Source organism: Acidimicrobiales bacterium (genome assembly GCA_035546775.1).
Taxonomy (GTDB): domain Bacteria; phylum Actinomycetota; class Acidimicrobiia; order Acidimicrobiales; family JACCXE01; genus JACCXE01.
In genome coordinates, this window is sequence record DASZWD010000027.1 from 1 (window position 1) to 52,560 (window position 52,560).

Below are 52,560 nucleotides of genomic sequence, written 5' to 3' on the forward strand. Positions count from 1 at the left end.
CCCCCCCCCCCCACAACGGTGCCGTCGCCGGGCGCATCACGCCGCAGGACGCGCAGCGCCTTTATTCCTCGGTTGGTGGCGTGGGTGCCGCATAACGCGATCGGAGCGGTAGTGGCCAAGGAGTTGCGTTACACATGGCGCGACCCGCGTCGGCGCGCCGCACTCTTCGGCGTGGTGTTTGCCGGTGTGTTGCCGCTCGTCGTCTTCCGCAGCATTGCGGCGACGAACGTCCGCACCTGCTTCATCGCCGTGTGGCCCGCACTCAACATCGGGCTCAACACGAATGCGTTCGGGTTCGACGGCGACCGGTTGTGGGTCGACGTCGCCGCCGGCGCGTCGGTAGCGGAAGAGTTGCGGGCGCGGACACTCGCGCGTTTCATTTCGGCCGTGCCCGTGGTGCTCGTACTGATGGCGGTCCTGGCGGTACTGGCGGGCAGTGCGGCCGCCGTCGTCCCGGCGCTCGGTGCTGTCGCCGCCGCCCTCGGGATCGGCGCGGGCTTCGCCGCGTTCTTGAGCGTGCGGGCCCCCTTCCCGATGCCCGACGCCGGTCGGGGCAACGCCTTTGGTGGCGCGGGCGCGGGCCAGAACGCGTCCGCCGGCTTCGCCGCCCTCGGAGCGATCCTCGTCTCGGGCCTGCTCGTGACACCACTGGTCCTGGTGTCGATCGCGCTGCCGTTGGCGAGCCCATGGCAGAGCGCGCTTGCCGCTATCGGCGTTGCCATCGGGTGGCTCAGTTGGCGCGTCGGCATCGCCGTCGCCACCAACTGGCGCCTCCCGGATGCTCCGGCACTACTGGCGACGCTGACCCGGGTCTAGAACGAATAACGCGACCGACTAGAAACACCGCCGTGGAACGGTTGTCTGCGGCGCTGTCCGGCGCCGTCATCGTCGTGACGGGCCCACCGGGCGCCGGCAAGTCGACGGTGAGCGCCGAGTTGGTGACCCGGGCCGATCGAGGCGTGCTGATCGACGGCGACTCGTTCTTCGAGTCGGTGAAGGCGGGGTGGATCGCGCCCTGGTTGCCGGAATCGAACCGGCAAAACGAGACGGTGATCGACGCGCTGGGCGCGGCCGCGTCCCGGTTCGCGCGGGGCGATTATGCGGTCGTGGTCGACGGCATCATCGGGCCGTGGTTTCTCGACCGTTTCCGCGTCGAGGTTGCGTCACCGCTGCAGTATGTCGTCGTCCGGCCAACGCGCACCGCCGCGTTCGCGCGCGCCGCGCACCGGCCGCCGCGATCGGGCGACAACCCTGAGGCGGTGGCGAAGATGTACGACGAGTTCGAGTCACTCGGCGTCTTCGAACGCTGCGTCGTCGACAACTCGATGCACACGGTCGACGAGACCGTCGACGCCATCGTGAAGGGATTGCAGGAAGGCGTGTTCCGGGTTTGAGCTACGCCGCGTTGTGCGACGTGCTCTCATGTGCTTCGAGTCCGACTGCGTCCTGCAACTCCTCGACGTCCTTCTTCAACTGATCGTTGCCGTCGCGGCTCGCCGAGGCGCGCATGAGATCGGCCAGCGCGTCGGCAATGGCGTTGAGTTTGTGCTGCACCGCCTGATCCGCGCGGGTCTGGCTGTTCTGCAGCAGCGCCACCATGAGGAAGGTGATGATCGTCGTGGCGGTGTTGATAATCAGCTGCCACGTGTCGACGCTGCGGATGAGCAGGATCGACGGGAACCAGATGAGGACCAAAAGCACGCAGAAGATGAAGAAGAGCGCCCGACTGGCCAACAGCGCGGCAGCGCCGGCGAAGCGGTCGAAGATGCCGACGTCGTCGGACACCTCGGAGGGCATCTTCACGTGCTTCGATTTCGGTGCCACAACGCACGTGTACCCGCATGAACGCCGGGTAAATCGCTGGTCATGGGCACCGTCGTATCCGTGGCGCTGCGGGACAGCGTGCATCTGGTGTGGCACGCGCGCGACAAGCGCGCTCGCGGTCGTATGCAACATGCGTACCGCGGGTAGCAGAAGAGCATGCGTGTAGGAACGATCGATACCAACAAACTTCGTGGGATCACCGACAAGGGTTTCGGCCTCGGCAAGGAATTCGTCGGCGTCATCACGAATAACGAGAACCTCCAGAAGGAAGGCCAGGCGCAGCAAGAACGCGCCGCCGCCGAGCTCGACGCGCTGCGTGAGGAACTGAAGGCGCAGAAGTACGAAGCCAAGGCCGGGACGCACGAGGCGAAGGAACGCGCCGCCCAGGAGTCCAAGGACAACAGCAATTCGCTGAAGGCCAAGGACGAGAACGGCGTCGCCGCCGCGGTCAAGGGCAAGGTGAAGGAAGCCGTGGGCGACCTCACCGACAACGCCGAGCTCAAGCGCGAAGGCCAGGCGCAGAAGGACAAGGGCAAGGCCGAAACCGACGCCGACGCCGCCCGTGGCCGCGCCAAGGCGTACGAGGCGAAGGCCAAGGAAAAAGAGCTCGAGCAGCAAGCCGCTCAGTCGTAGCTTCGTGCGGTGGGAGCACCACCGCCACCTCACGTGCGCGCCGCCTTCGGAGTGCGCGCTGATGCAGAACTCACGCCGCTCGCCGGCGCGCTCGAGCAAACCGCTTGGCGCGCCGGCGACGTCGTTTTGAAGCCGGTGCAAGAAGCGAACCCCGGAGAAGCCGACTGGGTCGCCGGTGTACTCGACGCGATCGAAGAAAACGGCTTTCGCGTCATCAAGCCCGTGCGGTCCGTCGAAGGAACGTGGCTCGAGCACGGATGGACGGCCTGGTGTTGGTTCGACGGGCACCACGAGCGGGCGCGTTGGCACGACGTCGTCGCAGCCACCGATGCATTCCACGCCGCGGTGCCGAAGGCCATCGCGCAGGCCGGTGTCGCCCCGCGTCCTGATTGGCTCGATCGGCGCGGCCACCGGTGGGCGCGCGCGGAGGCGACGGTCTGGCACGGGGAACGGCTGCCCCCGACGGTGAATCACGGCGCCGTGGAGTGGCGGCTGTACGAACGGGCGACCGCGGTCGGACCGCCGCTCACCGATGACGCACGCGCCACGTCGATCGTCGTACACGGTGACATCGCCTCCAACGTCCTGCGCCTCGCTGACGCCTCGACCCATGCGTTCATAGACATGTCACCGGGGTGGCGCCCGGCGGCCTCGACGCGTGCGCAGATCGCCGTCGAGGCGGTGACGTGGTTCGGCGCCCCGGTCGACTTGCTCGAAGAGTTCCCGCGCGAGGACATCGCCCGCGCCAGCGCGTTCCGCCTGCTGTGCGGCTTGCAGGCGAGTCCCGATTGGGCGGCCGACTTCCCCGGCGAAATCGAGGCGTGGACGCGGGCCATCGAGGCCATTGGCGCCTGAACGGCATCAAACATACGTTCGACTACCCTGGGCGCCGGATGAACCTGGCCTGGCAGCTTTCGTTGCTCGGCGCCGCCGCGCCGTCGATCGACGCGACGTTCCGCGCCGCCTACCGCGTCGAGCTCGACGCGGAGTCGTGGATCGACGTCGTACCGGGCTGGCTAGCCGGGGCCGACGAGGTGTTCGCCGCGCTGGCCGAAAAGGCTCCGTGGTCGCAACGCCAACGGATCATGTGGGGCAACAAGGTGCCCGAGCCGCGGCTCACCTCGGGCTGGGCCGAAGCCAAGGTGGGCGTGATCGCGCCGGTCCTCGTCGACGCCCGCGCCGCACTCACGCGTCGCTATGGCATCACCTTCAACTCCGGCTGGCTCAACCTGTATCGCGACGGCCATGACAGCGTCGCGTGGCATCGAGATCGCATTCCGAAGAGCAACCCGTTCCCGCTGGTCGGCATCCTGTCGCTCGGTTCGCGACGCAGGTTTCTCGTGCGTCCCTACGGTGGAGGCCCGTCGGTGCGGTTCGACCCCGCGCCGGGCGACCTCTTGGTGACGGGCGGACTCATGCAACGCCAGTGGGAACACACCGTGCCGAAGGTCCCCGACGCAGGCCCGCGCATCAGCGTCACCTTTCGCCACATCCACGACGACGATCAGACGAAGATGGGTGAGTGGCTGAAAAAGTGAAGGTGGGGCTCGTCGGCGCCGGGCCGTGGGCGCACATGGTGCACGCGCCGGTGCTGGCCAACAGTCCCGATACCGAACTCGTCGGGATCTGGGCGCGCCGACCCGAAGCCGCCGAGAAGCTGGCGGGTAAGCACGGCGCCGTCGCGTACACCGACTACGGGGCGCTGCTCGACGCCTGCGACGCCGTTGCGTTCTGCGTCCCGCCCGACGTGCAGGCCGACATGGCGGTCGCCGCGGCGAAGGCCGGCAAGACGCTGCTGCTCGAAAAACCGATCGCGCTCGACCTCGCCGCCGCCGAACGCCTCGTCGCGGCGGTCGACGCCGCGGGCGTCTCCACCGTCGTGCTGTTGTCGTTGCGCTACGCCGACTCGGTACAGGCGTTTCTGGAGGAGGCGCGGGCGATCGGCCGGCCCCTCGGCGGGCGCATGGCCTTCGTCTCCGGAGCGCTGCTCGACGGCAGTCCGTTCGCGACGCCGTGGCGACTCGAACGCGGGCCGCTACCCGACCTCGGTCCGCACGCCATCGATCTCGTCGACGCCGCCCTCGGTGCGATCGTGAACGTCACCGCCGCCGGCGACCCGCTCGGCTGGGTGTCGCTGCTGTGCGAACACGACAACGGCTCGACGAGCACGGTCAACCTGTGCGCCACCGCGCCGCAGGGCGGCATGAGTCGCATCGAGGTGTTCGGTGACGCGGGCGTCGCCATGCTCGATGCGTCGTCGGCGGCCGACGCCACGTCGATGATGCGGGTGGCCACCGCTCTCGCCGCCGCTGCCCGCGGGGAGGCGGCTGACGCGCCCGATGTGCATCGCGGCCTGCACATCCAGCGCATCATCGAGTCCGCCGTGTCGCAGCTCGGTTAGTCAATCGCCGGAGCGGCGGCCGCCTCTTCGGGCTCGACGCCCTCCGCAAGGGGGTCGGTGCGGCGCTGACCGTGGTCCTCCCGCCACACCTCGAACACGGCGACGGAACCGACGAGCCACGCCGCGCCGAGGACGTAGCCGCCGAGGACGTCGGAGATGTAGTGCACGCCGAGCGCAAGGCGGGAGAAGCCGATCGCTGCCACCCACACCGCGACCCCGGCGACGGCGACCGGCCGCCACCGCCGCGCCACGAGCGGCAGGAGCACGAGCAGCGCGGCTCCGTAACAGACGAGCGACGACATGGCGTGGCCCGACGGGAAGCTTTTGCCGTACGCCGTCATGATGGGATCGCTGAAGGACGGCCGCGGTCGCGACACGGCGAGCTTCACGACCGTGTCGATCAGGCTGCCGCCGAGCGACACGACGACGAGGAACAGCGCCAGCTTGCGCGCTTGGCGGACCAGCAACCACACCACCGGGATCCCGACCAGGGCAACGAGGAACACCGGCTTGCCGGTGAAGGACAGGAACTTGAGCAGGGAGATCACGGCGCGGTGGTGCACCACGCGGCCGTGAAGCGACCGGGCGGCGCTCCTGTCCCACTGCGTGAGCGGTCCGTGGGAGGTGACCTCGTGCAGCAGGTAGCCGAAGGGCAAACCCACGAGCGCAACCGCGCCGGCAAGCAGCGCCTCACGGACGCCGAAGCGTGACGCGGGAGGGAGAAGGTCGACCGTCGTCGCAGGGTAGCGATGATCCGCCAACCGAGCGCGTCAGTCGCGAAGAGGGGGCACGGCCACGCGCAACGCGCGCGGCTTCTTCGCGACGGTGAACTTCGCCGGGCCGTCGTCGAGGGTCATGGCGGTCCACTCGCAGTAGACGTGGCAGCGGGCGAGCCGGCCCGACACCATCACCGCGGCGGCGAAGCGGGTACGCGAGCACCGATCCGAGAGCAATTGAGCAAGATCGTCCGCTTTGTCGAGTTCGTGGACATCCGCCGCCGGCAGCGCCTCGCGCAAGGCGTCGGTCGGAGCGGGCATGAACGCCGGCCCGGCCGACGGGTTCACGACGAGGCGCAACCCGTTGCCGGCGGTCGTGGGGCGCGGATCGCCCTCCGGAATGCGCCGGGGCCAGCCGTGCCGGCTGTTCTTGGGCCGTCGAGGCACCACGACCGTCCGGAACCAAACGCCCGCGGCGGCCACCAGCAGCATCAAGGCTGCACACCGCGCGCGCGGAAATGCCTCACCACCCCGCTTTTGCCCATTCGACGTGGTGTTTCAGACCGGCTATCCTCTCCCGGTTCGCAAATCGACGTCCGCGGGCGCCCGCATGGTCCACCTCCGCGTGGGCCATGGCACTCCGGGAACCCCGTGGCACAACCGAATTCGCGCTCCGTCTGCGCTTGCCTCTTGGGGCAACGCCGCAGGCGGAGCGTCCGCGTGAGAAGAGACAGGCTCGAAATGGCAACCAAAGCGATCGTCGGCGAGAAAGTCGGCATGACCCAGGTGTGGGACGAACAGCACCGGCTGGTCCCGGTGACCGTGCTGCGCGTCGTCCCTGCTCGCGTTGTGCAGGTGAAGACGTCCGACCGTGACGGCTACAGCGCGGTGCAGGTCACCTATGGGCAAGTGAAAGCGTCGCGGGTCAACAAGCCCGAAACCGGCCACTTCGCCAAGGCCGGCGTCGAGCCGGGGAAGAAGCTCGTGGAACTGCGCCTCGACGACACCAGCGCGTACAACGTGGGCGACTCGATCGGCGTCGACGTGCTCGCCGCCGGCGACAAGATCGACGTCACGGCCGTCAGCAAGGGCAAGGGCTTCGCCGGCGGCATGAAGCGCCACAACTTCAAGGGCCAGGGCGCCGGGCACGGTAACCACAAGAAGCACCGCGCTCCGGGCTCGATCGGCGCCTGCGCCACGCCGTCGCGCGTGTTCAAGGGCACCCGCATGGCGGGCCGCATGGGCGGCGAGCAGGTCACCACGCTGAACCTCGAAGTCGTCGAAGCCGACGCCGAGCGCGAGCTGCTGCTCGTCAAGGGCAACGTGCCCGGTCCCCGGGGCGGCCTCGTCTTCATCCGTGACGCCGTGAGGGGGCGCAAGTAGATGGCTGAATTGCAGGTTCGTACGCAGACGGGCGGCACCGCCGGCACCGTCGTGTTGTCGAGCGGCATCTTCGGCGTCCAGCCGAACGTGCCGGTCATGCACCAGGTCGTCACCGCGCAGCTCGCCAGCGCCCGTGCGGGTACGCAGTCGACGCTCACCCGCGCCGAGGTGCGCGGCGGCGGCAAGAAGCCGTGGCGCCAGAAGGGCACCGGCCGCGCTCGTCAGGGTTCGACCCGTGCGCCGCACTGGGCCGGTGGTGGCGTCGCCCTCGGTCCCAAGCCCCGCAAGTACGACCAGAAGACGCCCAAGAAGATGATCGCGCTGGCCCTCAAGAGCGCGCTGTCCGATCGCGCCAACGAGGACAAGATCATCGTCGTCGACCAGTGGAACTTCGAGAAGCCCTCCACCAAGACGGCCAAGGCGGCGCTCGCCGCGCTCGGCCTCACCGACGAGCGCGTGCTGCTCGTCATCGATCGCGACGACGAGGACGCCTTCAAGTCGTTCCGCAACCTGCCCGAGGTGCAGGTGATGCTCGTGGGCGAGCTCAACACCTACGACGTGCTCGTCAATGACTGGATCGTCTTCACCGAGGCGACCCTTCCGAAGGAGGCGGCCGCCCATGCGTGACCCGCGTGACGTTCTGATCAAGCCGGTCGTTTCCGAGAAGTCCTACGGGCTCCAGGAGGAGGGAGTCTACACGTTCATCGTGGCGCCCAACGCGACTAAGCCGGAGATCCGCGACGCCGTCGAGAAGATCTTCAGCGTGAAGGTGGCCAAGGTCAACACGCTGAACCGTCCGGGCAAGCGCAAGCGCAACCGGCGCAGCTTCACGTTCGGCAAGCGCGCCGACACCAAGCGCGCCATCGTCACCCTCGCCGGTGACGACCGCATCGAGATGTTCGAGGGTTAAGACAGATGGCACTTCGCAAGCGCAAGCCCACCAGCCCGGCCCGACGGTTCCAGTCGGTCTCCGATTTCAAGGAGATCACCTCCACGACGCCGGAGAAGTCGCTGCTCGAGCCGTCGCCCAAGAGCGGCGGTCGCAATAGCTACGGCCGCAAGACGTCGCGTCACCGCGGCGGCGGTCACAAGCAGCAGTACCGCGTCATCGACTTCAAGCGCACCAAGGACGGCATCCCGGCCAAGGTCGCGACGATCGAATACGACCCCAACCGCAACTGCCGCATCGCCCTGCTGCACTACCGCGACGGCGAGAAGCGCTACATCCTCGCGGCCAAGAACGTGAACGTCGGCGACATGCTCCAGAGCGGCCAGGGCGCCGAGATCCGTCCGGGTAACGCCCTGCCGATGCGCTTCATCCCGGTCGGTACCGTCATCCACAACGTCGAGCTGTATCCCGGCGCCGGCGGCAAGATGGCTCGCTCGGCGGGTTCGTCGGTCCAGCTCGTCGCCAAGGAAGGCAACTTCGCCACGCTGCGCCTGCCGTCCTCGGAAATGCGCCGCGTGCCGATCGACTGCCGGGCGACGGTGGGCGAAGTCGGCAACAGCGAGTTCGAGCTCATCAAGGTTGGTAAGGCCGGCCGCAGCCGCTGGCTCGGCAAGCGCCCGCAGACCCGCGGCGTCGCCATGAACCCCGTCGACCACCCGCACGGTGGTGGCGAAGGCAAGACCTCCGGTGGTCGTCACCCGACCTCACCGTGGGGCAAGCCGGAGGGCCGCACGCGCGCCCGCCGCAAGGATTCCGATTCCATGATCATCCGGCGCCGTCGCGGGCGCGGGGCGCGGAGGTAACCGGTAATGCCACGCAGTCTCAAGAAGGGCCCGTTCGTCGACGGCCATCTGTTGAAGAAGGTCGACGCGTTGAACGCCGCCAACGACAAGAAGGTCATCAAGACCTGGAGCCGTCGCTCCACGATCATCCCCGACATGGTCGGCCACACCATCGCTGTGCACGACGGGCGCAAGCACGTGCCCGTCTACCTGACGGAATCGATGGTCGGTCACAAGCTCGGTGAGTTCGCACCCACCCGCACGTTCCGCTACCACGCGGGCCAAGAGCGTCAGGGCCGCCGATGACGTTCGGAGTCAAGACCAACGAACGCGAAGGCGTGCGCGCCGTGCTGCGCAACGCGCCCGGTTCGGCGTCGAAGGTGCGCGTCGTGCTCGACCTCATCCGCGGCCTCGACGTGCAGTCGGCGCGTGACGTGCTCGAGTTCTGCGAGCGCGACGCGGCCACGACGGTGGGCAAGTTGCTCGACAGCGCCATCGCCAACGCGCAGAACAACCACGACCAGAACCCCGAAGAGCTGTTCGTGTCGGCGTGCTTCGCCGACGAGGGCCGCACGGCCAAGCGCTTCAAGCCGCGTGCGCGCGGCCGCGCCGGCAAGATCTTCAAGCGCTACAGCCACATCACGATCATCGTGAGCCGTCTGCCAGAGGATCGCCTCGCTCGACTCAAGGCCAAGGCTGAATCGGCGCAGGCCGAGCGCCGCACGCGCCGTGCTGGTGCCAACGCCGAGCGCGGCCGCCGCGCCCGCGTCGCCGCGTCCCAGGCCGCCCAGTCGGGCGCCAGCGAAACCCCCGACCACGTCGAGCCCCAAGCGGACGCAGTCGATCTGCAAGAACAAGAGACTCCCGTGGTCGAGCCCGAAGCTATTGCCGAAGAGGCCGTAGCCGCGGAAGCGGCTGAAGAAGTCAGTGCTGGCGAAGAAGTGGCCGAACCTCCGGCCGAAGAGGCCGCTGAAGAAGGAGAGGCCGAGTAGTGGGTCAAAAGGTAAATCCGTACGGCTTCCGTCTTGGCGTTACGACCGATTGGAAGAGCCGCTGGTTCGCCGATCGTGAGTATCAGGCCTACGTCGTCGAAGACTGGAAGATTCGCGACTACCTGACCAAGCAGCTCGAGCGCGCTGCGGTCAGTCGCATCGAGGTCGAGCGCACGCGTGACCGCTTGCGCATCGACCTGCACACGGCGCGCCCGGGCATCGTCATCGGTCGTCGTGGCGCCGAGGCCGATCGTCTGCGCGAGGCGCTGATCAAGATCACCGGGAACCCGAAGGTCCAGCTCAACATCCGCGAGATCCCGCAGCCCGAACTCGACGCCGCCCTCATCGCACAGGGCATCGCCGATCAGCTCGCCGGGCGCGTGTCGTTCCGCCGCGCCATGAAGCGCGCCATGCAGACCGTGCAGAAGGCGGGTGCCCAGGGCATCCGCGTGCGCTGCGGCGGCCGCCTCGGTGGCGCCGAAATGAGCCGCAGCCTCACCTACCGCGACGGCCGCGTGCCGCTGCACACGCTGCGCGCCGACATCGACTACGGCTTCCGCGAGGCCAAGACCACCTACGGCCGCATCGGCGTGAAGGTGTGGATCTACAAGGGCGACATCCTCCCCTACAAGCTCTCGGCGGACGACAAGATCAGCCGCGAGGCGGCGATGGCCGTCGGCGATACCGCGGGCGAGGCGCGTCCCAAGCGCGTCGTGTCCGCCGGTGGCGGCAAGCGCGGCCCGCAGCTCGGTGAAGTCGGCGAAGCCCCGGGCGAGACGCCCGAGGTCGTCGAAGAGGCTCCGATCATCTCGGAGGCCGATCCGGATCTCGAGCGCATCCTCGCCGAGGAAGAAGAACTCGACCGGCGCCAGAAGGATCATCACGAGGCGCCCCACTTCCACAAGGACGTCGACTGATGTTGATGCCCCGCAAGGTCAAGCACCGCAAGCAGCAGCGCGGGCGCATGTCGGGTGAAGCCAAGGGCGGCACGTACGTCGCCTTCGGCGAGTTCGGCATCCAGGCGCTCGAGCCCGGCTGGATCACGGCGCGACAGATCGAAGCCGCCCGTATTGCCATGACCCGTCGCGTCAAGCGCGGCGGCAAGGTGTGGATCCGGGTGTTCCCCGACAAGCCCGTCACCCAGAAGCCGGCCGAAACCCGCATGGGTTCGGGCAAGGGCAACCCCGAGTTCTGGGTGGCCGTGGTCAAGCCCGGTCGGATCCTGTTCGAGCTCGGCGGCGTGGGCGAAGAGCTGTCGCGCTCGGCGCTCGAGCGTGCGATCCAGAAGCTGCCGATCAAGGCCAAGGTCGTGTCCCGCAAGGTCCAGTCCGAACAGGTGGAGGTCTAGATGTCGAAGGCCCATAACACCGAGCTGCGCGGCCTCGGCGACGCCGAACTCGCCAGCCGCCTACTCGAAGCGAAGGACAACCTGTTCAAGCTGCGGTTCCAGATGGCCACCGGTCAGCAGGACAACAACGCCTCGATCAGCCAGGCGCGCCGCGAAGTGGCTCGTCTCAACACGCTGATTCGTGAGCGGGAAATCGCACTGCACGAAGCTACGGAAGCGACTGCGTAATGACAGAGAACACCGCTGAAGAACTGACAGAGAAGCGCGGCAATCCGCGCAAGACGCGCGAAGGCATTGTCACGTCGAACGCGATGAACAAGACGGTCGTCGTGTCGGTGACCGAGCGCGTGCGTCACGCCAAGTACTCCAAGACCGTGCAGCGCACCAAGAAGCTGTACGCCCACGACGAGACCAACGATCTCAAGCTGGGTGACAAGGTCCGGGTCCAGGAGACGCGCCCGCTGAGCAAGCTCAAGCGCTGGCGCGTCGTCGAGGTCGTGGAGCGTGCCCGATGATCCAACAGGAATCGCGTCTGCGGGTCGCCGACAACAGCGGCGCCAAGGAAGTGCTGTGCATCAAGGTGCTCGGCGGTTCCCGCCGGCGCTACGCCGGCATCGGTGACGTCTTCGTGGCCACGGTCAAAGACGCCATCCCCGGCGCCGCCGTCAAGCGTGGCGACGTCGTCAAGTGCGTCGTCGTGCGCACCAAGAAGGAGCGTCGCCGTCCGGACGGTTCCTACATCCGTTTCGACGAGAACGCCGCGGTGCTGATCAACGATCAGCAGCAGCCGCGCGGCACGCGCATCTTCGGCCCGGTCGGCCGTGAACTGCGCGACAAGAAGTTCATGCGCATCGTCTCGCTTGCGCCGGAGGTTTTGTAGTGAAGCTCAAGAAGGGCGACCGCGTCATCGTGCTGTCGGGCAAGGACCGCGGCAAGGACGGCGTGATCATGAAGGTGCTCCCGGGCGCCGACAAGGTCATCGTCGAGGGACGCAACGTCGCCAAGAAGCATCAGAAGGCCACCCGCGCCACCATGCAGGGCGGCATCATCGACAAGGACATGCCGCTGCCGGCGTCCGCTGTCGCGATCATCAGCCCGGCCGACGGCAAGCCGACCCGTGTCGCCTACCGCTTCGACGACCAGGGCAACAAGGTGCGCATCTGCGCCCGGACGAAGGTCGACCTATGACGATCACCGCCACCTCACCGCGGCTCAAGGTGAAGTACGAAAACGAGATCCGCGCCCAGCTCAAGGAAACGCTTGGCCTCGGCAACATCATGGAAGTCCCGCGCTTCCAGAAGATCGTGATCAACATGGGCGTCGGCAAGGCCACGCAGCAGGCGAGCCTGCTCGAGTCCGCCGTGCGCGACCTCACGATCATCAGCGGCCAGAAGCCGCTGATCACCAAGGCCAAGAAGTCGATCGCCTCGTTCAAGCTGCGTGAGGGCAACGCCATCGGCTGCATGGTCACGCTGCGCGGCGACAAGATGTGGGAGTTCTTCGATCGCCTCGTGTCGATCGCCATCCCGCGCATCCGTGACTTCCGCGGCCTGCCTACCAAGGGCTTCGACGGTCGTGGCAACTACACGTTCGGTGTCACCGAGCAGCTGATCTTTCCCGAGATCGAATACGACAAGGTCGACAACCCCCGGGGCATGGACGTCACCATCGTGACGACCGCCCGCACCAATGCCGAAGGCCGAGCGCTGCTCGACGCCTTCGGGTTCCCGTTCCGTCGCGCTGAGGGGCAGTAGGTACGAAGAAATGGCCAAGAAGGCTCTCATTCAGAAGCAGCAGCGCACCCCGAAGTACAAGGTGCGCGCCTACACCCGGTGCCAGCGGTGCGGCCGGCCGAAGGCGGTCTTCCGCAAGTTCGGTCTGTGCCGTATCTGCCTGCGCGAGCTCGCCCACGCCGGCGAGCTGCCGGGCGTGACGAAGGCCAGTTGGTAGGGGAGAGGAGAACACATGCCTGTTTCTGATCCCATCGCCGACATGCTCACCCGTCTGCGCAACGCCAACGTGGCGATGCACGACAAGGTGACGATGCCGTCGTCCAAGCTCAAAGAAGCGCTCGCCAAGATCCTGGTGCAGGAGGGTTACATCGCCGGCTTCGCCGTCAGCGACAACACCAAGGGTCCGGGCAAGCTGCTCGAGATCGAGCTCAAGTACTCCGCCGACCGCGCCCGCACCATCAGTGGGATCAAGCGCGTGAGCAAGCCCGGCCTGCGCGTCTACAGCGCCGCCGACCGGCTGCCGCGCGTCCTTGGCGGTCTCGGCGTTGCTGTCCTGTCCACCTCGCAGGGACTCATGACCGACAAGGAGGCGCGCAAGCGTCACGTCGGTGGCGAAGTCCTCTGCTTCGTCTGGTAACGGCCATGTCTCGAATCGGTAAGAACCCCATTCCGGTGCCTTCGGGCGTGGAGGTGTCGATCGTCGATCGCCACATCACCGTCAAGGGCACCCAAGGCACGCTCGAGCGCGACATTCCGGGCGACATTCAGGTCGCTCAGGAAGAAGCGACGCTCGTCGTGACGCGTCCGAACGACGAGCGGCAGAACCGCGCCCTGCACGGTCTGACCCGTTCGCTGGTCAACAACATGGTCCTCGGTGTGAGCGCCGGGTTCTCCAAGGAGCTCGACATCGTCGGCGTCGGTTACCGAGCCACGGCGCAGGGCCCGACGAAGCTCGAGCTGGCCCTCGGTTTCTCGCACCCCGTGCACGTCGACGCTCCGGCCGGCATCACCTTCGAAGTGCCCACCCCGACCAAGATCGTGGTCAAGGGCATCGACAAGGAACTCGTTGGCCAGGTCGCCGCCAACATCCGCAAGATTCGCAAGCCCGAGCCCTACAAGGGCAAGGGCGTGCGCTACACGAACGAAGTCGTCCGCCGCAAGGCCGGCAAGGCCGCGAAGTAGGTATCTGAGTGTCTACGTCTCACAAGCTCGAATCGCGTCGCCGCCGCCACAACCGTGTGCGCAAGCGCGTCACCGGCACCGCGGCGCGTCCGCGCCTGGCGGTGTTCCGCTCGGCCAAGCACATCAGCGCCCAGGTCATCGACGACGTCGCCGGCAAGACGCTCGCGGCGGCGTCGACCACCGAGAAGTCGCTGCGTTCCTCGACCGGCGGCAACAAGTCGGCGGCCGAAACCGTGGGCCGACTGATCGGCGAGCGGGCCAAGGCGGCGGGCGTCACGTCCGTCGTGTTCGACCGCGGCGGGTTCCTCTATCACGGCCGTGTGGCCGCACTGGCTGACGCGGCGCGTGCCGCCGGACTGGAGTTCTAAGTGGCTGAGTCCCAATACGAAGAGCGTTCGATCGGGCGTCCGCGCCGCGTGTCGAAGGTCGTCAAGGGCGGCCGCCGCTTCTCCTTCGGTGCCCTGATGGTCGTCGGCGACGGCAACGGCAAGGTCGGCCTCGGCTACGGCAAGGCCGAAGAAGTCGGTCTCGCCATGCAGAAGGCCGTCGAGGAAGCCAAGCGCAACATGTTCACCGTGCCCCTCGCCGGCTCGACGATCATCCACACGATCATCGGTGAAGCCGGCGCCGGCCGCGTGCTGCTCAAGCCCGCGGCCCCCGGTACCGGCGTGATCGCCGGTGGTGCGGCGCGCGCCATCCTCGAAGTCGCGGGCATCCACGACGTGCTGGCCAAGTCGCTCGGTTCGACCAACGCGCTGAACGTCGCCCACGCCACCATCGCCGGCCTCAAGGGCCAGAACTCGCCCGACGACGTGGCCGCCAAGCGCGGCAAGGCGGCCGACGAGGTCACGCCGGTCGGCATCTATCGCGCCTACCGCGAGACCAAGCAGGCCAAGGCAAAGGTCGGTGAGGAGTAATGGCGAACCTCGTCATCACGCAGGTCAAGTCCGCGATCGGCACCAAGCCCAAGCACCGCGGCAACCTCCGCGCGCTCGGTCTCGGCCGCATCGGCAAGACCAACACGCTGCCCGACACCCCGGTCGTGCGCGGCATGATCGCTCGGGTTCCGCACCTGATTGAAGTGAAAGAAGAGTCATGAAGCTCCACGATCTCAAGCCGGCCCCCGGGTCCAACCGCCCGAAGCGGCGCGTCGGGCGCGGCATTGCGGGCAAAGGCGGCAAGACCGCCGGTCGCGGTACCAAGGGCCAGAAGGCGCGCAACACCGTCCACCTCGGCTTCGAGGGCGGCCAGCTGCCGCTGGCGCAGCGCCTGCCGAAGCTCCGGGGCTTCAACAACCCGTTCCGGGTGGAGTACAACGTCGTCAACCTCGACACCCTCGCCGGGATGGACACGTCCGAGGTGACGCCCGAGACGCTGCGTGAGCGCGGCCTGGTGCACAAGCACGGCCTGGTGAAGGTGCTCGGCCGTGGTGACCTGGGCGGCAAGGCGGTCCAGGTCAAGGCCCACGCGTTCTCCAAGACGGCTGAAGCGGCGATCACCGCCGCGGGCGGTAGCGTCGAGCGTCTCCCGATGCCCTTCGGCAACGGGCGCCCGCCCGTGCAGGGCAACCAGTTCGCCAACCGCTAAAGCAGAAGGACTAGGACCGAAACGTGAAGTTTCTCAACATGTTCCGGGTCGCCGACCTGCGGAACAAGATCATCTTCACGCTGTTCATCATCGTCCTGTACCGCATCGGCTCGCACGTGCCGGTACCGGGGATCTCCTTCGAGAAGGTCCAGCTGCTGAAGGACCAGGCGAGCAAGTCGGGCGTGCTCGGCTTCCTCAACCTGTTCTCCGGTGGTGCGCTGACGCGCTTTGCCGTGTTCGGCCTCGGCGTCATGCCGTACATCACCAGCTCGATCATCATCAACCTCCTCGAGGTTGTGATCCCGAAGCTGGCGGAGTGGCGTGACCAGGGTGCCGTCGGTCAGCGCAAGATCACCCAGACGACGCGCTACCTCACCGTCGCGCTCGCCATCATGCAGTCGACCGGTCTGGCGTTCGTGTTCCACAACGGCGGCCGTGGCTTCCTCACCAACAACTCGTCGAACCTCGACCTGATCCCGCACTTCAATGCCTGGCTCGTGCTCCTCATCGTGCTCACGATGACGGCCGGCACGGCCTGCGTCATGTGGCTGGCCGAAGTCATCACCCAGCGCGGCATCGGCCAGGGCATGTCGATCCTGATTTTCGCCAACGTGGTGTCGGGCCTGCCCTCGGGCGGCGCGGCGATCCGGGCCGAAGGCGGCAACGTCAAGTTCACCATCGTCATCCTGTTGACCCTGGCGCTGCTGGTGGCGATCGTCGCCGTCGAGCAGGGTCAGCGCCGCATCCCGGTGCAGTTCGCCAAGCGCATCGTGGGCCGGCGCATGTACGGCGGCCAGTCGACCTACATCCCGCTCAAGGTCAACCAGGCGGGCGTCATCCCGATCATCTTCGCCAGCTCGGTGCTGTACTTCCCGGTGCTGCTGTCGAACGTCGTGCCGTGGGTGGGCGTGCGTTCGTGGATCAACAACCACCTGGCGACGCCGACCGACGGGTTCTACATCGCCTTGTACGGCCTGATGATCGTGGGCTTCACGTACTTCTACACGTCGATCGCCTTCAACCCCGAGCAGCAGGCCGACATCATCCGGAAGCAGGGCGGCTACATTCCGGGCATCCGACCGGGGCCGCCGACCGTCCGTCACCTGCAGGGGATCCTCACTCGCATCACGCTGCCGGGCGCCCTGTTCCTCGCCTTCATTGCGCTCCTGCCGTCGCTGTTCCTGTCCTTCTGGGGTCTGACCCAGTACCCGTTCGCTGGCACCACGCTGCTCATCGCGGTGGGTGTCGCGCTCGAGACGATGAAGCAGATCGACAGTCAGCTGACGATGCGCAACTACGAAGGTTTCCTGAAGTAATCCGATGATTCCCGGCATTCGCCTCGTGCTGCTGGGCAAACAAGGTGCGGGCAAAGGCACGCAGTGCGTGCGCTTGGCTCGTCACTATGTTGTGTCCCACGTGTCGACGGGAGACATCTTCCGCGCGGCCGTGCGATCCGAGAGCGAGCTGGGCAAGAGGGTCAAGGGCTACCTCGACGCCGGCGAACTGGTGCCCGACGAAGTGACCCTCGCCATCGTCGGCGAACGCCTCAACCACCCCGACACCCGCTCGCGCGGCTTCATCCTCGACGGCTTCCCCCGCTCGGTCAATCAGGCAAAGCTGCTCGACGAGCTGCTCGATCCGGTGGTGATGGACATGGTCATCGACCTGCACATCCCGACCGAAGAGGCGCTCCAGCGGCTCAACGGCCGGCGCGTGTGCTCGACGTGCGGGGCGATCTACCACGTGTCGCGCCCGCCCAAGTACGACTGGACGTGCGACAACTGCGGCGGCGAGGTCGTGCAGCGCGACGACGACACCGACGACGCCATCCGCCGCCGGCTCCAGCTGTACGAAGACGAAACGGCGCCTTTGATCGACTACTACTTCGAACGCGGCATGCTGGTGACCGTGGATGGCCTGGGATCGACCGACGAAGTCGCCGATAGGTTGACGGAAGCGATCGACCGTCATCGCGGGCGAGGGATGAATGCGTAGGACCAAAGACGAGCTGGCCAAGATGCGCAAGGCCGGCCGCGTCGTCGCCGAGATGCACGAGAAGACGCGGGCGGCGATCCGTCCGGGCATCACCACCATGGAGCTCGACCGCATCGCCCGTGACGTGATCGAGCGGCGCGGCGCCCGCTCGAACTTTCTCAACTACCACGGGTTCCCGGCGGTGATCTGCACGTCGCCCAACGACATGATCGTGCACGGCATCCCGTCCGAGGACGTCGTGCTGCACGAGGGCGACATCATCTCGATCGACTGCGGGGCGATCATCGAGGGCTACCACGGCGACGCCGCCTACACCGCGCCCGTCGGCGACATCAGCCCCGAGGCGCGCAAGCTCATCGAGGTCACCGAGGCGTCGCTGGCGGCCGGCATTGCCCAGATGCTCGACGGCAACCGTCTCACCGACATCAGCCACGCGGTGCAGACCGTCGCCGAAGCCGGCGGTTACTCCGTCGTGCGCGAGTACGTCGGCCACGCCATCGGCACGGCCATGCACGAAGAGCCGCAGGTGCCGAACTACGGACCTCCGGGCAAGGGCCCCAAGCTCCGGTCCGGCATGGTCTTTGCCATCGAGCCGATGGTGAACATGGGCGGTCCCGAGACGTTCCTGCTCGAGGACGGTTGGTCCGTCGTGACCGCCGACGGTTCCCTGTCGGTCCACGTCGAGCACACCATCGCCATCACCGACAACGGCCCCGAGATCTACACCGTCCCCTAGCGGTCCACGTCGCCGGCGTGCGCCCTTGAGGGCGTGATCCGGCGGAGTTCACCCCCTCAAAGGCGCACGATCCGGTGGCGTTCGAGTTCGCGAACGTGCGGCGCCAGCCACGCCGGGTTCATTTGTCGTCTTGTTTAAGTGCAGTGTCGACGCACAGGGCCGCGGCGAGCACGAGGCTGCGCAGGGGTTCTTCGAGCGGCGCGGGGATCTCGACGAAGTAGTTGTCCGCGGTCGTGAACGCTTCCTTCAGTACGCCGGCCCACTTCTTGGTGACGCGGGCCACCTCGCGGCCGCTGTCGTCCTGGATGTTGAAGTTCCACGCCCGCCAGTTCTCGGCGTTGATCGACCCGACGGTGCGCCCACCGGCCTCGAGGCTGAAGTGGATCTTGCCGATCACGTTCTCCTGGTTGATGTTGCCGATGGCGTTGCCCTTGCCGTCGGTCACCGCGATCTTCGACTTGAGCAGCTTGGCGCCACGCTCGAGGCGCAGCACCACGTTGCCATCGCCGTCCGCGATCTCGAGCTTGATGCTGAGGAACTGATCGACGTTGGTGAGGGCGCGCAGCAGCTTGCGCCCCTTGCCTTGGCCGACTTGCCGCACGGTGCCGATGCGGTTGCCGTTCTCGTCGCAGATGGCGTACTCGTTGGTCAGCTCGATGAGCTTGGCCTTTTGGTTGACGACGAGCGTGGTCGAATCAAAGAGACCCATAATGCGAACAGGATGACACGGCGGGCGTTGATCGAGTTGTTGACGAAGCAGCGGCCCGAACTCGCCGATCCTGTTGCCGCCATCGAGGCGGGCGAGGTGCACGTCGACGGCGTCATCGTCACCAACCCGAACTCGCTGGTGCGTAGCGACGCCGCCATCGTCGTCAAGCAGGCGAAGGAACTGAAGGGCGAAGCGAAGCTCGCCGCCGGCCTCGACGGGTTTCGTGAACCGGTGATCGTGGAAGCCAAGACGTGTCTCGACGTGGGCGCGTCGACGGGCGGGTTCACGACGGAGTTGCTGCGCCGCGGGGCGCGCTTCGTCTATGCCGTCGACGCCGGCCACGGCCAGCTGATGGGTTCGCTGCGCCAGAACCCGCGGGTGAAGAACTTCGAGGCGACCAACGCGTCGGAGCTCGACCGGCAACTGATCCCCCAGCCGATCGATCTCGTCACGATCGACGTCTCGTACTCGCCGCTGCGTGCCATCGTCCCCGACATCACCAAGAACCTGGACTGGTCGCCGGGAGCGACGATGGTGGCGCTCGTCAAGCCGATGTTCGAACTGCAGGCCGCGACGCTCCCGACCGAGCGATCCGACCTCGAACGCGCCGTCAACAGCGGCGAGATGGCGCTCGATTCGGCCGGCTGGCACGTCACCGAGGCGATCGAGTCGCCCTTGCGCGGGAATAATGGCGCAGTCGAGTTCTTCCTGCGGGGGACCCTGGCCTAGCGTTTTCCCTGGTAGTCGGGTTTTTTGCCCATTTACCCGGGAGCCGTTAAGATATTTCGCCGGTCAATCGCGCCCCTGGGTGCACTCGGCCCGGCAATTCATCAGCAGTTCTAAGGAGTTTGACCTGTCGAAATCGAAGGAAGAGGGCATCACGCTCGAGGGGACCGTCGTCGAGCCACTACCGAACGCGGTATTCAAAGTGGAACTCGAAAACGGGCATCACGTGCTCGCTCACTCGTCCGGAAAGATGCGCATGCACCGCATCCGGATCCTTCCTGGTGATCGCGTCCAGGTTGAAATCACTCCCTACGACCTCACCCGGGGTCGCATCGTCTTCCGTTACCGGTAAAGAGAGCAATGAAAGTTCGTCCGAGCGTCAAGCCCATGTGCGATAAGTGCAAGGTCATCCGCCGTCACGGTCGCGTGATGGTGATCTGCACTGACCCGCGCCACAAGCAGAGGCAGGGTTAACCGATGGCACGTATTGCTGGCGTCGACATCCCGCGCGAAAAGCGCCTCGTCATCTCCCTCACCTACGTGTTCGGCGTCGGGCCGACCAAGGCGAAGGAGATCTGCGAGGCCACCCAGACCAATCCCGACACGCGCGTGCGCGACCTCACCGAAGACGAGGTCGCCAAGCTCCGCAACTGGATCGACGAGAACCTCAAGGTCGAAGGTGACCTGCGCCGCGACATCCAGCAGGACATCAAGCGCAAGATGGAGATCGGTTGCTACCAGGGGCTGCGGCACCGCCGCGGCCTGCCGGTCCGTGGTCAGCGGACCCACACCAACGCCCGCACCCGCAAGGGCCCCAAGAAGACCGTCGCCGGTAAGAAGAAGGTTCGTAAGTAATGGCTAAGCCGAAGCCGGGCGGTCGTCGCCCGCGCAAGAAGGAACGCAAGAACGTCACGCACGGCGTGGTGCACATCAAGTCGTCCTTCAACAACACGATCGTGTCGATCTCCGACGCGCAGGGCAACGTCATCTCGTGGGCGTCGGCCGGCAACGTGGGCTTCAAGGGCTCGCGTAAGTCGACCCCGTTTGCCGCCCAGCTCGCCGCCGAGCAGTGCGCCCGCCGTGCCATGGAGCACGGGCTGCGCACCGTCGAGGTCATGGTCAAGGGCCCGGGTTCGGGTCGTGAGACGGCGATCCGCTCGCTCATGAACACCGGCCTCGAGGTCAACGGCATCAAGGACGTCACGCCGATCCCGCACAACGGCTGCCGTCCCAAGAAGCGGAGGCGCGTCTAATGGCCCGCTACACCGGCCCGGCGTGCCGTCTGTGCCGCCGCGAGAAGCAGAAGCTGTTCCTCAAGGGTTCCAAGTGCGACACCATGAAGTGCCCGATCGAGCGCCGGCCCTACCCTCCGGGTGAGCACGGACGCGATCGTCAGCGCCAGGGCAGCGAGTACCTGAACCAGCTGCGCGAGAAGCAGAAGGCCCGCCGCATCTACGGCGTGCTCGAAAAGCAGTTCGCCAACATGTACAAGGAAGCGAACCGCCAGCAGGGCATCACCGGCGAGAACCTGCTGCGCATGCTCGAGATCCGTCTCGACAACGTGACCTTCCGCGCCGGTTGGGCCGCGAGCCGCAACCAGGCCCGCCAGTTCGTGCGTCACGGCCACGTGCTCGTAAACGGCAAGCGCGTCACCATCCCGAGCTACCGCGTGAAGAAGGGCGACGTGATCTCCCTCAAGGAGAAGTCGCGCACCATGATCGTGATCCGACACAACATGGACACGCTCGATCATCAGGTGCCGGGCTGGCTCGAAACCGGCGCCGAAGGCTTCGAGGTCACCGTGCGTGATCTCCCGCAGCGCGAGCACATCGACATTCCGGTGCGCGAACAGCTCATCGTCGAGCTCTACTCCAAGTAACCAGAACACTTCCCGCGTCCGAAGGACCTTTCATGCTCATTATTCAGCGACCCACCGTCGAAGCCATCGGCGAGGAGGAGAACGACCGGCAGCGCTTCGCTATCGGCCCGCTCGATCCCGGCTTCGGCCACACGCTCGGTAACGCCCTTCGTCGCACGCTGCTGTCGTCCATCCCGGGCGCGGCGGTTACGCAGGTTCGCTTCGACGACGCGCTCCACGAGTTCACGACCCTCACCGGCGTGAAGGAAGACGTCACCGACATCATCCTCAACCTCAAGGACCTCGTCCTGCGCATGGACGTCGACGAGCCCGTCACGCTGCGCCTCGACGTGCGCGGTCCGGCTGAGGTGTCCGCCGCCGATCTCTCGCAGGTCACCGGCGTCGAGATCCTCAACCCCGAACTGCACATCGCGTCGGTCAACGGCAAGGGTCGCCTCGCCGTCGACGTGACCGTCGAGCGGGGTCGTGGCTATGCGTCGGCCGACAAGAACAAGCGCTCCTCGACGATCGGCGTGCTGCCGGTCGACTCGATCTTCGCCCCGGTGCGCCGCGTGGCCTTCACCGTCGAGCCGACGCGCGTCGAGCAGTCGACCAACTTCGACCGCCTCGTGCTCGACATCGAGACCGACGGTTCGATCTCGCCGCGTGAAGCCCTGGCTTCGGCCGGCGACACGCTGCGCTCGCTCGTCACGCTGGTGGCCGAGATGAGCGACGCCCCGCAGGGTCTCGAACTCGGCGACGTTGCCGTTGCGGGTTCCGGCTCGCCCGACATGGACCTGCCGATCGAAGACCTCGACCTGTCGGAGCGCCCGCGCAACTGCCTCAAGCGGGCGCAGGTCAACACCATCGGCGAACTCATCCAGAAGACGCCCGACGACCTGCTGGCCATCACCAACTTCGGCCAGAAGTCGCTCGACGAAGTGCTGGTCAAGCTCGACGAGCGCGGCCTGTCGCTGCGCGGTAGCCGAACGGTTGGTATCTAGCGATGCCCGGAACTCCCAAGCGCGGCCGCCGTTTCGGTGGCGACGCCGCCCACCAGAAGGCGATGTTCGGCAACCTGGTGGCCTCGCTGATCGCCGCCGAGGCGATCGTGACGACCGAAGCCAAGGCCAAGGCGCTGCGCCCGGTCGCCGAGAAGGTCATCACCAAGGCGAAGAAGGGCGGTCTCGCCCGTCGTCGTGAGGTCATCGCGTTCATCCGTGACACCGAGATGACCCACAAGCTGTTCGAGGAGATCGGTCCCCGCTACGCCGACCGCAACGGTGGCTACACGCGGATCCTGAAGCTCGGCCCGCGCAACGGCGACAACGCGCCGATGGCGCGCATCGAACTCGTGTAGCACCGGTTCGAGTGACCCTCTTCGACGAGGATCTTGAAACGGCGGGGCCCGAAGTGGTCCCGCCGATTCGCGTCCGGATGACGGTCGCCTACGACGGCGCCGCCTTCCATGGTTTCGCCGCCCAGCCCGAGGTGCCGACCGTCGCCGGCAAGCTGACCCTCGCCATCGGCCGGGCGCTGCGCCTCGACAGCGTCGACCTGGTGTGCGCCGGGCGCACCGACACCGGCGTGCACGCTCGCGGCCAGGTCGTGTCCTTCGACGTCCCCGCAGGGACGTCGCTCGACTGCGACGAGTTGATGCGGCGCGTCAACCGGCAAACGGCGCCGTCGGTCGTCGTACGCGACTGCGCGATCGCCGAGGGGTTCGACGCCCGCCACGATGCCGTCGCCCGCCGCTACCGCTACACGGTGGTCAACGCGCCGGTGCCCGATCCGCTGCTGGCCACGCAGGCGTGGTGGGTGCCCGAACCGCTCGACGCGCGCGCCATGCAGGCGGCGTGCGACCCGTTGCTAGGCGAGCACGACTTCGCCGCCTTTTGCCGCAAGCCCACGGCGAGGCGCGACGGCACGATCCCCGGCACGACGCGGCGCGTGGTCGACGCCGAGTGGGAGTTCCCCGACACCGACGGCGTCATGTACTTCTGGATCGAGGCCAACGCGTTCTGCCACCAGATGGTGCGCTCGATCGTCGGCCTGCTCGTCGACGTCGGCAAGGGCAAGCGCCACGTGAGCGACGTGCTGGCGGTGCTACGCGGCGGCGATCGTCAGGCCAACGCCGAGCCGGCGCCGCCCCACGGCCTGGTGCTGTGGGAAGTGACGTACTGAGTCGTCAGATCACGGTGATGGTGACGGTTGGGCCGTCAGAGCTCAACTTGAGGAACGCGATGCCGAGGCCGTGATGCGCGGGCGCGCTCGCCGTGCCGTCGTGCAACGCGACCCGCTGCCCGTAGGTGAAGCCGGAGCCGTCGGTGAACGCTGGCGTGACCGACTCGATCGACGTGACGCCGGCGACGTTCCACCCAGGGTCGTCGGCGCGGGTGTCGGTCACCACGACGTGGCTGCCCCGCACGTCGATCACCAGTTGGCCGGCGGGGCGCGTCACGGTGATCGTCTGGCTGAGCGAGTCCGCGTGCGCGGGCGTGACGGACGCGACGAGGCCGACGAGGGCCGCGCCGAGCGCCGAGAGCGCGAGAAGGACACGTCGTTGCACAATCGTCTATCGACGTGCGCCCAACGCATCTCAACTGGCGTTGGGGTTTATCGGCCGTTCGGCGTACACGCATGGGCCGTTGGTCGAGTTGTCTACGAATTGGGATTTGCGAGGCGGTGCTGGCGCTCTAGCTTTCGTTCGCCGCGAAGCCGGCGTTGCGGATGACGTCGATGACTTCACCGCGGTGGGACGGATCGCGGGTCTCCAGCGTGAGGCGCACCTCGGTCTTGTTGATGCCGACGTGCGAACCGGCGCGGTGGTGGTCGACCGACAGCACGTTGAGCCCTTCGGCGGCCACGACGTCGAGGAGGCGGGCGAGCTCGCCGGGCGCGTCACGCACGATGACGCTGAGCACCAGGTAGCGGCCGGCGGCCGACAGCCCGTGTTCGACGACGCGCACGAGCAGCAGCGGGTCGATGTTGCCGCCCGACACGATGACGCCCACCGCACCGTCGCCCGGGACGAGGCCGCTCAGCACCGCGGCGAGGGCGGCGGCGCCGGCGGGTTCGACGACTTGTTTGGCCCGCTCGAGCAACATGACGAGCGCCTGGCTGATCGCTTCTTCGTCGACCTTTACGACTTCGTCGACGTAGGCGCGGATGTGCGCCTCGGTGAGCGCGGACGTGCCCTTGACCCGGATGCCGTCGGCCATCGTCGTGGCGCGGTCGGCCGCCTCGACGCCCACGACGCGCACGTCGCGACGCGTGTGGGCGAACGCCGTGGCGACGCCGGAGATGAGGCCGCCGCCGCCGATGGGGACGACGACGGTTTCGATCTCGGGTGCCTGCGCTGCCATCTCGAGCCCGACGGTGCCCTGGCCCGCGATGATGCGCTCGTCGTCGAAGGGGGGCACGTACACGGCGTCGCCGGCGTCGGTCTGGGCCCGCTCCAGGCACTGGTTGACGTCGCCGTCGACCAGCACGACCTGGGCGCCGTAGTTCCGGGTCGCCTCGATCTTGGGGAGGGGTGCCGAGGCCGGCATGTAGATCGTGGCCCGATGCCCGAGCAGGCCGGCCGCGAGCGCCACCCCCTGGCCGTGGTTGCCCGCCGACGCCGCCACCACCGGCACGCCGTCGGCGAGCTGGGCGATCAAGTTGTACGCCCCCCGGATCTTGAACGAACCCGTCCGCTGGAGGTGCTCGTACTTCATGGCAACCGGTCGGCCGGCGAGCGCCGAGATCCCGGCGTGGCGCTCGACCCGGGTTTCGTTGATGACGCCGGCGAGTCGCTCGGCCGCCGTCTCGATATCCACCCGCGAGATCACGAAGAGCAGGCTAAACCCGCTGGTCAGGGCCCGTTTGCGGGTTTTGCCAGATCCCCCTATCCTTGAACGGTCCCGCGACCAGGTTGCGGCCTTCGAGGTTTAGGAAAGCAAGTGCCCACGTACTCACCCAAAGCATCTGACATCACGCGCGTCTGGCATGTCGTCGACGCGGAGGGGATGGTCCTCGGTCGCATGTGCACCGAAGTGGCGCGCCTGCTGCGCGGCAAGCACAAGCCGATCTTTGCGCCGCACCTCGACACGGGTGACTTCGTCGTCATCGTGAACGCCGACAAGGTCGTGCTCACGAACAACAAGGCCGAGGCGAAGAACGTGTATCGCCACTCCGGCTACCCCGGCGGTCTCAAGACCACCACCTTCGCCGAGCTGCTCGCCACCAAGCCCACCGAAGCGGTGCGCAAGTCGGTGCGCGGCATGCTGCCCAAGGGCGCGCTCGGCCGTCAGCAGATGCTCAAGCTGAAGGTCTACGCCGGCCCCAACCACCCCCACGCCGCCCAGCAGCCCCAGCCGTTCGACGTGCCGGGCGCCCGTCGGGTCGAGCAGTAAGAGGAGTCTTCGATGCCCAAGCCGCTCACCCAGACCACCGGTCGTCGTAAGGAAGCCGTCGCACGCGTTCGCCTGCGCCCCGGCACCGGCAAGATCACGATCAACAAGCGCACGTTCGAGGACTACTTCCCGTCGCCGACGCACCGCATGATCGCCAGCGAGCCGCTGCGCCTCGCCAACCTCGAGAGCGCCTACGACGTCGACGTCACCATCGACGGCGGTGGGGTCGCCGGTCAGGCCGGCGCGCTGCGTCTCGGCATCGCGCGTTCGCTCGTCGAACTGGATCCCGAAAGCCGCCCGCTGCACAAGGGCGCCGGCTTCCTCACTCGCGACGCTCGCGAGAAGGAATCGAAGAAGGCCGGCCTCAAGAAGGCCCGCAAGGCGCCGCAGTACTCGAAGCGCTGACCTACTCGTGTCCCTGAAGTTCGGGACCGACGGCGTCCGGGGCGTCGCTTTCGAAGAACTCACCACCGACCTCGTCTACGGACTCGGCCGCGCCGCCGCGCGGGTTCTCGGTGCGGGCGAGGCGTTTCACGTCGGGCGCGACACGCGCGAGTCCGGTCCCGCGCTCCAAGCGGCGCTCGCCGCGGGTCTGGCGGCGGAAGGAGCGCGCATCGTCGACCTCGGCGTCATCCCGACACCCGGCGTCGCGTTCGTGTGCGCCGCGCGTAACGCGCCGGGAGCAGTGCTGTCGGCCTCGCACAACCCGTACCAGGACAACGGCGTGAAGTTCTTCGCCCGCGGGGGCGTCAAGCTCACCGACGACGTCGAGCAACGGATCGAAGACCAGATGCGCGAACTCGCGCCGCACGGCGACGGTCCGGCCAACGCCACGCCACAGGTGCGCGACGAGGGGGCGGTGGCGGAGTACGAGCGCCAGTTGCTCGGCTCGCTCGAGGGTCGGCGACTCGACGGTTTGTCGGTCGTGCTCGACTGTGCACACGGCGCCGCGTCGACGATCGCGCCCCGGGTGTTCGCGGACGCCGGGGCGCGCGTGACGGTGATGGCGAACGCGCCGACCGGCACCAACATCAACGACGGCTGCGGCTCGACGCATCCCGAAGCCCTGCAAGCCGAAGTCGTGCGCGTGGGTGCCGACGTCGGGTTGGCCTTCGACGGCGACGCCGACCGCGTGCTCGCCGTCGACGCAGCCGGCGAGCTCGTCGACGGTGATCACATCCTGGCCGTGTGCGCCCTCGACCGGCGCGAGCGCTCGCGCCTCGTCGGCGACACGCTCGTCGTCACGGTGATGGCCAACCTCGGCTTGCGCATCGCGATGGAGCAACACGACGTGAACGTCGTCGAAACCGCCGTCGGTGACCGCTACATCCTCGAGGCGATGGCCTCGGGTGGTTGGACGCTCGGCGGGGAGCAGTCGGGCCACATCGTGTTCCGCGACCTCGCCACCACCGGCGACGGCATGCTCACCGGACTCCAACTGCTCGACGTGGTGGCAAGGTCGGGCCGCCCACTCGCCGACCTGGCGTCGGTCATGACCCGCCTGCCGCAGGTGATGATCAACGTGCGCGGCGTCGACTGCGGCCGCCTCGACGACACGCCGTCGATCTGGGCGATGGTCGACAAAGAGACAATCGGTCTTGGGTCCAACGGCCGGGTCCTGCTGCGCAAGTCCGGCACCGAGCCGATCGTGCGCGTGATGGTCGAAGCCGCCACCGAACCCCAGGCCCACGAAGTGGCCGAGCGCATCGCGTCGCTCGTGCAGGAGGAACTGGCGCTGGGTTAGAGCGCACCGGTCGCCTGTAGCCTTGCGGCCATGTGCGGGATCATCGGCGTGACCGGCGACACCTCGGTTCTTGAGGTCCTGATCGAAGGACTCCACCGTCTCGAGTACCGCGGGTACGACTCGGCGGGGGTGGCGCTGGTCGTGCCGGGCGGCCAGATCTGGCGCAAGCGGCGCGCCGGTGGCACCAAGAGCCTTCCGGAGCTGACCGCCGCGGTCGGCGACGCTCCCGCAGGCGCGACGACCGGTATCGGGCACAACCGCTGGGCGACCCACGGCGGCCCGACGGAGCGCAACGCTCACCCCCACACCGACGCGTCCGGGAAGTTGGCGCTGATCCACAACGGCATCATCGACAACTACAAGGATCTGGCCGCCGGCCTACCCCAGGGCGGAGCGGAGTTGCAGTCGGAGACCGACAGCGAAGTCCTGGCCCACGTGATCGCGGCGCGCATGGCGGCGACGGGCGAGAACCTCGCCGACGCGACGCGCGCCGCGCTGCGCAGCGTCCACGGCAAGTTCGCCATCGCCGTGGTGCACGTCGACGAGCCCGAGTTGATCGTCGGGGCGCGTCGCGGGTCGCCGCTCATCTGCGGCGTCAACGACGCGACGGCGTACCTGGCCAGTGACATCCCGGCGATTCACGGCAAGGCCACCGACTTCTTCGTCATCGACGACGAGCGCGTCGTCGAACTGCGCCCCGGTGCGGTGCGCATCACCACGCTCAACGGTGACGAGGTCGCGCCGCAGCGGCGCGAAGTCACGTGGGATCTCGCGTCGGCGGAGAAGTCCGGCTATCCCGACTTCATGCTCAAGGAGATCTACGAGCAGCCCGACGCGGTGCGCGACACGTTGCTCGGCCGCGTCGACGACGATTTGATCTCGCTCGACCAGATGAAGCTGACCGACGACGACCTGCGTCGCATCGACAAGGTGTTCATCGTCGGCTGCGGCACGAGTTACAACGCCGGACTCGTCGGTGAACGCGCCATCGAGCACTGGGCCAAGCTGGCCGTCGAGAGCGAAGTGGCAAGCGAGTTCCGCTACCGCGATCCGGTGCTCGGTCCGACGAGCCTCGTCGTCGCCATCAGCCAGTCCGGTGAGTCGCTCGACACGATGGAGGCGGTTACCTTCGCCAAGCGGCAGAAGGCGCCGGTGTTGACGGTGTGCAACGTCGTCGACTCGTCGATGGCCCGCGACGCCGACGCCGTGCTGTACACCCACGCTGGTCCGGAGATCTGCGTCGCCGCCACCAAGACCCACGTGGCGCAGGTGGCGGCGCTCAACGTCCTGGCGCTGTATCTGGCCCAGCTGCGCGGCACGCTGTATCCCGAGGAAGCGGCGCACCTCGTGCGGGATCTGCAACTCGTGCCCGATCGCATTGCGGCGGCGGCGGCGAACGCCGACCACGCCAAGGTGATGGCCGAGAAGTACCGCGACGTCCGCGACGTGTTCTTCATCGGTCGGGGTAGCGGCTACGCCATGGCGCACGAGGGCGCGCTCAAGCTGAAGGAACTGAGCTACGTGCGCGCCGAGGCCTACGCCGCCGGCGAGCTCAAGCACGGCCCGATCGCGCTCATAGAGCCCGGCGTGCTGGTGGTCGCGCTGGCGACGCGCAGCCGACTGCTCGACAAGATCGTGTCGAACATCCAAGAGGTCAAGGCGCGCGGCGCGTCGGTACTCACGGTGGCGACCGATCTCGACGGTAACGGCTCCATCGATCCACGCCTCGCCGAGCTGAGCGACGACGTGTTCGCCGTGCCCGACGCTGGCCACGAACTTTTCAATCCCATGGTCGACGTCGTGCCGCTGCAACTCTTCGCGTACTACCTGGCCAAGGCGCGGGGCAACGACGTCGACAAGCCGCGCAACCTCGCCAAGACCGTCACGGTCGAATGATCGGACCGTAATGATTGGCCTGGGCATTGACGCCGTCGATGTCGACCGTTTCGAATCCGTGCTCGCCCGCTCCCCGCGCCTGGCCGACCGCTTGTTCACCGAGCGCGAACGGGCGCTGACACCCGTCGCGCGGTTAGCGGCTCGCTTCGCGGTGAAAGAGGCAGTGATGAAGGCGATGGGTGTCGGTCTGGGCGCGTTCGGCTGGCACGAGGTCGAGACCGTGCGCGCCGAGTCCGGTGCCCCCGAACTCGTGCTGCGGGGTTCCGCCGCGACCCTCGCGAGCGGCCAGGGCATCACCCGCTGGATGGTGTCGCTGTCGCACACCGACCGCACCGCGGTCGCGGTGGTGGCCGCGCTGTGAAGCCGGTCCTGTCCGTCGCCGAGATGCAGGCGGTCGACGCCGCCGCGAGCGAACCCGTCGCCACGCTGATCGAACGCGCCGGCAGCGCGGTGGCGTGGGCGGCGCTGCGCATGCTCGGGGGCACGTACGGCAAGCGCGTCGTCGTCGTCGCCGGCAAGGGCAACAACGGTGCCGACGGGCGCAGCGCGGCACGCCGGCTCAGCGAGCGCGGCGTGCGCGTCCGCATCTTCGACGCGGCTGACGTCCCCGAGGTGCTGCCGCCGAGCAACCTCGTCATCGACGCCGCCTACGGCACGGGCTTCCGGGGTGAGTACCGCGCCCCCGACCCCAACGGTGCGCCGGTGCTGGCCGTCGACATCCCTTCGGGCGTGAACGGCGACTCGGGCATCGCGTGTCACGGCGCGGTGCACGCGGTGCGCACGGTGACCATGGGCGCGCTCAAGCCGGGGTTGCTGCTGGCGGACGGACCCGATCACGCCGGCGACATCGTGATCGAAGCGATCGGGTTGGGGGCGTCGTCAGAACGTGTGCACTTGGTCGAACCCAGCGACGTCCGTCACTGGGTGCCGCGCCGCGATCGCGAGGCGCACAAGTGGCGCGGCGCGGTGTGCGTGATCGGCGGGTCGCCCGGGCTCTACGGCGCCGCGGGGTTGGCGGCGGCTTCAGCGCAACGCGCCGGCGCCGGCATGGTGCGCTTGGCGATTCCGGGTGGCACCCCGTCGGGACCGCCCAAACCGATCTCGTCGCTCGGGGCCGATCTCCCGCTGCGCCACTGGGGCAAGTCGGCGGTCGAAGCGACCGAGCGGTGCGCCGCGGCGATCATCGGCCCGGGGCTCGGCCGCAGCCATGACGCCCTCGACAGCGCCGCCGAAGTACTCGCCGAGACCGATATCCCGATCGTCGTCGACGCCGACGCTCTCGACCTGTCGATCATTCGTCGCGAGGTGATCAAGGAGCGCACGGCGCCCGTGGTCGTGACGCCGCATGACGCCGAGTTCAAGCGCCTCGCCGGCCGCTATCCCGGCGAGGACCGCATCGGCGACGTGGTCGCGCTGGCGCAGTCGACGGGTGCCGTCGTGCTGCTCAAGGGGCCGACGACGATCGTGGCCGACGCCGACGGGCGTCGGGTGCTGATGGCGAACGCCGGAGACCAGCGACTGGCGACCGGCGGCACCGGTGACGTCCTGTCCGGAGTGCTGGCGTCGTTCTGCGCCCGCGGCGTGCCCGCATTCGAGGCCGCGGCGGCCGCAGCCTTCGTGCACGGACTCGCGGGACGGCTCGGCCCCAAGGACGGCCTGGTCGCCGACGACCTGCCACCGCTGTTGCCGATCGCCCTCGCGCAGGTCTTCGATGCCTGAAGCGCGGACGCGTCCGGCGTGGGCGGAGGTGGACCTCGACGCCATCACCGCCAACGCCCGCGCCATCGCCGAACTGGTTGCGCCCGCCGAGTTGTGCGCGGTGGTGAAGGCCAACGGCTACGGCCACGGTGACGCCGACGCGGCGCACGCCGCCCTGCGCGGCGGCGCGACCCGTCTCGGCGTGGCCCTGGCCGAGGAAGGTGTCGGCTTGCGCAGGGCGGGCATCGAAGCGCCGGTGTTGCTGCTCTCGCAGCCGTCCGCGGCGGCCATGGCCGACGTGGTGCGTTACGACCTCACGCCGACGCTGTACTCGGCGCGCGCCGTCGGCGCGCTGGCGTCGGCGGCCAAGCGGCGTGGCGTCACCGTGCCCGTCCACGTGAAGGTCGACACGGGAATGCACCGCGTGGGTGCGGAGCCCGACGCCGCCGTCGCGCTGGCGGTGCAGATCGCCGAGACGCCTGGTCTCGAACTCGAGGGCTTTTACACGCACCTCGCGGTGAGCGAAGACATGGACCGCGCCGACGTGACGGCCGCGGCCCTGGACCGTTTCGAGGCCGCCGTCGAGAAGTTGGCGGCGCAGGGCGTGGCGCCACGCGTGCTCCACGCCGCAAACTCCGGCGGCACGCTCGGCCACCCCCGCAGCCGTTACGACATGGTCCGCGTCGGCATCGCGCTCTACGGCTACCCGCCCGGGCCCGATCTCGCCGGTCGCGTGGAGCTCGTGCCGGCGCTGCAGTTGAAGGCGCGCGTCACACACGTGCAACACCTCGCGGCAGGCGAGGGCGTCAGCTACGGGCTGCGCTTCGTGACCGAGCAGCCAACCGTGATTGCCACACTGCCGCTCGGGTACGCCGACGGTGTACCGCGCGCGTTGTCGGCCGCCGGTGCGTGCGTGCTCGTCGGCGGGAAACGCCGGCCGATCGCCGGCACGATCACCATGGACCAACTCATGGTCGACTGTGGTCGGGACTCTACGGTGGAGCCCGGCGACGAAGTCGTCCTATTGGGATCCCAAGGAGACGAGACCATCACTGCCGAAGACTGGGCACAGCGGCTGGGGACGATCAGTTACGAAGTCTTGTGTGGCATCGGGCCCCGCGTGCCCCGGCGGGCGCACGGAGCCCACGAGTAGATGCCACGCCGTCGCCAGAACCGGGCGCTGGCGCTCGGGGCCGCCGGTGTCGGTGCCGGTCTCGCGGCAACCGCCGCGTTCCAAGCCGCGCGCCGTCACCGCAATCGTGCACTGGACCTGGCCGAGCTGCGCCTGCCGAACGCGCTCACGCACCACCACGTCACCGTCGACGACGGCGCCGTCATCCACACCGTCGAGAACGGCCACGGCCGCCCGCTCGTCCTGCTCCACGGCGTGACGCTTTCGATCGAGACGTGGCCGTACCAGATCGCCACGTTGAGCAAGCACTTCCGCGTGATCGCCCTGGACCAGCGTGGGCACGGCCGGTCGCAGCGCGGTTCGGGGGGCTACGGCATCGCGCGCATGGCGAGCGACGCGGCGCAAGTGTTGACGCATCTCGACATCAGCGACGCGGTCGTCGTGGGTCATTCCATGGGCGGCATGGTCACCCAGCAGATGTGCCTCGACTTTCCCGACCTGGCGCGCCAGCGCGTTGCCGGAACCATTCTGTTGTCGACGGCCGCTGCGGTGTCGCCGGGGATTCCGGGTTTGTCGGCGGTGAACCGGGTGGCCAACCCCGGTGTGTTGACGCGGGCGACGGGTCGCGGGTTCCCGGCGGGCGACGTCGGTTACGCGCTGGCCCGACTCGCAGTCGGCACCAACGCTGATCCGCGTCACGTGGCCCACACCCGCAACATGACCGCGGCGGTTCCACCGGCGACGCTCGCGGCGCTGATGCCCGGCGTGATCGGCTTCGACATCCGGTCGCGCCTCAAGGACTATCCGGTGCCGGCGCTGGTGATCACCGGTTCACGCGACTTATTGACTCCGCCGCGACTCGGCCGCGATATCGCCCGGCGCATCCCCGGCGCCGAGTTCGAGGTTGTGTCGGGCGCGGGTCACATGCTGATGATGGAGCGGGCCGAATGGCTCAACGACCGCATCGCTGCCTTCGCGCGTGATCACTGACGTTCGCGGCGTCAGGGTCGGGCACTGGACCGACGCCGTGGGGCAGACCGGTTGCACCGCCGTCGTGTTGCCCAAGGGCTGCGTAGCCTCGGGTGAAGTGCGCGGCGGCGCGCCTGGCACCCGTGACTTCGCGCTCCTCGATCCGACGCGCCTCGTGCAGCACGTCGACGTCGTCATGCTCAGCGGTGGCTCGGCGTACGGGTTGGCGACGGCCGACGGCGCCATGCGCTGGTGCGAGCAGCACCGCCGCGGCCTGAAGACGGCGCGCGGCGGACTCGTACCGATCGTGGTGGGGATGATCGTGTTCGACCTCGCCGTCGGTGATCGCAAGGCGCGACCCGACGCCGACGCCGGCTACGCCGCGTGTGCCAACGCCGGCCGCGGCCGCTTCGACGTCGGGCGGGTCGGCGCCGGCACCGGCGCCACTATCGGCAAGCTCGGCGGGCGCGTGGCCGACCGGCGCCCCGGCGGTCTCGGCACGGCGACGGCGCGCCGCGGCGAACTCGTCGTCAGTGCCTTGATGGTGGTGAATGCGGTTGGGTTCCTGCGCGGCGAGCAGGCGGCGCCGGTGTCGGGGCATGTGCCGGCCAACCCGATCGAGAACACCACCATTGGCGTCGTCGTGACGAACGCGTCGCTCTCGAAGACCGACTGCTTTCTCACCGCCCAGTCCGCGCACGGCGGCATCGCGCGCGCGATCGACCCGGCCCATACGCGCGTCGACGGCGACGCCATCGTGGCCGCGGCCACGGGTCAGGTGAGGGCCGACGTCGAGTCGGTTCGTATGCTGGCCGCCCACGCGGTGGAGGCGGCGATCAGGAACGCTGTTTCGGCGGCAAACCCCTAGGCTTTTGTGGTCATGGCGTCTTCACTCGCCGAACTGGCGGTGCAGGCCGCCAGCTGCACGAACTGTCCGCTGGCCCAGACGCGTACCAACGTCGTCTTCGGCGCCGGCGATCCCGACGCGCCGCTGATGATCGTCGGGGAAGCGCCGGGCAAGGACGAAGACGAGCGGGGGGAGCCCTTCGTCGGGCGTTCGGGGAAGCTGCTCGACCAGGTGATGCTGGAGGAACTCGGCGTGACGCGCGAGCGCGTGTTCATCGGCAACACGCTGCTGTGCCGTCCGCCGGGCAACCGCGATCCGCTGCCTGACGAGATCGCGGCGTGCAATCCGTGGCTCGAGGCGAAGCTCGACGCCATCGGGCCGAAGGTGGTCATCACGCTGGGCAACTTCGCCACCAAGTTGCTGCTGTTCGGCGATCCCAAGGCGAAAGAGGGCATCACGAAGCTGCGGGGCAAGACATATCCGTGGCGCCACGGTGCCGTCCTTGTGCCGACGTATCACCCGTCGGCCGTGTTGCGCAGCGGTGGCGGGCAACCGCTCGCCGAGATGCGCGCCGACTTCGTGCGCGCCAAGCGAGCGCTGGCCGACGCGGGAGTCACGCTGTGATCACCCGCGTGACCCACAGCCCCGAAGAGACCGAGCAACTGGCGGCGACCGTCGCGCACATGGCGCGTCCCGGTGACCTCATCGTGCTCGTCGGCGGTCTCGGCGCCGGCAAGACGCGCTTCGTGCGCGGCTTCGTCACGGCGACGGGGTCTTCCGAACAAGCCACGTCGCCGACGTTCGCGCTGGTGCACAACTACGAAGGACCGACCCCGATCGTGCACGCCGACCTGTACCGCCTCGTCAGCGAACACGAGGTGCTCGACCTGGGCCTGGACGAGTCGCTGGCCGACGGCGCCATCGTGCTCGTCGAGTGGGGCGACCTCGCCGAGACGCTGCTGCGTCCCGACCGCTTGACGGTCACCATCACCGATGTCGACGAGACGTCGCGCCGGTTCGACTTCGACGGCTGGGCTGATCGGTGGACCACATGATGGTTCTCGGCGTCGAGTCGGCGACGGCGCGTGCCGGCGTGGCGATCGGCACCGATGACGGCGTGATCGCCGGTGCCCACGTGACCCGCGGGCCCCGCCACGCCGAAGCCCTCATGCCGGCGATCGACTTCGTGTGCACGCAGGCAGGCATCGCAGTCGCCGACGTCGACGCCATCGCCGTCGACATCGGCCCGGGGCTGTTCACCGGGCTGCGCGTCGGGATCGCCACCGCAAACGGGCTGGCGCAGGCACTGGGCAAGCCGATGATCGCCGTGTGCAGCCTCGACGTGTTGGCGCACACCCTGCGCCACGCCGGCGGCGACATCGTGAGCGTGATCGACGCCCGCCGCCGGGAGGTCTACGCCGCTCGGTACGAATCCGTCGGCCGGGAGCTCAAGCGCGTCATGGAGCCCACCGTGCTGCCACCCGACGAGCTGCTCGCCCAGATCGGCGACGCGACGTTGGTCGGCGACACGCTCGGCGAAGCGGGGGCGCTCTTCGCTCTGCCGTCGGCCGAGGCGCTCGTCGAGTTGGCCCGCACGCTGCCGTTCCAGGAACCCAACAGCATTTCGCCCCTGTATCTGCGAAAGTCAGACGCAGAGCTGAACGCCGAAAGGGGGGCGTCGAGTGGCAGCTGAACCGAAGGATCCGGCTGGAATCACGCCCCGCGACGGCGAGCGCGATCCGGTCGACGTCCATCTGACGCCCATGCGGCGCCGTCACCTGCGCACGGTGTTGCGCATCGAGACCGAGGTGTATCCGCGGCCGTGGACGATCAACTTGTTCGTGAGCGAACTCGGGATGCGGACGAGCCGCTCGTACTACGTGGCCAAGGTCGGTCCGACCGTCGTCGGCTACAGCGGGCTCATGCTCGTCGGTGAGGATGCGCACGTCACCACCATCGCCGTCGATCCGGCGTGGCACCGGCACCACATCGGTACGCGGCTGCTGATGAACATCGCACGCGACGCCCGTGAGCGTGGCGCCCGCCACCTGACGTTGGAGGTGCGCGTGTCGAACGAGCCGGCGCAGCGGATGTACCGCCGGTTCGGCTTCCGTCCTGCCGGTATCCGCAAGGGCTACTACGTCGAGACGAATGAGGACGCGCTTGTCATGTGGGCCGACGACATCGACCAACCCGAGTACCTCGAGCGGCTGCTCCGCATCGAAGAAGGCGTCCGCGGCGAGACGACCGTCGATCGGCTCCGGCCATGAGCGACCTCGTGCTGGGTATCGAGACGAGTTGTGACGAGACGGCCGCGGCGGTCGTCGCCGGCGGCACGACGGTGTTGTCGTCGGTGGTGTCGAGCCAGATCGACCTGCACGCGCGCTTCGGTGGTGTCGTGCCGGAGCTCGCGGGCCGCGCCCATCTCGTCACACTCGGGCCGGTGATCGACGACGCGCTTACACAGGCTGGGGTCGGTGGGCGCGACTGCGCGGCGGTCGCCGTGACCAAAGGTCCTGGTCTCATCGGTGCGTTGCTCGTCGGCGTGAGCCACGCCAAGGCACTCGCCTACGGGTGGGGGGTGCCGTTCGTGGGCGTCAATCACCTCGAGGGGCACCTCTACGCCTGCCTGCTCGAGCGCCCCGACCTGCCGCTGCCGGCGGTCGTCCTGCTGGTGTCGGGCGGCCACACGATGCTCGTGCACGTGCGCGGCATGGGCGACTACTCGATCCTCGGCGGCACGATCGACGACGCCGCCGGTGAGGCCTACGACAAGGTGGCCCGCGTCCTCGGCCTCGGCTATCCGGGTGGGCCGATCATCGACAAGCTCGCCAAAGAGGGCGACCCCAAAGCTGTCGCCATGCCGCGTCTGATGCGCGACGACTCCTACGACTTCTCGTTCTCCGGCATCAAGACCGCCGTGGCGCGCAAGGTGGCGGGCGACGCGTCGCTCGCCACGGCAGATGTCGCCGCCGGTTTCCAGAAGGCAGTCGTGGACAGCCTGGTGTCGAAAGCGGCGAAGGCCGTCACCGACACCGGCGCGCGAGCGCTGTGCCTCGCCGGGGGCGTCGCCGCCAACTCGGAGCTGCGGGCGCGCACCCAGGCAACCGCTGACGACCTCGGCGTGGAGTGTCTTCTGCCCGCGTTCAAGTACTGCACCGACAACGCGGCGATGATCGCCGCCGCCGGGTGGTGGCGCCTCCAGTCAGACGGCCCGACCGGCCTCGCCGAGGCCGCCTACCCGAACCTGCGCCTCGCCACCGCCTGACGCGTCGTAAGGCCCTGGCGCGTCAGCGCCGGGCTTTCATGCCACCTTCGGGCGGCCAAACCGCGTCGTAGACGCGAGATGGCGGCCACCCAACGGCATCAAACGATCAGCGGTGTACGCAACGAGATCGTTTTGAGGTCGCTCGTCACGTCACGACGCGGCGGACTGACGGCGCAGGGCCTTGCGCGTCTTGACGCGCTTGTAGTTGCCGGCGGCGGCCTCAGCGGCCGCCAGCCGGAGCAACGGGTCGGGGTCGTTCGCGGCCGCGCGCGCGAATGCGGGCTGGATGCGATCGTCACGCGCCGCCAGCATCGACAATGGGAATAGCGACGCGTGGCGGACTTTCGGGCTGTCGTCGTGCTCAAGGACGTCGATGAGCGCCGGTACCACGTCGTCGGTGCACAGTGCCCCGACGCGGCAGCGTTCGCACGACAACCCGTGCAGGGCGTTGAGGCGTACCACTGGGGCCGGGTCACGCAGGGCGGCCCGGAACACCTCGGTTGACGCGTCGTTCGCCGCGTGATCGAGCACGCCTAGAGCGAACCGCCGGATTTTGCCGTTGGGGTGGTGCAGGGCGGCGCGCTGCATGAGCCCGACGGGCGGATCGGGGAGGCGCTCCTTCCAGTCGTCGCCTTGGCGGTCGGCGACGGCGGCCGACCATTCGGAGACGTACTGGTCGACGGCGCAACGCTCCTCGGCGGTCAGCGGCATGGGATCAGGCAACCAGGCCGGCGACCGGGTTGCCAGCGCTTTGCGCAGTCACTACGATTAGCACTCGCAATACGAGAGTGCTAACAGGCCTTTGGAGGTCCAACGCAATGAATCTGCAGCCCCTCGACGACCGCATCGTCGTGCGCCCGAATGAGAGCGAGGAGACCACCGCCTCCGGCCTGGTCATCCCCGACACCGCCAAGGAAAAGCCGCAGCAGGGCGTCGTGCTCGCCGCCGGCCCCGGCCGCCGCTCGGAGCAGACGGGTGAGATCATCCCGCTCGGCATCAGCGAGGGCGACACCGTCGTGTACTCGAAGTACGGCGGCACGGAGATCACCATCGACGGTGAGGATCTCCTCATCCTGACCAGCCGCGACGTCCTCGCCCTGGTCAAGTAGCCATGCCCAAGATCCTCAAGTTCGACGACAACGCGCGTCGCAGCCTCGAGGCCGGCGTCGACAAGCTCGCCAACGCCGTGCGCGTCACGCTCGGTCCCAAGGGCCGCAACGTCGTGATCGACAAGAAGTGGGGCGCCCCCACCATCACCAACGACGGCGTGACCATCGCCCGCGAGGTGGAGCTCGAAGACAAGTTCGAGAACATGGGTGCGCAGCTGGTCAAGGAAGTCGCCACCAAGACCAACGACGTCGCCGGTGACGGCACGACGACCGCGACCGTGCTCGCCCAGGCGCTCGTGCACGAAGGCCTGCGCAACGTGGCCGCCGGCGCGTCGCCCTCGCAGCTGAAGAAGGGCATCGAGCTCGCCGTCGAGGCGGCCATCGGCTCGATCAAGAAGGAAGCCAAGGACGTCGACGGCAAGGACCAGATCGCACAGGTCGCCGCCAACTCCGCCGCCGACAAGAACATCGGTGACGTGCTCGCGGACGCCATCGACAAGGTCGGCAAGGACGGTGTCGTCACCGTCGAAGAGTCCAACACGTTCGGCCTCGAGCTCGACTTCACCGAAGGCATGCAGTTCGACAAGGGCTACCTGTCGCCGTACTTCGTGACCGACCCCGAGCGCCAGGAAGCCGTCCTCGAAGACCCGTACATCCTGCTGATCAACAGCAAGATCTCGGCGGTCCACGAGTTCGTGCCGGTGCTCGAGAAGGTCATGCAGTCGGGCAAGCCGCTGCTGGTCATCGCCGAGGACGTCGAGGGCGAAGCGCTCGCCGTGCTGGTCGTGAACCGCATCCGTGGCACGTTCCAGTCCGTCGCCGTGAAGGCGCCCGGTTTCGGTGATCGTCGCAAGGCGATGCTCCAGGACATGGCGACCCTTACCGGCGGCCAAGTCATCGCCGAAGAGGTCGGCCTCAAGCTCGAGACCGCCACGCTCGACCTGCTCGGTCGGGCCCGCAAGGTCGTCGTGACCAAGGACACCACCACGATCGTCGAAGGCGGCGGTTCCGACGCCGACGTGAAGGGCCGCATCGCCCAGATCAAGCGCGAGATCGACGAGACCGACTCCGACTGGGACCGCGAGAAGCTCCAGGAGCGCCTCGCCAAGCTGGCCGGCGGCGTCGCCGTCGTCAAGGTCGGCGCGGCCACCGAGGTCGAGCTCAAGGAAAAGAAGCACCGCATCGAAGACGCGCTCTCGGCCACCCGTGCCGCCCTCGAAGAGGGCGTCGTCGCCGGCTCGGCCGCCACGCTCCTGCGGGCGCAGAAGGCCGTGCTGAAGGTCGCCGAGGATCTCGTCGGCGACCAGGCGACCGGCGCCCGTTCGGTCGCCAAGGCGCTCGAGGCCCCGGCGTTCTGGGTCGCCACCAACGCCGGCGTCGAGGGTTCGCTGATCGTCGAGCAGAGCAAGTCCGAAAAGGGCCAGCGCGGCTACAACGCCGCCACCGGCAACTTCGAAGACCTGCTCAAGGCCGGCATCATCGACCCGGCCAAGGTGACCCGTTCGGCGCTGCAGAACGCGGCCTCCATCGCGTCGCTGCTGCTCACCACCGAGGCGCTCGTCGCCGACAAGCCCGAGGACAAGCCGGCGGCGCCGGCGATGCCTCCGGGCGGCGGCATGGGCGGCATGGGCGGTATGGGCTTCTAGACGAAGTAGAGGGTGGGCTCGGCGCTCCGGCGCCGGGCCCACCCTTTGTCATATCTGGAGATAAACGGGGTAATCACGTTCGTCGACTGGCCATGACAACGACTGACGGAACTCACGACGAGTCGCTCCTGCACAGTGCCCCTCTGCTGGCGGAGGCCGAGCGCAGGGTCGCCGAATTGCGGGCGCAAGGGGTCGCCGACAAGGCGCAACTGTCGGCGCTGCAAAGCGAGATCGCCAGCCTGCGTACGGCGCTCGAGTCGCGTGCGGTCATCGAGCAGGCGAAAGGCATCATCATCGGCAGCACCGGGTGCGACGCCGACGCCGCCTTCGATGTCCTGGCGCGCCAGTCCCAACACGAGAACCGCAAGCTGCGCGAGGTCGCCGAAGAACTCGTGCGTTCGAAGCAGCGCCGCTAGCGGCCGGCGGTCCGCCGCTCCTTGCGCCACACAACCTTGAGGCCAGACCAGGTGTCGTCGATGGCGCACACCTTCACGTCGACGAGGCCGCGGGGCAAACACACTTCGCGCACGCTGTGCTCGCTGATGTCGTCGGGGCCATAGGTCGCCTTCCGCGGTCGCGCGATCCAGATGGCGCCGTCGGGGAAGATCGCCTGCTCCAGTTTCGCGATGGCGCGTTCGAGGTGGCGGCGCGTGTCGACGAAGGCCACGATCACGTCGTGCGCCTGGCCGAGCCGGGTCGTGACGACGGCGCCTGCAGGCAGTTCGCCGAGCGTCGCGCCGAAGTCGGCGGGCGCGTGCAGCAGCGCCACCCGCGCCCCTTCCTTGATGCCCAATTTCTGCGGCAGCGGCGTTCCCGAGTATCCGGCCATGCGTCGTAGATTGTCGCCCATGTCCGAACGGCCGGCACCTGATCCGAAGAATCTGCTCGAGGAATGGATGAAGTGGGAGCGGGGCGAGATCGAGCCGGGTCGCTTGATCGCCAATCTCAAGAAGGCCGGCCTACGCGACGTGCTCGAACAACTCGCAACCAAGGCGGGAGACTGAGCGGCCCGCCGCAGGTCATTCCCCGGCCCGCCTCGCACCGTCCGGGCGAGCCGGCGCCGTGGGCGCACCTGCCGGCACAGGCGCGCTCGGGGATCCACCTCGAACGCGTGCGCGCCGCGGTCGCCGCGCCGCGCGTGCCGAACGAAGAACACCTGAAGCCGCTGGGTGCGCCGGTCGCCTACGCGCCGCTGCCGGGCAAAGCCGCGGCGGTGTTGGCGGCGTTCTTCGAAGAGGACGGTGAGGCGCGCGTGGTGCTGACGCGCCGGGCGTCGCACTTGCGCAGCCACACCGGTGAAGTGTCCTTCCCCGGCGGGCGCATCGAGGAGGACGAGGACGCCATCCAGGCGGCGCTGCGCGAAGCGTGGGAGGAGATCGCCCTCGACACCTCCGCCATCGACATCGTCGGCACGCTGACGCCGATCTCCACCCTGGCGGCGACGTCGGGTATCACGCCCGTCGTCGGGTTCTTGCCGGACCGGCCCGCGGTGGAGGCTGACCCGAACGAGGTCGAGTTCGTGTTCGACGTGTCGCTGGCACAGTTGCTCACCGACGGCGTCTTCGCCGAGGAACGGTGGGACACGCCTTGGGGCGACGACCGCCAGATCAACTTCTTCTACTTGCCCCACGACATCATCTGGGGGGCCACGGCGCGCATCTTGCGCGAATTGCTGGAGCTGGTGACGAGTTAGCGCACGCCGACGGCGATTGGCGCGACGGCGTCGAGCCCGCCGGCGGCGGTGACGGACTCCGCGAACGCCTCGGCGGCCTGGTCGTAGGTGGCCGCGTCGAGGGCCTCGACCATCATCCGTAGCGGCGGCGACCAGTCGCGGGTCGTGCGAAAGAACGCGGCGGGGTCGGTGAAATCCCAGTGGTGCATGACCTCGTGGACCTCCACGTCGTGGAAACCGGCGGCGCGCAAGTTGTCGACGAGGTTGTCGGCGAAGGGCGCCCACGTCGGCGGCCGCAGCGGCGGAGGCGCCGGGAGCACGCGCCGCAGAGCCGCCGCGATGTGCCGGCTGACGGAGAAGTCGCGCGTCCACACGCCGATGGCGACGCGCCCGCCTGGTCGCAGGACGCGGTGAAGCTCGCGCAGTCCCTGGGCGGCGTCGGGAAAGAACATCAGACCGAACATCGAGACGCCGACGTCGAAGGACGCGTCGGCGAAGGTGAGGTGCTGCCCGTCCATCTGCATCACGGTGACGTCGTCGTCCCCGGCGAAGCGTTGCTCGAGCTCGCGCACCATGCCCTCGGCGAAGTCGGTGGACGTGACGCGGCCTCCGGCGGAGCGGGCGGCGGCGCTCGCTTCACCGGTGCCGGCGGCGACGTCGAGGACATCGCTTCCCGCGCCGACTCCCGCGAGCCGAACCGCATCGGCGGCGAAGCTGCGGGTCAACACGCCGAAGTTGTCGCGGTACGAGCTGGCGCCGTCGCTCCAGCCGTCGGGTACCTGGTCGGGTGCCACATCGGTCATGGGCTGACACTATGCAGCCATGAACCGTGACGAGTTGCGAGCGATCCAGAAGCCGATCAAGCAGCGCTACCGCGACGACCCAGCGAGCGCGGTCGTCACGCTGCGCGCCGCTGGATCGCTGTCGGACTCCGACGTGGCGTGTTCCGTCGACACGGGACGAGCGCTGGTCGAAGCGGGGTTGCACCCCGTAACCGGCGGCAGCGGTCTACTGGCGTGTTCGGGCGACATGCTGCTTCAAGCCCTCGTGGCGTGCGCCGGCGTGACGCTGCGCTCTGTCGCCGTTAGCCGCGACATAGACGTCACCGGAACGCTGCGCGCCGAGGGCGACCTCGACTTCCAGGGCACGATGGGCACCGACCCCGAGGCACCCGTCGGCTTTCGCGCTATCCGGCTTTTCTTCGACCTCGCATCCGACGCCCCGGAGGAAGAGATCGACGCGCTCGTCGAGACGACCGAGAAGTACTGCGTCGTGTTTCAGACGCTGGCGCGCGGGGTCACGCCTTCCCTGCACACGTCGCGCACAGCCCGATGATGTCGAAGCGGTGGTCGGTCGCCTTGAAGCCCGTGGTCGCCGCCACCTGATCGAGCGAGTCCGCCACGGCTCGCTCGAGGCGGGCCGGAACGGTGAAGTCGTCGACGTTGCCGCAGCGTGAGCAGATGAGGTGGTGGTGGTGATGGGCGGTGAGGGCTTCGGCGAGTTCGAAGCGGGCGTGCTCGTCGCCGCCGAGCACGATGCGGTGCACGACGCCGGCTTTTTCCAGCACCGTCATGTGCCGGTAGGTGCTGCTCACGGCCAGCGACGGCGACGAGGCGATCAGTTCGGGCACCGTGGCCGGACGGTCGATGCGAGCGAGCGCGTCGACCACTTCTTGGCGGCCCGAGGTGAAGCGCTGGCCGACCTCGCGCAGCAGCATCGCGACGTCGTCGTGCAGCCTTCGCTCACCGGGCATTCACGTCAGCGTAAGTTGTTCGCGATGCCGACGCTGTCGTTCGAAGGTGAGACGCACGCTGAGATCGTGCGCAAGGTACGGCGCTGGTTGGTCAGCCTGGACCAGCCGGAGGAGGTGATCACCTCCGTCGAGGCGGTCGAGCGCGCCTCGGAGATCACCAAGGACGCCCTCACGGTGATCGCGCAGTCGGCGCCCGCCCCCGTCCGCCAGAGCGAACTGTTCAAGGCCCTCACCCGCCTCGGCTACCAGAACACCGAGATGACCAAGAAGGCCGTCATCAATGCGCTGGACAACACCGCCCAGACGCAGGACGGTGTGGTGCGCCGCATCGAAGGCGCCGGCCGCGCCGCCGTCTACGAGATGAACGCGGCGGTCGCCAAGCAAATCCTCAAGGCGCTTCGCCCGCGGTAGCTTTTACCGGCAGGTTTGAACGTTGCCGGTCGGCGTCCGCTCCATCACGCACGCCGTACCGATCTGCACCTTCGACTTGGCAGCGTGCAGCGGCGTCAAGCGGGGACCGCCGAACACGAAGATCGTGACGCCGAGAAGGACGCTGATGACCTGCGTCCGGCGCCGTGACCTCATAGATCAAATATCGACTGTGGAGCGCCGGGTCGGCGCGGCTTGTCCGTTCGTTGGGCGTGCGTTAGCTGACGTTGATCCACGACGCCCGCGTCGTCTTGGCGCCGTCATCGTCGGTGACGGTGACGCGAACGAAGTACGTCCCGGGCGCGGCGTAGACATGCCACGCGTGCTTGCCGAGCGTCACCGGCGTGTAGTCGCCCCAGTGCCACTCGTACTTCACGATCGAGCCGTCCTCGTCGTAGGACGCATCGGCGTTGCCGAAGAGCGCCTGCGGGCCGCGGTTCTGGGCGGTGGCGAGCGCGTGCGGCGCCTTGTTGGGCAGCGGCACGATCGTCTGCCAGTCGGGATCGGTGTCTTCGCCGTGGGTGACTTGGTGCGCCTCCGAACCGTCCGTGCGGATGACCCAGATGCCGTCGGCGGCGCCGACCTGGCTGCGGCTGTACGCGATCCACTGGCCGTTCGGCGACCACACCGGAGCCGAGGCGTGCGCTGACGCATCGACGATCGCCGTGTCTTGGGTGCCGTCGACGTTCACGATGTGGAGCTCGCCGCTGCTGTTGCTGTAGACGAACTGCGCTCCGTCCGGCGAGTAGGCGACGCTCCGTACCGAGCCGCTGAGCATCTCGCGTCCGCCGGTCCCGTCGAGGTCGACGATGCCGATCGATGAGCTCGGGCCGAAGTAGGTGAACGCAAGGTGTTGGAGGTCAGGCGACCAGACAGGGAAGTACGTGTCGCGCGCGCTTCCGGCGACGAGCACGTGCTCGTTGGTGCCGTCCGCATCCGCGACCTTGATCGTCGACGAGTTGTTAACCCACTCCATCCAGGCAAACTGCGACCCGTCCGGCGACCAGGCCAGACCCATGCCGGCGTAGGGCCGCGCCAGCACCGTGTGGGCATTCGTGCCGTCGGCGTTCATGACCTCAATCCCCTGGTCGCTGCGAAACGCGAGCTGCGAGCCGTCGGGGCTGTAAGACGCGAAGTCGGTGTAGGTGAAGGGCGTCCCCGCCTGATTCGTCAACTGGGTGACAGAGGTGCCGTCGGGGGAGGCGGTGTAGAGGCCTTGGAGGCTGGGGTCAGCGGCGGACCGGGTGAAGACGATCCGCCCGTCGAAACCGCGGAAGCCGGCGGCGGAGGCGGGTGGGGCGGTGGCAATCACCCCAGCGACGGCGAGGGCGGCGAGGACAGCAAGGGTGCCGCGGGCGCGGCGGACTGCGGACAACATGAGTTGGCCTATCGGCGCCCAAATCGTTGGGTTGAGGGTTCACGGATGGCGGAGGCCGTCCGCTAGAATTCCCTACTTGGCGACCTTGCGGAGGGGCCCACGTGGCTGAAATCGAGATCGGTATCGGCAAGAGCGGCCGTCGTGCCTACGGGTTCGACGACATCGCGATCGTCCCCAGCCGGAGGACTCGAGACCCCGAAGACGTCGACATCTCGTGGGAGATCGACGCCTTCAAGTTCGAACTGCCGCTGATCGCTTCGGCCATGGACGGCGTCGTCAGCCCGGCCACGGCCATCGAGATCGGCAAGCTCGGCGGCGCCGCGTGCTTGAACCTCGAGGGCCTGTGGACCCGCTACGAGGACCCCGAGCCGCTGTTCGAGGAGATCAGCAAGCTCGACACCGACAAGGCCACGGCCCGCATGCAGCAGATCTACGGCGAGCCGATCAAGCCCGAGTTGGTGCGCGACCGCATCAAGGAGATCAAGTCCGCGGGCGTCACGGCCGTCGCCAGCCTCACGCCCCAGCGCGTCGAGCAATTCGCCGATGCCATCCTCAAGGCCGAGCTGGATCTCTTCGTGATCCAGGGCACGGTCGTGTCCGCCGAGCACGTGTCGAAGACCGTCGAGCCGCTCAACCTCAAGAAGTTCATCCGCGAGTACGACATCCCGATCATCGTCGGCGGCTGCGCCAGCTATCAGGCGGCGCTGCACCTCATGCGCACCGGAGCCGTCGGCATCCTCGTCGGTGTTGGCCCCGGCAACGCCTGCACCACCCGTGGCGTACTTGGTATCGGCGTGCCCCAGGCAACGGCGATCGCCGACGCCGCCGGTGCCCGCATGCGTCACCTCGACGAGACCGGCGTGTACGTGCAGGTCATCGCCGATGGCGGCATGAGCCGCGGCGGCGACATCGCCAAGGCGATCGCCTGCGGTGCCGACGCCGTCATGATCGGCTCGCCGCTCACGTCGGCCCATGAGGCTCCGGGCAAGGGTTACCACTGGGGCATGGCCACATTCCACCCCACGCTGCCCCGCGGCGCCCGGGTGCGCACCGAGATCCGCGGTTCGCTCAAGGAGATCCTCGTCGGCCCCGCCCACGAGAACGACGGCCGCCTCAACCTGTTCGGTGCGTTGAAGACGTCGATGGCCACCTGCGGCTACGAGACGGTCAAGGAGTTCCAGAAGGCCGAAGTGATGATTGCGCCGTCACTGCAGACCGAGGGCAAGCAGCTCCAGCGGTCGCAGGGCGTGGGCATGGGCCACTGAGTCTTTGAGCGAGCGCCACCCCGTCCTCGTCGTCGACTTCGGCGCCCAGTACGCCCAGCTGATCGCGCGGCGAGTGCGCGAGGCGCACGTCTACAGCGAGATCGTCTCGCACACGATCACCGCGGACGAGGTGCGCGCCCGCAACGCGGCCGCGGTGATCTTCAGCGGCGGGCCGGCGTCGGTCAACGTCGAAGGTTCGCCGCGCATCGACCCGGGGATCTACGAGACGGGCGTGCCGATCCTCGGCATCTGTTACGGCGCCCAGTTGATCGCCCTCCAGCTGGGCGGCGAGGTCGCCAAGACGGGCCAGGGCGAGTACGGGCGCACCGAGTTGCGGGTCACGAGTGGAGCGACCGTGCTCCTCCACGAGATGCCCGACGAGCAGGACGTGTGGATGAGCCACTTCGACACCATCACGCGCGCCCCTGAGGGCTTCGCCGTGGTGGCGTCGACACCCAACACACCCGCGGCGGCCTTCGAGGATCTCGAGCGTCAGATCTGCGGCGTGCAGTTCCATCCCGAGGTGAAGCACACGCCCCGCGGTCAGGACATCCTGCAGCACTTCCTCTACAACGTCGCCGGCTGCCTGCCCGAGTGGACGCCGGCGTCGGTTATCGAGGAGCAGGTGGCGCGCATCCGTGAGCAGTGTGGCGACAAGAAGGTGCTGTGCGCGCTGTCGGGTGGCGTCGACTCGGCCGTCGCCGCCGCGCTGGTGCACAAGGCGGTCGGCGACCAGCTCACCTGCGTCTACGTCGACACCGGCCTGATGCGCCACGGCGAGTCGGAGCAGGTTGAGCAGACGTTTCGCAACCAGTTCCATATCGACCTCGTCCACGTGAAGGCGGGCGACCGCTTCATGGAAGCGCTCGACGACGTGATCGATCCGGAGAAGAAGCGCAAGACCATCGGCGAGCTATTCATCCGCATCTTCGAGGAGCACAAAGCCGATCACGGCGACGCCGAGTTCCTCGTGCAGGGGACGCTGTATCCCGACGTGATCGAGTCGGGCAGCGGCACCGCGGCGAACATCAAGTCGCATCACAACGTCGGAGGCCTGCCCGAGGACATGCAGTTCGAGCTGGTCGAGCCGCTGCGCGACCTGTTCAAGGACGAGGTGCGCGCCGTTGGCGAGCAACTCGGCCTGCCGGGCGAGATCGTGTGGCGCCAGCCGTTCCCCGGGCCGGGCCTCGGGGTGCGCATCGTCGGCACCATCACGCCCGAGCGCGTCGAGATCCTCCGCAACGCCGACAAGATCGTCGTGGAGGAGATCCGCAAGGCGGGTCTGGAGCGAGAGCTGTGGCAGGCCTTCGCCGTGCTGCCGGCGGTGAAGTCCGTCGGCGTCATGGGCGACGAGCGCACGTACGCGTACCCCATCGTGATCCGCGCCGTCACCTCCGACGACGCCATGACGGCGGACTGGGCGCGCCTGCCCTACGACCTGCTCGAAACGCTGTCGTCGCGCATCATCAACGAAGTGCCGGGCGTGAACCGCGTGGTCTACGACGTCACGTCGAAGCCGCCGGGCACCATCGAGTGGGAGTAACTCCCGAGTTCATCCAGGCCGAACTGGCGCGGGCCAAGACGTACGCCGTCGTCTATTTGTTGGCGGGCCCGCGGTACGACGATCACCCCGCCGGCGACGCGCTCGTGATGGCGCACGTCACGCGGAACTTCCAGCTGAAGGCGGACGGCGTCCTGGCGATCGTCGGGCCCACGCGCAGCGACGGAGACGTGCGCGGCTTGTACATCTTCAACTGCGATCCCGCGCAAGCGGCGCGCCTGATCGAGGACGACCCTGCGGTGGCCGCGGGAATGTTCAGGTTCGAGGTGCAGTCGCTGATGGCGTTTCCCGGCGACACCCTGGCGTAGTTACCTCGGCTGCCACGGGCGGTCGGCCGGCATGTCGTGCATCACGCAGAACTCGTTGCCTTCGACGTCTCGCATGACGGTGAAGCGTTCGGCGAGGTCGAAGTCGTCGGCGAAGGTCCCGCCGAGTTCGACCACGCGTTCGATGGCGCTTTCCGGGTCGGCCGATGCGATGTCGAGGTGCAGGCGGTTCTTGACGACCTTCTTGTCGGGCACGAGCACGAAGTCGATCGTGATGCCCTCGGCGCGCAATGTGACGACGCCGTACTGCGGCCACACCATCAGCTCGCCACCGAGCAACCCGTACCAGAACGCGGCGAGCGTGTCGGGGTCGTGGCAGTCCACCACCAAGGACGACACGACGATGCCGGGCTGCGTCACGGGCACCATCTTGCAATCCGATGACGTGGAATGGCGGCCATATCGCGTCGTGGACGCGAAATGGCCGCCATTTGGCGGCAGGAACGATGCGTTAGCCGTAGAGGGTGAGGAGTTGGCGGCCCTTCTCGAACAGGGCGGCGCGGACGTCGGGCGGCGTGTGGACTTCGACGCCGCCGCCGAGGCCGGCGAGTTCGCCGGCGAGCGACGCCACGTGGTGGCCGCGGATCTCGACGTGGATGCGCCCGTCAGTTGCCGGCGGCCCGATGCGCAGCCGGGTGCCGAACATGTAGCGGGCCACGTCGAGCATGCCGGGGTCGAGCGATGCGGTGACGACGATCGGTGTGCGCATGTCCTCGAGTCGATCGGTGATCAGTTGCCACACGTCTGCGAGTTCGAAGCCGTCGGGCCGTACCACCGGTTCGCCGGTGTCGCGCAGCGACTGCACGCGGTCGACTCGGAACGTGCGCAGTCCATTGGCGGTGTTGGCGACGAGGTACCAGTGCGCGCCCTTCGACGCCAGACCAAGCGGGTCGATGACGCGCGTCGTAGCGGATCCGTCGCGGGCGACGTAGTCGAGCGCGACCTGTCGACCCTCGACCACGCAACGCTGCGCCTCGTCGAGCAGGGGAGGCGTGCGGGCCAGGCGCGGCGCGTCGCCGTCCCAGGCGCGGTCGAACAGCACACGGTCACTCGTTGCATCCGCGGCGGCGCGGAACGGCTCAGGCAGGGCACGCACCAATTTCCGCACCGCGGCCCGCACCGCCGGCGACGCGGCCGACGAGGGCCCGGCGACGAGGAAGAGGGCCCGTGCTTCTTCGGCGGTGAGACCCGACAGGTCCGTCTTGCCGCCGCCCGCCAGTCGCCACCCGCCGTTGCGTCCCTGCAATGAGTAGATCGGCACCCCCGCCTGCCCGAGCGCTTCGAGATCGCGCCGCGCCGTGCGCTCGGAGATCTCGAGTTCCTCGGCGATCTCGGTCGCCGTCACCTGCCCCCGGACCTGGAGCAGGTTGAGAATCGCCACGAGGCGGTCGGCGCGCATGCCGTGATGTTTTCAGAAAAACCGGTCACAAGTTGACCGGTTTCCCACCGCAGGCTACGGACATGCCTGGACTGACCCCTGCCACGATCGACGAACGAGACACCCTGGTCGCCTTCCTGCGCCAGCAGCGGTACGTGCTGAAGCTGGCTGCGTACGGCCTGACCGACGAAGAGGCGCAAGCCACTCCGAGCGCCAGTGCGCTCAGCGTCGGGGGCATCATCAAGCACGTCGCCCTCACCGAGCAGCACTGGATGCGCCGCATCGTGCGCGGCGAGGAATACGGCAACGTCGAGGACGAGTACGCCAACGGGTTCCGTTTCGTGGGCGACGAGACGCTGGCGTCGGTACTCGCCTTCTACGACACCGTTGCCGCCGACACCGAAGCCTTCATCGCCACCGCGGAACTCGACCAGCTCGTGCCCGTCCCCAAGGGCGTGCCGTGGTTCCCGCAGGACGAGAACTTCTGGTCGCTGCGCTGGGTGCTGGTGCACATTGTCGAGGAGACCGCCCGCCACGCCGGTCACGCCGACATCGTGCGCGAGTCGATCGACGGCGCCACCGGCTTCCGCCTCCTCGCCGATTACGAGACGGCCCTGGGCAACCGCCCCGCCTGGGCCGACTACCTCCCGGCCTAAGCCTTGGTGCCGTGACGGCCGGCACCGGAGGCGAAGCGTTGGGCGCCGGCTTGGGTCTCGCCCGATCGGATGACGTCCATGCCGCCGGCGTACTCGCGCTCGATGGCGTCGTCGAGGTCGAGGCCCCACTGCTCGAACACCGACCGGCGGTCGGCCCGCAAACAGATGGGCGGTAACTCCGCCAACTCCTTGGCCAGCGCCACGGCGGCGGGCAGCGCCTCCCCGTCGGGCACGACACGGTTCGCCAACCCGATGCGTTGGGCCTCCTCGGCGCCGACGCCGCGGCCCGTGAGGATCATGTCGAGCGCGTGCGACTGACCGATCAGCCGCGGCAAGCGGATGGTGCCGCCGTCGATCAACGGCACACCCCAGCGACGGCAGTAGACGCCGAAGACGGCCGATGCTGCCGCGACGCGCAGGTCGCACCACACGGCGAGTTCGATACCGCCGGCGACGGCGTAGCCCTCGACTGCCGCGATGGTCGGCTTGTTCAGCAGGAGACGGGTCGGACCCATCGGGCCTTCGTTGTCCTTGCGCGGCCGGCCGCCCGCGGCACCCTGGGCGACGGCTTTGAGATCCGCCCCGGCGCAGAAGGTCCCCTCGGCGCCGGTGAGGACGGCGACGGCCTGCGAGTCGTCGGCGTCGAAGTCGACGAACGCGTCGTACAGCATTCCGGCGGTCTCGCGGTCGACGGCGTTGCGGGCGTGCGGCCGGTTGATCGTGACGATCGTGACGGGACCGTCGGTCGTGACCAGCACCGAGTCACTCACGGCGCACTCAGCTTCATCAGGTCGTGGGCCATGACAATGGTGCCGTCGAACGCGGTGGCCGCTTCGTCGATCCACTCCTGCTCGGCGCCGGGAGCCGGCGCCGGGACCGGGTGATTGAGCACGAGCGTCTTCACCCCGGCGCGCGCCGCCGTGCCGCCGGCGCCCGGCAGGTCCGAGTGGTAGTCGAGGATGTCCTTGAACCGCTGCACCGGCACCATCTCCACCAACCCGCGGCGCACGACCGTCTGCACGTAGATGTCGGCGTCGCGCGCCAGCGCGTAGAGCCCGTCACACGGCAGCGTGTCTCCGGGCCAGCACGCGGCGGCGCCGTCGGCTTCGAACCGGTAGCCGACCGCCGGGCGCACGACGCCGTGGTCGACGAGTCCCGCCACGATGCGCACGCCTTCGGCCTCGTAGGCCACGCCGTCGCTGATCTCGGTCACCTCGACGGCCGGCGGTTCGTTGATGTCCGCGTGGTGGTCGATGCGGTAGCCGATGTCGGCGCCCATGGCGGCGATCGTGCCGTCGACGAACGCCTGCGTACCCGGGGGCCCGATGACGCGCAGGGCGCGCCCGGCGCTGCCCGGCATCACCCACCACGTCGTCACGACGTCGTTGAAGTCGGTGGTGTGGTCGGAGTGCAGGTGGGTCAGCAACACCGCCGTCAGCTGCGGGACCATGACGCCGGCCCCGCTCAACCGGATCAGCACGCCGCGGCCGCAGTCGACGAGGAACTTGTAGGGCCCCGTTTCGACCAGCCCGCTCGGCCCGGCACGGTCGGCGTCGGGTATCGGCGAGCCGCTTCCGAGAATGGTCACGTCCATGTCGTTGGTCTAACACCCGGCCCGTACAATTGAATCTCCCGTGACTGACTTCGCCCAGCCCAGCACCCCCAAAGACTGGGACCTCCTCGCGGGGCTGAATCCGGTCCAGCGAGAGGCGGCCACGCACACCGGCGGACCGCTGCTGATCGTCGCCGGCGCCGGGTCGGGTAAAACGCGGGTGCTCACCCACCGCATCGCCTGGCTGATCCGCGAGCAGAACGTGTCGCCGTGGTCGATCCTGGCGATCACCTTCACCAACAAGGCTGCGGATGAGATGCGCTACCGCGT

General features: G+C 68.2%; 78 protein-coding genes and 2 pseudogenes (1 of these 80 only partly in view). 64 read left to right on the forward strand and 16 right to left on the reverse strand.

Translation table 11 applies throughout. From position 1 onward, the window contains the following. The first annotated feature begins 84 nt into the window (after positions 1-84). Positions 85-816: a hypothetical protein gene (locus VHC63_05190; GenBank protein HVV35979.1), complete on the forward strand. Its 732-nt coding sequence runs from the start codon at positions 85-87 to the stop codon at positions 814-816. A gap of 32 nt (positions 817-848) precedes the next feature. Then, positions 849-1,394: an AAA family ATPase gene (locus VHC63_05195; GenBank protein ID HVV35980.1), complete on the forward strand. Its 546-nt coding sequence runs from the start codon at positions 849-851 to the stop codon at positions 1,392-1,394. A gap of 1 nt (position 1,395) precedes the next feature. Here VHC63_05195 and VHC63_05200 read toward each other — a convergent pair whose 3' ends face one another. Beyond that, positions 1,396-1,824, reverse strand: coding sequence for a low affinity iron permease family protein (locus tag VHC63_05200; GenBank protein ID HVV35981.1), 429 nt, complete (start codon positions 1,822-1,824; stop codon positions 1,396-1,398). 411 nt (positions 1,825-2,235) lie between these two features. Here VHC63_05200 and VHC63_05205 point away from each other — a divergent pair, with 411 nt between their 5' ends. From VHC63_05205 to VHC63_05220, 4 genes are read left to right on the forward strand one after another with little or no spacing between them, the layout of a single operon-like run. Continuing rightward, on the forward strand, positions 2,236-2,457 hold the full coding sequence (locus tag VHC63_05205) for a CsbD family protein (protein HVV35982.1): 222 nt from the start codon (positions 2,236-2,238) through the stop codon (positions 2,455-2,457). 9 nt (positions 2,458-2,466) lie between these two features. After that, positions 2,467-3,312: a hypothetical protein gene (locus tag VHC63_05210; GenBank protein ID HVV35983.1), complete on the forward strand. Its 846-nt coding sequence runs from the start codon at positions 2,467-2,469 to the stop codon at positions 3,310-3,312. Positions 3,313-3,350: 38 nt separating this feature from the next. Beyond that, on the forward strand, positions 3,351-3,995 hold the full coding sequence (locus VHC63_05215; protein ID HVV35984.1) for an alpha-ketoglutarate-dependent dioxygenase AlkB: 645 nt from the start codon (positions 3,351-3,353) through the stop codon (positions 3,993-3,995). Further along, on the forward strand, positions 3,980-4,858 hold the full coding sequence (locus VHC63_05220; protein ID HVV35985.1) for a Gfo/Idh/MocA family oxidoreductase: 879 nt from the start codon (positions 3,980-3,982) through the stop codon (positions 4,856-4,858). The genes VHC63_05215 and VHC63_05220 overlap by 16 nt, the downstream gene beginning before the upstream one ends. Here VHC63_05220 and VHC63_05225 read toward each other — a convergent pair. After that, positions 4,855-5,520 (reverse strand): phosphatase PAP2 family protein, encoded by a 666-nt coding sequence (locus VHC63_05225; protein ID HVV35986.1) that lies wholly within the window; start codon positions 5,518-5,520, stop codon positions 4,855-4,857. The genes VHC63_05220 and VHC63_05225 overlap by 4 nt on opposite strands. Before the next feature lie 108 nt (positions 5,521-5,628). Then, the gene (locus tag VHC63_05230) at positions 5,629-6,066 is read right to left on the reverse strand and encodes a hypothetical protein (protein ID HVV35987.1); all 438 of its coding nucleotides are present in this window, start codon (positions 6,064-6,066) and stop codon (positions 5,629-5,631) included. A gap of 249 nt (positions 6,067-6,315) precedes the next feature. On the opposite strand from VHC63_05230, the gene rplC reads away from it, so the two are divergent. The 23 genes and pseudogenes from rplC to map all read left to right on the forward strand — a co-directional run bounded on the left by rplC (position 6,316) and on the right by map (position 18,261). Beyond that, entirely contained in the window at positions 6,316-6,957 is a 642-nt protein-coding gene (gene rplC, locus VHC63_05235) for a 50S ribosomal protein L3 (GenBank protein HVV35988.1), read from the forward strand. Then, the gene (rplD, locus tag VHC63_05240) at positions 6,958-7,584 is read left to right on the forward strand and encodes a 50S ribosomal protein L4 (GenBank protein ID HVV35989.1); all 627 of its coding nucleotides are present in this window, start codon (positions 6,958-6,960) and stop codon (positions 7,582-7,584) included. Continuing rightward, positions 7,577-7,867 carry a 50S ribosomal protein L23 gene (rplW, locus tag VHC63_05245; GenBank protein HVV35990.1) on the forward strand — a complete coding sequence of 97 codons (291 nt, stop codon included), beginning with the start codon at positions 7,577-7,579 and terminating at the stop codon, positions 7,865-7,867. The genes rplD and rplW overlap by 8 nt, the downstream gene beginning before the upstream one ends. Positions 7,868-7,872: 5 nt before the next feature. Then, a complete protein-coding gene (rplB, locus tag VHC63_05250) occupies positions 7,873-8,709 on the forward strand; it encodes a 50S ribosomal protein L2 (protein ID HVV35991.1) in 837 nt (278 codons plus the stop codon). A 6-nt stretch (positions 8,710-8,715) separates the two neighbouring features. After that, complete coding sequence (gene rpsS / locus VHC63_05255) at positions 8,716-8,994, forward strand: 30S ribosomal protein S19 (protein ID HVV35992.1); 279 nt, start codon at positions 8,716-8,718, stop codon at positions 8,992-8,994. Beyond that, positions 8,991-9,344 (forward strand): annotated as a pseudogene (rplV, locus tag VHC63_05260) (50S ribosomal protein L22). The gene rpsS and the pseudogene rplV overlap by 4 nt, the downstream one beginning before the upstream one ends. A gap of 335 nt (positions 9,345-9,679) precedes the next feature. Then, positions 9,680-10,312, forward strand: a pseudogene (rpsC, locus tag VHC63_05265) (30S ribosomal protein S3). A 284-nt stretch (positions 10,313-10,596) separates the two neighbouring features. Beyond that, positions 10,597-11,028, forward strand: coding sequence for a 50S ribosomal protein L16 (rplP, locus tag VHC63_05270; GenBank protein HVV35993.1), 432 nt, complete (start codon positions 10,597-10,599; stop codon positions 11,026-11,028). After that, positions 11,029-11,256: a 50S ribosomal protein L29 gene (gene rpmC, locus VHC63_05275; protein HVV35994.1), complete on the forward strand. Its 228-nt coding sequence runs from the start codon at positions 11,029-11,031 to the stop codon at positions 11,254-11,256. Continuing rightward, on the forward strand, positions 11,256-11,543 hold the full coding sequence (rpsQ, locus tag VHC63_05280; protein ID HVV35995.1) for a 30S ribosomal protein S17: 288 nt from the start codon (positions 11,256-11,258) through the stop codon (positions 11,541-11,543). The genes rpmC and rpsQ overlap by 1 nt, the downstream gene beginning before the upstream one ends. Continuing rightward, positions 11,540-11,908 carry a 50S ribosomal protein L14 gene (gene rplN / locus VHC63_05285; GenBank protein ID HVV35996.1) on the forward strand — a complete coding sequence of 123 codons (369 nt, stop codon included), beginning with the start codon at positions 11,540-11,542 and terminating at the stop codon, positions 11,906-11,908. Before rpsQ ends, rplN begins: the two co-directional genes overlap by 4 nt. Then, the gene (gene rplX, locus VHC63_05290; protein HVV35997.1) at positions 11,908-12,216 is read left to right on the forward strand and encodes a 50S ribosomal protein L24; all 309 of its coding nucleotides are present in this window, start codon (positions 11,908-11,910) and stop codon (positions 12,214-12,216) included. The genes rplN and rplX overlap by 1 nt, the downstream gene beginning before the upstream one ends. After that, positions 12,213-12,782, forward strand: a complete 570-nt coding sequence (rplE, locus tag VHC63_05295; GenBank protein HVV35998.1) for a 50S ribosomal protein L5 — start codon at positions 12,213-12,215, stop codon at positions 12,780-12,782. The genes rplX and rplE overlap by 4 nt, the downstream gene beginning before the upstream one ends. 10 nt (positions 12,783-12,792) lie before the next feature. Further along, a complete protein-coding gene (locus VHC63_05300; GenBank protein HVV35999.1) occupies positions 12,793-12,978 on the forward strand; it encodes a type Z 30S ribosomal protein S14 in 186 nt (61 codons plus the stop codon). Positions 12,979-12,993: 15 nt separating this feature from the next. Further along, positions 12,994-13,398 (forward strand): 30S ribosomal protein S8, encoded by a 405-nt coding sequence (gene rpsH, locus VHC63_05305; protein HVV36000.1) that lies wholly within the window; start codon positions 12,994-12,996, stop codon positions 13,396-13,398. Between the two features lie 5 nt (positions 13,399-13,403). Next, positions 13,404-13,943, forward strand: coding sequence for a 50S ribosomal protein L6 (rplF, locus tag VHC63_05310; GenBank protein ID HVV36001.1), 540 nt, complete (start codon positions 13,404-13,406; stop codon positions 13,941-13,943). Between the two features lie 8 nt (positions 13,944-13,951). Continuing rightward, a complete protein-coding gene (gene rplR / locus VHC63_05315; protein ID HVV36002.1) occupies positions 13,952-14,311 on the forward strand; it encodes a 50S ribosomal protein L18 in 360 nt (119 codons plus the stop codon). Then, positions 14,312-14,860, forward strand: a complete 549-nt coding sequence (rpsE, locus tag VHC63_05320; GenBank protein HVV36003.1) for a 30S ribosomal protein S5 — start codon at positions 14,312-14,314, stop codon at positions 14,858-14,860. Beyond that, positions 14,860-15,042 carry a 50S ribosomal protein L30 gene (gene rpmD / locus VHC63_05325; GenBank protein ID HVV36004.1) on the forward strand — a complete coding sequence of 61 codons (183 nt, stop codon included), beginning with the start codon at positions 14,860-14,862 and terminating at the stop codon, positions 15,040-15,042. The genes rpsE and rpmD overlap by 1 nt, the downstream gene beginning before the upstream one ends. Continuing rightward, the gene (gene rplO / locus VHC63_05330) at positions 15,039-15,530 is read left to right on the forward strand and encodes a 50S ribosomal protein L15 (protein ID HVV36005.1); all 492 of its coding nucleotides are present in this window, start codon (positions 15,039-15,041) and stop codon (positions 15,528-15,530) included. Before rpmD ends, rplO begins: the two co-directional genes overlap by 4 nt. Positions 15,531-15,553: 23 nt before the next feature. Then, entirely contained in the window at positions 15,554-16,846 is a 1,293-nt protein-coding gene (gene secY, locus VHC63_05335) for a preprotein translocase subunit SecY (GenBank protein HVV36006.1), read from the forward strand. Between the two features lie 4 nt (positions 16,847-16,850). Continuing rightward, positions 16,851-17,525, forward strand: coding sequence for an adenylate kinase (locus VHC63_05340; protein ID HVV36007.1), 675 nt, complete (start codon positions 16,851-16,853; stop codon positions 17,523-17,525). Continuing rightward, on the forward strand, positions 17,518-18,261 hold the full coding sequence (map, locus tag VHC63_05345; protein HVV36008.1) for a type I methionyl aminopeptidase: 744 nt from the start codon (positions 17,518-17,520) through the stop codon (positions 18,259-18,261). Before VHC63_05340 ends, map begins: the two co-directional genes overlap by 8 nt. A 118-nt stretch (positions 18,262-18,379) precedes the next feature. Here the strand turns inward: map and VHC63_05350 are convergent, their stop codons facing one another. After that, positions 18,380-18,970, reverse strand: coding sequence for a phospholipid scramblase-related protein (locus tag VHC63_05350; protein ID HVV36009.1), 591 nt, complete (start codon positions 18,968-18,970; stop codon positions 18,380-18,382). Positions 18,971-18,982: 12 nt separating this feature from the next. Between VHC63_05350 and VHC63_05355 the strand changes: the two genes are divergently transcribed. The 9 genes from VHC63_05355 (at position 18,983) to truA (ending at position 23,738) form a co-directional block, all read left to right on the forward strand. Continuing rightward, entirely contained in the window at positions 18,983-19,699 is a 717-nt protein-coding gene (locus tag VHC63_05355; GenBank protein HVV36010.1) for an SAM-dependent methyltransferase, read from the forward strand. 124 nt (positions 19,700-19,823) lie between these two features. Continuing rightward, positions 19,824-20,048: a translation initiation factor IF-1 gene (gene infA, locus VHC63_05360; protein ID HVV36011.1), complete on the forward strand. Its 225-nt coding sequence runs from the start codon at positions 19,824-19,826 to the stop codon at positions 20,046-20,048. A gap of 8 nt (positions 20,049-20,056) precedes the next feature. Beyond that, on the forward strand, positions 20,057-20,170 hold the full coding sequence (gene rpmJ / locus VHC63_05365; protein HVV36012.1) for a 50S ribosomal protein L36: 114 nt from the start codon (positions 20,057-20,059) through the stop codon (positions 20,168-20,170). Positions 20,171-20,173: 3 nt separating this feature from the next. Next, complete coding sequence (rpsM, locus tag VHC63_05370) at positions 20,174-20,551, forward strand: 30S ribosomal protein S13 (GenBank protein HVV36013.1); 378 nt, start codon at positions 20,174-20,176, stop codon at positions 20,549-20,551. Then, positions 20,551-20,949, forward strand: coding sequence for a 30S ribosomal protein S11 (gene rpsK / locus VHC63_05375; protein ID HVV36014.1), 399 nt, complete (start codon positions 20,551-20,553; stop codon positions 20,947-20,949). Before rpsM ends, rpsK begins: the two co-directional genes overlap by 1 nt. Beyond that, the gene (rpsD, locus tag VHC63_05380) at positions 20,949-21,575 is read left to right on the forward strand and encodes a 30S ribosomal protein S4 (protein ID HVV36015.1); all 627 of its coding nucleotides are present in this window, start codon (positions 20,949-20,951) and stop codon (positions 21,573-21,575) included. The genes rpsK and rpsD overlap by 1 nt, the downstream gene beginning before the upstream one ends. A gap of 32 nt (positions 21,576-21,607) precedes the next feature. Continuing rightward, the gene (locus VHC63_05385; protein ID HVV36016.1) at positions 21,608-22,558 is read left to right on the forward strand and encodes a DNA-directed RNA polymerase subunit alpha; all 951 of its coding nucleotides are present in this window, start codon (positions 21,608-21,610) and stop codon (positions 22,556-22,558) included. 2 nt (positions 22,559-22,560) lie between these two features. Next, on the forward strand, positions 22,561-22,914 hold the full coding sequence (gene rplQ / locus VHC63_05390) for a 50S ribosomal protein L17 (GenBank protein ID HVV36017.1): 354 nt from the start codon (positions 22,561-22,563) through the stop codon (positions 22,912-22,914). 11 nt (positions 22,915-22,925) lie between these two features. Continuing rightward, the gene (gene truA, locus VHC63_05395) at positions 22,926-23,738 is read left to right on the forward strand and encodes a tRNA pseudouridine(38-40) synthase TruA (protein ID HVV36018.1); all 813 of its coding nucleotides are present in this window, start codon (positions 22,926-22,928) and stop codon (positions 23,736-23,738) included. A gap of 4 nt (positions 23,739-23,742) precedes the next feature. Here truA and VHC63_05400 read toward each other — a convergent pair whose 3' ends face one another. Further along, positions 23,743-24,123, reverse strand: a complete 381-nt coding sequence (locus VHC63_05400; protein HVV36019.1) for a hypothetical protein — start codon at positions 24,121-24,123, stop codon at positions 23,743-23,745. Positions 24,124-24,250: 127 nt separating this feature from the next. Beyond that, the gene (locus VHC63_05405; protein HVV36020.1) at positions 24,251-25,387 is read right to left on the reverse strand and encodes a pyridoxal-phosphate dependent enzyme; all 1,137 of its coding nucleotides are present in this window, start codon (positions 25,385-25,387) and stop codon (positions 24,251-24,253) included. A gap of 111 nt (positions 25,388-25,498) precedes the next feature. Between VHC63_05405 and rplM the strand changes: the two genes are divergently transcribed. The 14 genes from rplM to tsaD are packed head-to-tail and all read left to right on the forward strand — an operon-like array spanning position 25,499 to position 37,505. After that, positions 25,499-25,951: a 50S ribosomal protein L13 gene (gene rplM / locus VHC63_05410; protein HVV36021.1), complete on the forward strand. Its 453-nt coding sequence runs from the start codon at positions 25,499-25,501 to the stop codon at positions 25,949-25,951. Between the two features lie 12 nt (positions 25,952-25,963). Then, complete coding sequence (gene rpsI / locus VHC63_05415; protein HVV36022.1) at positions 25,964-26,356, forward strand: 30S ribosomal protein S9; 393 nt, start codon at positions 25,964-25,966, stop codon at positions 26,354-26,356. Positions 26,357-26,363: 7 nt separating this feature from the next. Further along, entirely contained in the window at positions 26,364-27,695 is a 1,332-nt protein-coding gene (gene glmM, locus VHC63_05420; GenBank protein ID HVV36023.1) for a phosphoglucosamine mutase, read from the forward strand. Positions 27,696-27,725: 30 nt separating this feature from the next. Then, the gene (gene glmS, locus VHC63_05425) at positions 27,726-29,591 is read left to right on the forward strand and encodes a glutamine--fructose-6-phosphate transaminase (isomerizing) (protein ID HVV36024.1); all 1,866 of its coding nucleotides are present in this window, start codon (positions 27,726-27,728) and stop codon (positions 29,589-29,591) included. Between the two features lie 10 nt (positions 29,592-29,601). After that, positions 29,602-29,952, forward strand: coding sequence for a holo-ACP synthase (locus tag VHC63_05430; protein HVV36025.1), 351 nt, complete (start codon positions 29,602-29,604; stop codon positions 29,950-29,952). After that, complete coding sequence (locus VHC63_05435; protein HVV36026.1) at positions 29,949-31,310, forward strand: NAD(P)H-hydrate dehydratase; 1,362 nt, start codon at positions 29,949-29,951, stop codon at positions 31,308-31,310. The genes VHC63_05430 and VHC63_05435 overlap by 4 nt, the downstream gene beginning before the upstream one ends. Then, complete coding sequence (alr, locus tag VHC63_05440; protein ID HVV36027.1) at positions 31,303-32,442, forward strand: alanine racemase; 1,140 nt, start codon at positions 31,303-31,305, stop codon at positions 32,440-32,442. Before VHC63_05435 ends, alr begins: the two co-directional genes overlap by 8 nt. After that, the gene (locus tag VHC63_05445) at positions 32,443-33,411 is read left to right on the forward strand and encodes an alpha/beta fold hydrolase (protein ID HVV36028.1); all 969 of its coding nucleotides are present in this window, start codon (positions 32,443-32,445) and stop codon (positions 33,409-33,411) included. It begins immediately after the preceding gene. Continuing rightward, positions 33,401-34,258: a P1 family peptidase gene (locus tag VHC63_05450; GenBank protein HVV36029.1), complete on the forward strand. Its 858-nt coding sequence runs from the start codon at positions 33,401-33,403 to the stop codon at positions 34,256-34,258. Before VHC63_05445 ends, VHC63_05450 begins: the two co-directional genes overlap by 11 nt. Positions 34,259-34,270: 12 nt before the next feature. Continuing rightward, on the forward strand, positions 34,271-34,861 hold the full coding sequence (locus VHC63_05455) for a uracil-DNA glycosylase (GenBank protein HVV36030.1): 591 nt from the start codon (positions 34,271-34,273) through the stop codon (positions 34,859-34,861). Then, positions 34,858-35,292 (forward strand): tRNA (adenosine(37)-N6)-threonylcarbamoyltransferase complex ATPase subunit type 1 TsaE, encoded by a 435-nt coding sequence (gene tsaE, locus VHC63_05460; GenBank protein ID HVV36031.1) that lies wholly within the window; start codon positions 34,858-34,860, stop codon positions 35,290-35,292. The genes VHC63_05455 and tsaE overlap by 4 nt, the downstream gene beginning before the upstream one ends. Beyond that, positions 35,289-35,930, forward strand: coding sequence for a tRNA (adenosine(37)-N6)-threonylcarbamoyltransferase complex dimerization subunit type 1 TsaB (tsaB, locus tag VHC63_05465; GenBank protein ID HVV36032.1), 642 nt, complete (start codon positions 35,289-35,291; stop codon positions 35,928-35,930). Before tsaE ends, tsaB begins: the two co-directional genes overlap by 4 nt. After that, the gene (gene rimI, locus VHC63_05470; GenBank protein HVV36033.1) at positions 35,920-36,507 is read left to right on the forward strand and encodes a ribosomal protein S18-alanine N-acetyltransferase; all 588 of its coding nucleotides are present in this window, start codon (positions 35,920-35,922) and stop codon (positions 36,505-36,507) included. Before tsaB ends, rimI begins: the two co-directional genes overlap by 11 nt. Then, a complete protein-coding gene (gene tsaD / locus VHC63_05475; GenBank protein HVV36034.1) occupies positions 36,504-37,505 on the forward strand; it encodes a tRNA (adenosine(37)-N6)-threonylcarbamoyltransferase complex transferase subunit TsaD in 1,002 nt (333 codons plus the stop codon). Before rimI ends, tsaD begins: the two co-directional genes overlap by 4 nt. Positions 37,506-37,655: 150 nt before the next feature. Here tsaD and VHC63_05480 read toward each other — a convergent pair whose 3' ends face one another. Further along, a complete protein-coding gene (locus VHC63_05480) occupies positions 37,656-38,216 on the reverse strand; it encodes a HEAT repeat domain-containing protein (protein HVV36035.1) in 561 nt (186 codons plus the stop codon). Between the two features lie 107 nt (positions 38,217-38,323). Here VHC63_05480 and groES point away from each other — a divergent pair, with 107 nt between their 5' ends. The 3 genes from groES (at position 38,324) to VHC63_05495 (ending at position 40,676) form a co-directional block, all read left to right on the forward strand. Further along, on the forward strand, positions 38,324-38,614 hold the full coding sequence (gene groES / locus VHC63_05485) for a co-chaperone GroES (GenBank protein ID HVV36036.1): 291 nt from the start codon (positions 38,324-38,326) through the stop codon (positions 38,612-38,614). Between the two features lie 2 nt (positions 38,615-38,616). Then, positions 38,617-40,260, forward strand: coding sequence for a chaperonin GroEL (groL, locus tag VHC63_05490; protein HVV36037.1), 1,644 nt, complete (start codon positions 38,617-38,619; stop codon positions 40,258-40,260). A 92-nt stretch (positions 40,261-40,352) separates the two neighbouring features. After that, the gene (locus tag VHC63_05495; GenBank protein HVV36038.1) at positions 40,353-40,676 is read left to right on the forward strand and encodes an ANTAR domain-containing protein; all 324 of its coding nucleotides are present in this window, start codon (positions 40,353-40,355) and stop codon (positions 40,674-40,676) included. Here VHC63_05495 and VHC63_05500 read toward each other — a convergent pair. Next, a complete protein-coding gene (locus VHC63_05500) occupies positions 40,673-41,089 on the reverse strand; it encodes a DUF3052 domain-containing protein (protein HVV36039.1) in 417 nt (138 codons plus the stop codon). The two genes, VHC63_05495 and VHC63_05500, sit on opposite strands and share 4 nt — an antisense overlap. 19 nt (positions 41,090-41,108) lie before the next feature. Between VHC63_05500 and VHC63_05505 the strand changes: the two genes are divergently transcribed. Both VHC63_05505 and VHC63_05510 read left to right on the forward strand, forming a co-directional pair. After that, a complete protein-coding gene (locus VHC63_05505; protein HVV36040.1) occupies positions 41,109-41,264 on the forward strand; it encodes a hypothetical protein in 156 nt (51 codons plus the stop codon). 107 nt (positions 41,265-41,371) lie between these two features. Then, positions 41,372-41,953 (forward strand): CoA pyrophosphatase, encoded by a 582-nt coding sequence (locus tag VHC63_05510; protein ID HVV36041.1) that lies wholly within the window; start codon positions 41,372-41,374, stop codon positions 41,951-41,953. Here VHC63_05510 and VHC63_05515 read toward each other — a convergent pair. Beyond that, positions 41,950-42,735: a methyltransferase domain-containing protein gene (locus VHC63_05515; GenBank protein ID HVV36042.1), complete on the reverse strand. Its 786-nt coding sequence runs from the start codon at positions 42,733-42,735 to the stop codon at positions 41,950-41,952. The genes VHC63_05510 and VHC63_05515 overlap by 4 nt on opposite strands. Positions 42,736-42,754: 19 nt before the next feature. On the opposite strand from VHC63_05515, the gene VHC63_05520 reads away from it, so the two are divergent. Beyond that, positions 42,755-43,267: an OsmC family protein gene (locus VHC63_05520; GenBank protein HVV36043.1), complete on the forward strand. Its 513-nt coding sequence runs from the start codon at positions 42,755-42,757 to the stop codon at positions 43,265-43,267. On the opposite strand, the gene VHC63_05525 is transcribed toward VHC63_05520, so the two are convergent. Next, the gene (locus VHC63_05525) at positions 43,230-43,685 is read right to left on the reverse strand and encodes a transcriptional repressor (GenBank protein ID HVV36044.1); all 456 of its coding nucleotides are present in this window, start codon (positions 43,683-43,685) and stop codon (positions 43,230-43,232) included. The genes VHC63_05520 and VHC63_05525 overlap by 38 nt on opposite strands. Before the next feature lie 24 nt (positions 43,686-43,709). Between VHC63_05525 and VHC63_05530 the strand changes: the two genes are divergently transcribed. Then, positions 43,710-44,096 (forward strand): hypothetical protein, encoded by a 387-nt coding sequence (locus VHC63_05530; GenBank protein HVV36045.1) that lies wholly within the window; start codon positions 43,710-43,712, stop codon positions 44,094-44,096. Between the two features lie 3 nt (positions 44,097-44,099). Here the strand turns inward: VHC63_05530 and VHC63_05535 are convergent, their stop codons facing one another. Both VHC63_05535 and VHC63_05540 read right to left on the reverse strand, forming a co-directional pair. Further along, on the reverse strand, positions 44,100-44,270 hold the full coding sequence (locus VHC63_05535; GenBank protein ID HVV36046.1) for a hypothetical protein: 171 nt from the start codon (positions 44,268-44,270) through the stop codon (positions 44,100-44,102). Between the two features lie 61 nt (positions 44,271-44,331). After that, complete coding sequence (locus tag VHC63_05540) at positions 44,332-45,492, reverse strand: PKD domain-containing protein (GenBank protein HVV36047.1); 1,161 nt, start codon at positions 45,490-45,492, stop codon at positions 44,332-44,334. A gap of 101 nt (positions 45,493-45,593) precedes the next feature. Between VHC63_05540 and VHC63_05545 the strand changes: the two genes are divergently transcribed. The 3 genes from VHC63_05545 to VHC63_05555 are packed head-to-tail and all read left to right on the forward strand — an operon-like array spanning position 45,594 to position 48,626. Then, complete coding sequence (locus VHC63_05545) at positions 45,594-46,757, forward strand: GuaB3 family IMP dehydrogenase-related protein (protein HVV36048.1); 1,164 nt, start codon at positions 45,594-45,596, stop codon at positions 46,755-46,757. A gap of 4 nt (positions 46,758-46,761) precedes the next feature. Further along, on the forward strand, positions 46,762-48,300 hold the full coding sequence (gene guaA, locus VHC63_05550) for a glutamine-hydrolyzing GMP synthase (protein ID HVV36049.1): 1,539 nt from the start codon (positions 46,762-46,764) through the stop codon (positions 48,298-48,300). Continuing rightward, the gene (locus VHC63_05555; GenBank protein ID HVV36050.1) at positions 48,291-48,626 is read left to right on the forward strand and encodes a YciI family protein; all 336 of its coding nucleotides are present in this window, start codon (positions 48,291-48,293) and stop codon (positions 48,624-48,626) included. Before guaA ends, VHC63_05555 begins: the two co-directional genes overlap by 10 nt. Here VHC63_05555 and VHC63_05560 read toward each other — a convergent pair whose 3' ends face one another. Together VHC63_05560 and VHC63_05565 are read right to left on the reverse strand one after the other, a co-directional pair. Beyond that, positions 48,627-49,013 carry a VOC family protein gene (locus VHC63_05560; GenBank protein HVV36051.1) on the reverse strand — a complete coding sequence of 129 codons (387 nt, stop codon included), beginning with the start codon at positions 49,011-49,013 and terminating at the stop codon, positions 48,627-48,629. A gap of 82 nt (positions 49,014-49,095) precedes the next feature. Next, positions 49,096-50,043, reverse strand: a complete 948-nt coding sequence (locus VHC63_05565) for a WYL domain-containing protein (GenBank protein HVV36052.1) — start codon at positions 50,041-50,043, stop codon at positions 49,096-49,098. Positions 50,044-50,105: 62 nt separating this feature from the next. Between VHC63_05565 and VHC63_05570 the strand changes: the two genes are divergently transcribed. Then, positions 50,106-50,678, forward strand: coding sequence for a DinB family protein (locus VHC63_05570; protein ID HVV36053.1), 573 nt, complete (start codon positions 50,106-50,108; stop codon positions 50,676-50,678). Here the strand turns inward: VHC63_05570 and VHC63_05575 are convergent. Next, the gene (locus VHC63_05575; protein HVV36054.1) at positions 50,675-51,448 is read right to left on the reverse strand and encodes a crotonase/enoyl-CoA hydratase family protein; all 774 of its coding nucleotides are present in this window, start codon (positions 51,446-51,448) and stop codon (positions 50,675-50,677) included. The genes VHC63_05570 and VHC63_05575 overlap by 4 nt on opposite strands. After that, positions 51,445-52,266 (reverse strand): MBL fold metallo-hydrolase, encoded by an 822-nt coding sequence (locus tag VHC63_05580; protein HVV36055.1) that lies wholly within the window; start codon positions 52,264-52,266, stop codon positions 51,445-51,447. The genes VHC63_05575 and VHC63_05580 overlap by 4 nt, the downstream gene beginning before the upstream one ends. Positions 52,267-52,312: 46 nt before the next feature. Here VHC63_05580 and pcrA point away from each other — a divergent pair, with 46 nt between their 5' ends. Beyond that, positions 52,313-52,560, forward strand: the start of a protein-coding gene (gene pcrA, locus VHC63_05585) for a DNA helicase PcrA (GenBank protein HVV36056.1). Its footprint extends 2,011 nt past the window's final position; 248 of the gene's 2,259 nt are visible here — the first part of the coding sequence; the start codon lies at positions 52,313-52,315; its stop codon lies off the right edge, out of view.

Coding starts and splice junctions, on each gene's coding strand:
- rpsD (HVV36015.1), top strand. CDS start 20,949: ATGGCCCGCTACACCGGCCCGGCGTGCCGTCTGTGCCGCCGCGAGAAG.
- tsaD (HVV36034.1), top strand. CDS start 36,504: ATGAGCGACCTCGTGCTGGGTATCGAGACGAGTTGTGACGAGACGGCC.
- VHC63_05215 (HVV35984.1), top strand. CDS start 3,351: ATGAACCTGGCCTGGCAGCTTTCGTTGCTCGGCGCCGCCGCGCCGTCG.
- VHC63_05230 (HVV35987.1), bottom strand. CDS start 6,066: ATGCTGCTGGTGGCCGCCGCGGGCGTTTGGTTCCGGACGGTCGTGGTG.
- rplW (HVV35990.1), top strand. CDS start 7,577: ATGCGTGACCCGCGTGACGTTCTGATCAAGCCGGTCGTTTCCGAGAAG.
- VHC63_05520 (HVV36043.1), top strand. CDS start 42,755: ATGAACCGTGACGAGTTGCGAGCGATCCAGAAGCCGATCAAGCAGCGC.
- glmS (HVV36024.1), top strand. CDS start 27,726: ATGTGCGGGATCATCGGCGTGACCGGCGACACCTCGGTTCTTGAGGTC.
- VHC63_05350 (HVV36009.1), bottom strand. CDS start 18,970: ATGGGTCTCTTTGATTCGACCACGCTCGTCGTCAACCAAAAGGCCAAG.
- tsaB (HVV36032.1), top strand. CDS start 35,289: ATGATGGTTCTCGGCGTCGAGTCGGCGACGGCGCGTGCCGGCGTGGCG.
- VHC63_05340 (HVV36007.1), top strand. CDS start 16,851: ATGATTCCCGGCATTCGCCTCGTGCTGCTGGGCAAACAAGGTGCGGGC.
- rpsS (HVV35992.1), top strand. CDS start 8,716: ATGCCACGCAGTCTCAAGAAGGGCCCGTTCGTCGACGGCCATCTGTTG.
- rpsI (HVV36022.1), top strand. CDS start 25,964: ATGCCCAAGCCGCTCACCCAGACCACCGGTCGTCGTAAGGAAGCCGTC.
- VHC63_05355 (HVV36010.1), top strand. CDS start 18,983: ATGACACGGCGGGCGTTGATCGAGTTGTTGACGAAGCAGCGGCCCGAA.
- rplO (HVV36005.1), top strand. CDS start 15,039: ATGAAGCTCCACGATCTCAAGCCGGCCCCCGGGTCCAACCGCCCGAAG.
- VHC63_05385 (HVV36016.1), top strand. CDS start 21,608: ATGCTCATTATTCAGCGACCCACCGTCGAAGCCATCGGCGAGGAGGAG.
- rpsH (HVV36000.1), top strand. CDS start 12,994: ATGCCTGTTTCTGATCCCATCGCCGACATGCTCACCCGTCTGCGCAAC.
- rplQ (HVV36017.1), top strand. CDS start 22,561: ATGCCCGGAACTCCCAAGCGCGGCCGCCGTTTCGGTGGCGACGCCGCC.
- rpsK (HVV36014.1), top strand. CDS start 20,551: ATGGCTAAGCCGAAGCCGGGCGGTCGTCGCCCGCGCAAGAAGGAACGC.
- map (HVV36008.1), top strand. CDS start 17,518: ATGCGTAGGACCAAAGACGAGCTGGCCAAGATGCGCAAGGCCGGCCGC.
- rpmC (HVV35994.1), top strand. CDS start 11,029: ATGTCGAAGGCCCATAACACCGAGCTGCGCGGCCTCGGCGACGCCGAA.
- VHC63_05505 (HVV36040.1), top strand. CDS start 41,109: ATGTCCGAACGGCCGGCACCTGATCCGAAGAATCTGCTCGAGGAATGG.
- VHC63_05445 (HVV36028.1), top strand. CDS start 32,443: ATGCCACGCCGTCGCCAGAACCGGGCGCTGGCGCTCGGGGCCGCCGGT.
- VHC63_05530 (HVV36045.1), top strand. CDS start 43,710: ATGCCGACGCTGTCGTTCGAAGGTGAGACGCACGCTGAGATCGTGCGC.
- rpsM (HVV36013.1), top strand. CDS start 20,174: ATGGCACGTATTGCTGGCGTCGACATCCCGCGCGAAAAGCGCCTCGTC.
- VHC63_05300 (HVV35999.1), top strand. CDS start 12,793: ATGGCCAAGAAGGCTCTCATTCAGAAGCAGCAGCGCACCCCGAAGTAC.
- VHC63_05430 (HVV36025.1), top strand. CDS start 29,602: ATGATTGGCCTGGGCATTGACGCCGTCGATGTCGACCGTTTCGAATCC.
- rplF (HVV36001.1), top strand. CDS start 13,404: ATGTCTCGAATCGGTAAGAACCCCATTCCGGTGCCTTCGGGCGTGGAG.
- VHC63_05560 (HVV36051.1), bottom strand. CDS start 49,013: ATGGTGCCCGTGACGCAGCCCGGCATCGTCGTGTCGTCCTTGGTGGTG.
- rplB (HVV35991.1), top strand. CDS start 7,873: ATGGCACTTCGCAAGCGCAAGCCCACCAGCCCGGCCCGACGGTTCCAG.
- VHC63_05565 (HVV36052.1), bottom strand. CDS start 50,043: ATGCGCGCCGACCGCCTCGTGGCGATTCTCAACCTGCTCCAGGTCCGG.
- rpmD (HVV36004.1), top strand. CDS start 14,860: ATGGCGAACCTCGTCATCACGCAGGTCAAGTCCGCGATCGGCACCAAG.
- rplN (HVV35996.1), top strand. CDS start 11,540: ATGATCCAACAGGAATCGCGTCTGCGGGTCGCCGACAACAGCGGCGCC.
- VHC63_05535 (HVV36046.1), bottom strand. CDS start 44,270: ATGAGGTCACGGCGCCGGACGCAGGTCATCAGCGTCCTTCTCGGCGTC.
- alr (HVV36027.1), top strand. CDS start 31,303: ATGCCTGAAGCGCGGACGCGTCCGGCGTGGGCGGAGGTGGACCTCGAC.
- VHC63_05455 (HVV36030.1), top strand. CDS start 34,271: ATGGCGTCTTCACTCGCCGAACTGGCGGTGCAGGCCGCCAGCTGCACG.
- rplP (HVV35993.1), top strand. CDS start 10,597: ATGTTGATGCCCCGCAAGGTCAAGCACCGCAAGCAGCAGCGCGGGCGC.
- VHC63_05480 (HVV36035.1), bottom strand. CDS start 38,216: ATGCCGCTGACCGCCGAGGAGCGTTGCGCCGTCGACCAGTACGTCTCC.
- rplC (HVV35988.1), top strand. CDS start 6,316: ATGGCAACCAAAGCGATCGTCGGCGAGAAAGTCGGCATGACCCAGGTG.
- rplD (HVV35989.1), top strand. CDS start 6,958: ATGGCTGAATTGCAGGTTCGTACGCAGACGGGCGGCACCGCCGGCACC.
- VHC63_05525 (HVV36044.1), bottom strand. CDS start 43,685: ATGCCCGGTGAGCGAAGGCTGCACGACGACGTCGCGATGCTGCTGCGC.
- VHC63_05540 (HVV36047.1), bottom strand. CDS start 45,492: ATGTTGTCCGCAGTCCGCCGCGCCCGCGGCACCCTTGCTGTCCTCGCC.
- rplE (HVV35998.1), top strand. CDS start 12,213: ATGACGATCACCGCCACCTCACCGCGGCTCAAGGTGAAGTACGAAAAC.
- VHC63_05500 (HVV36039.1), bottom strand. CDS start 41,089: ATGGCCGGATACTCGGGAACGCCGCTGCCGCAGAAATTGGGCATCAAG.
- groES (HVV36036.1), top strand. CDS start 38,324: ATGAATCTGCAGCCCCTCGACGACCGCATCGTCGTGCGCCCGAATGAG.
- VHC63_05570 (HVV36053.1), top strand. CDS start 50,106: ATGCCTGGACTGACCCCTGCCACGATCGACGAACGAGACACCCTGGTC.
- VHC63_05515 (HVV36042.1), bottom strand. CDS start 42,735: ATGACCGATGTGGCACCCGACCAGGTACCCGACGGCTGGAGCGACGGC.
- VHC63_05495 (HVV36038.1), top strand. CDS start 40,353: ATGACAACGACTGACGGAACTCACGACGAGTCGCTCCTGCACAGTGCC.
- rpmJ (HVV36012.1), top strand. CDS start 20,057: ATGAAAGTTCGTCCGAGCGTCAAGCCCATGTGCGATAAGTGCAAGGTC.
- groL (HVV36037.1), top strand. CDS start 38,617: ATGCCCAAGATCCTCAAGTTCGACGACAACGCGCGTCGCAGCCTCGAG.
- rpsQ (HVV35995.1), top strand. CDS start 11,256: ATGACAGAGAACACCGCTGAAGAACTGACAGAGAAGCGCGGCAATCCG.